The sequence below is a fragment of the Geobacillus sp. LEMMY01 genome (genome assembly GCF_002042905.1).
GTDB classification, from domain to species: domain Bacteria; phylum Bacillota; class Bacilli; order Bacillales; family Anoxybacillaceae; genus Geobacillus; species Geobacillus proteiniphilus.
Map to the genome: position 1 here is coordinate 1 of NZ_MVKA01000039.1, position 41,010 is coordinate 41,010.

38 protein-coding genes and 3 pseudogenes are annotated in these 41,010 nt (G+C 50.4%); 18 read left to right on the top strand and 23 right to left on the bottom strand.

Annotation, left to right across the window (positions count from 1 at the left end):
* From B1A75_RS16305 to B1A75_RS20050, 3 genes are all read left to right on the top strand, one after another.
* The coding region (locus tag B1A75_RS16305; RefSeq protein WP_139761753.1) for a transposase at positions 1-191 on the top strand (191 nt) is incomplete at its 5' end.
* 397 nt (positions 192-588) lie between these two features.
* Positions 589-1,236 carry a hypothetical protein gene (locus tag B1A75_RS16310; protein ID WP_239691292.1) on the top strand — a complete coding sequence of 216 codons (648 nt, stop codon included), beginning with the start codon at positions 589-591 and terminating at the stop codon, positions 1,234-1,236.
* Between the two features lie 20 nt (positions 1,237-1,256).
* Positions 1,257-1,433: a hypothetical protein gene (locus B1A75_RS20050; protein ID WP_167367388.1), complete on the top strand. Its 177-nt coding sequence runs from the start codon at positions 1,257-1,259 to the stop codon at positions 1,431-1,433.
* A gap of 126 nt (positions 1,434-1,559) precedes the next feature.
* On the opposite strand, the gene gndA is transcribed toward B1A75_RS20050, so the two are convergent.
* From gndA to B1A75_RS16330, 4 genes are all read right to left on the bottom strand, one after another.
* Entirely contained in the window at positions 1,560-2,969 is a 1,410-nt protein-coding gene (gene gndA / locus B1A75_RS16315; RefSeq protein WP_074044740.1) for an NADP-dependent phosphogluconate dehydrogenase, read from the bottom strand.
* A gap of 161 nt (positions 2,970-3,130) precedes the next feature.
* Positions 3,131-3,322 (bottom strand): hypothetical protein, encoded by a 192-nt coding sequence (locus B1A75_RS16320; protein WP_074044739.1) that lies wholly within the window; start codon positions 3,320-3,322, stop codon positions 3,131-3,133.
* A gap of 82 nt (positions 3,323-3,404) precedes the next feature.
* Entirely contained in the window at positions 3,405-3,890 is a 486-nt protein-coding gene (locus B1A75_RS16325) for a chemotaxis protein CheW (protein WP_074044738.1), read from the bottom strand.
* 118 nt (positions 3,891-4,008) lie between these two features.
* Positions 4,009-5,133, bottom strand: a complete 1,125-nt coding sequence (locus B1A75_RS16330) for a tripeptidase T (RefSeq protein WP_079936522.1) — start codon at positions 5,131-5,133, stop codon at positions 4,009-4,011.
* Positions 5,134-5,284: 151 nt separating this feature from the next.
* Between B1A75_RS16330 and B1A75_RS16335 the strand changes: the two genes are divergently transcribed.
* Positions 5,285-5,923: a transglutaminase-like domain-containing protein gene (locus B1A75_RS16335; RefSeq protein ID WP_074044736.1), complete on the top strand. Its 639-nt coding sequence runs from the start codon at positions 5,285-5,287 to the stop codon at positions 5,921-5,923.
* Between the two features lie 103 nt (positions 5,924-6,026).
* Here B1A75_RS16335 and B1A75_RS16340 read toward each other — a convergent pair whose 3' ends face one another.
* Both B1A75_RS16340 and mce read right to left on the bottom strand, forming a co-directional pair.
* Positions 6,027-7,577: an acyl-CoA carboxylase subunit beta gene (locus tag B1A75_RS16340; RefSeq protein WP_079936523.1), complete on the bottom strand. Its 1,551-nt coding sequence runs from the start codon at positions 7,575-7,577 to the stop codon at positions 6,027-6,029.
* On the bottom strand, positions 7,574-7,999 hold the full coding sequence (gene mce, locus B1A75_RS16345; RefSeq protein ID WP_014196291.1) for a methylmalonyl-CoA epimerase: 426 nt from the start codon (positions 7,997-7,999) through the stop codon (positions 7,574-7,576). Before mce ends, B1A75_RS16340 begins: the two co-directional genes overlap by 4 nt.
* 213 nt (positions 8,000-8,212) lie before the next feature.
* Here mce and prli42 point away from each other — a divergent pair, with 213 nt between their 5' ends.
* Positions 8,213-8,305 (top strand): stressosome-associated protein Prli42, encoded by a 93-nt coding sequence (gene prli42 / locus B1A75_RS20055; protein WP_012820630.1) that lies wholly within the window; start codon positions 8,213-8,215, stop codon positions 8,303-8,305.
* A gap of 48 nt (positions 8,306-8,353) precedes the next feature.
* On the opposite strand, the gene B1A75_RS16355 is transcribed toward prli42, so the two are convergent.
* Positions 8,354-8,860, bottom strand: a complete 507-nt coding sequence (locus B1A75_RS16355; RefSeq protein WP_014196293.1) for a L,D-transpeptidase — start codon at positions 8,858-8,860, stop codon at positions 8,354-8,356.
* A gap of 68 nt (positions 8,861-8,928) precedes the next feature.
* On the bottom strand, positions 8,929-9,903 hold the full coding sequence (locus B1A75_RS16360; RefSeq protein ID WP_079936525.1) for an aromatic acid exporter family protein: 975 nt from the start codon (positions 9,901-9,903) through the stop codon (positions 8,929-8,931).
* A gap of 474 nt (positions 9,904-10,377) precedes the next feature.
* Between B1A75_RS16360 and B1A75_RS16370 the strand changes: the two genes are divergently transcribed.
* The 10 genes from B1A75_RS16370 (at position 10,378) to B1A75_RS16415 (ending at position 20,802) form a co-directional block, all read left to right on the top strand.
* Positions 10,378-12,246, top strand: coding sequence for a hypothetical protein (locus B1A75_RS16370; RefSeq protein ID WP_074044732.1), 1,869 nt, complete (start codon positions 10,378-10,380; stop codon positions 12,244-12,246).
* The gene (locus B1A75_RS16375) at positions 12,243-12,875 is read left to right on the top strand and encodes a P-loop NTPase family protein (protein WP_074044731.1); all 633 of its coding nucleotides are present in this window, start codon (positions 12,243-12,245) and stop codon (positions 12,873-12,875) included. Before B1A75_RS16370 ends, B1A75_RS16375 begins: the two co-directional genes overlap by 4 nt.
* On the top strand, positions 12,862-13,260 hold the full coding sequence (locus tag B1A75_RS16380) for a hypothetical protein (protein WP_013144799.1): 399 nt from the start codon (positions 12,862-12,864) through the stop codon (positions 13,258-13,260). The genes B1A75_RS16375 and B1A75_RS16380 overlap by 14 nt, the downstream gene beginning before the upstream one ends.
* Before the next feature lie 118 nt (positions 13,261-13,378).
* Positions 13,379-15,430, top strand: coding sequence for an ABC transporter permease (locus tag B1A75_RS16385; protein ID WP_074044582.1), 2,052 nt, complete (start codon positions 13,379-13,381; stop codon positions 15,428-15,430).
* Positions 15,427-16,296: an ABC transporter ATP-binding protein gene (locus tag B1A75_RS16390; RefSeq protein ID WP_074044581.1), complete on the top strand. Its 870-nt coding sequence runs from the start codon at positions 15,427-15,429 to the stop codon at positions 16,294-16,296. Before B1A75_RS16385 ends, B1A75_RS16390 begins: the two co-directional genes overlap by 4 nt.
* Positions 16,293-16,952 (top strand): hypothetical protein, encoded by a 660-nt coding sequence (locus B1A75_RS16395; RefSeq protein WP_025948779.1) that lies wholly within the window; start codon positions 16,293-16,295, stop codon positions 16,950-16,952. Before B1A75_RS16390 ends, B1A75_RS16395 begins: the two co-directional genes overlap by 4 nt.
* 24 nt (positions 16,953-16,976) lie before the next feature.
* Positions 16,977-17,192 (top strand): hypothetical protein, encoded by a 216-nt coding sequence (locus tag B1A75_RS16400; RefSeq protein ID WP_074044580.1) that lies wholly within the window; start codon positions 16,977-16,979, stop codon positions 17,190-17,192.
* A gap of 113 nt (positions 17,193-17,305) precedes the next feature.
* Entirely contained in the window at positions 17,306-19,327 is a 2,022-nt protein-coding gene (locus B1A75_RS16405; RefSeq protein WP_079936526.1) for an ABC transporter permease, read from the top strand.
* Positions 19,311-20,177, top strand: a complete 867-nt coding sequence (locus tag B1A75_RS16410) for an ATP-binding cassette domain-containing protein (RefSeq protein WP_074044578.1) — start codon at positions 19,311-19,313, stop codon at positions 20,175-20,177. Before B1A75_RS16405 ends, B1A75_RS16410 begins: the two co-directional genes overlap by 17 nt.
* On the top strand, positions 20,170-20,802 hold the full coding sequence (locus B1A75_RS16415) for a hypothetical protein (RefSeq protein WP_074044577.1): 633 nt from the start codon (positions 20,170-20,172) through the stop codon (positions 20,800-20,802). The genes B1A75_RS16410 and B1A75_RS16415 overlap by 8 nt, the downstream gene beginning before the upstream one ends.
* Positions 20,803-20,936: 134 nt before the next feature.
* Here B1A75_RS16415 and B1A75_RS16420 read toward each other — a convergent pair whose 3' ends face one another.
* The 7 genes from B1A75_RS16420 to B1A75_RS16450 form a co-directional block, all read right to left on the bottom strand.
* Complete coding sequence (locus B1A75_RS16420) at positions 20,937-21,197, bottom strand: nucleotidyltransferase family protein (protein WP_074044584.1); 261 nt, start codon at positions 21,195-21,197, stop codon at positions 20,937-20,939.
* Positions 21,198-21,340: 143 nt separating this feature from the next.
* Positions 21,341-22,087, bottom strand: a complete 747-nt coding sequence (locus B1A75_RS16425) for an HIRAN domain-containing protein (protein WP_041468718.1) — start codon at positions 22,085-22,087, stop codon at positions 21,341-21,343.
* A gap of 4 nt (positions 22,088-22,091) precedes the next feature.
* The gene (locus B1A75_RS16430; protein ID WP_079936527.1) at positions 22,092-22,934 is read right to left on the bottom strand and encodes a HipA domain-containing protein; all 843 of its coding nucleotides are present in this window, start codon (positions 22,932-22,934) and stop codon (positions 22,092-22,094) included.
* A 172-nt stretch (positions 22,935-23,106) separates the two neighbouring features.
* Positions 23,107-23,544: a BrxA/BrxB family bacilliredoxin gene (locus tag B1A75_RS16435; RefSeq protein WP_011231850.1), complete on the bottom strand. Its 438-nt coding sequence runs from the start codon at positions 23,542-23,544 to the stop codon at positions 23,107-23,109.
* Between the two features lie 32 nt (positions 23,545-23,576).
* Complete coding sequence (gene meaB, locus B1A75_RS16440) at positions 23,577-24,725, bottom strand: methylmalonyl Co-A mutase-associated GTPase MeaB (protein ID WP_079936528.1); 1,149 nt, start codon at positions 24,723-24,725, stop codon at positions 23,577-23,579.
* Entirely contained in the window at positions 24,722-26,917 is a 2,196-nt protein-coding gene (gene scpA, locus B1A75_RS16445; RefSeq protein WP_074044574.1) for a methylmalonyl-CoA mutase, read from the bottom strand. Before scpA ends, meaB begins: the two co-directional genes overlap by 4 nt.
* Positions 26,901-28,949, bottom strand: coding sequence for a methylmalonyl-CoA mutase family protein (locus B1A75_RS16450; RefSeq protein WP_079936529.1), 2,049 nt, complete (start codon positions 28,947-28,949; stop codon positions 26,901-26,903). Before B1A75_RS16450 ends, scpA begins: the two co-directional genes overlap by 17 nt.
* Before the next feature lie 190 nt (positions 28,950-29,139).
* On the opposite strand from B1A75_RS16450, the pseudogene B1A75_RS20410 reads away from it, so the two are divergent.
* Positions 29,140-29,295: pseudogene (locus tag B1A75_RS20410) on the top strand (type II toxin-antitoxin system HicB family antitoxin); the annotation flags it as partial.
* Positions 29,296-30,180: 885 nt separating this feature from the next.
* Here B1A75_RS20410 and B1A75_RS16465 read toward each other — a convergent pair.
* Genes B1A75_RS16465 through B1A75_RS16480 form a run of 4 tightly spaced genes read right to left on the bottom strand, consistent with a single transcriptional unit; the run spans position 30,181 to position 33,881 of the window.
* A complete protein-coding gene (locus B1A75_RS16465) occupies positions 30,181-30,765 on the bottom strand; it encodes a Uma2 family endonuclease (RefSeq protein ID WP_074044571.1) in 585 nt (194 codons plus the stop codon).
* A gap of 58 nt (positions 30,766-30,823) precedes the next feature.
* On the bottom strand, positions 30,824-32,230 hold the full coding sequence (locus B1A75_RS16470) for a sensor histidine kinase (RefSeq protein WP_079936534.1): 1,407 nt from the start codon (positions 32,228-32,230) through the stop codon (positions 30,824-30,826).
* Positions 32,231-32,232: 2 nt separating this feature from the next.
* Positions 32,233-32,907: a response regulator transcription factor gene (locus B1A75_RS16475; protein WP_074044570.1), complete on the bottom strand. Its 675-nt coding sequence runs from the start codon at positions 32,905-32,907 to the stop codon at positions 32,233-32,235.
* Complete coding sequence (locus B1A75_RS16480) at positions 32,904-33,881, bottom strand: YncE family protein (protein ID WP_074044569.1); 978 nt, start codon at positions 33,879-33,881, stop codon at positions 32,904-32,906. The genes B1A75_RS16475 and B1A75_RS16480 overlap by 4 nt, the downstream gene beginning before the upstream one ends.
* A 401-nt stretch (positions 33,882-34,282) precedes the next feature.
* On the opposite strand from B1A75_RS16480, the pseudogene B1A75_RS16485 reads away from it, so the two are divergent.
* Positions 34,283-35,502: pseudogene (locus B1A75_RS16485) on the top strand (IS110 family RNA-guided transposase).
* Between the two features lie 771 nt (positions 35,503-36,273).
* Here the strand turns inward: B1A75_RS16485 and B1A75_RS16490 are convergent.
* On the bottom strand, positions 36,274-37,668 hold the full coding sequence (locus B1A75_RS16490; RefSeq protein ID WP_079936531.1) for a radical SAM/SPASM domain-containing protein: 1,395 nt from the start codon (positions 37,666-37,668) through the stop codon (positions 36,274-36,276).
* Positions 37,669-37,817: 149 nt separating this feature from the next.
* Positions 37,818-38,429, bottom strand: coding sequence for a flavoprotein (locus tag B1A75_RS16495; protein ID WP_176202433.1), 612 nt, complete (start codon positions 38,427-38,429; stop codon positions 37,818-37,820).
* A gap of 121 nt (positions 38,430-38,550) precedes the next feature.
* Between B1A75_RS16495 and B1A75_RS16500 the strand changes: the two genes are divergently transcribed.
* Entirely contained in the window at positions 38,551-40,008 is a 1,458-nt protein-coding gene (locus B1A75_RS16500; RefSeq protein WP_079936533.1) for an IS66-like element ISGka4 family transposase, read from the top strand.
* A gap of 119 nt (positions 40,009-40,127) precedes the next feature.
* Here B1A75_RS16500 and B1A75_RS20060 read toward each other — a convergent pair whose 3' ends face one another.
* A complete protein-coding gene (locus B1A75_RS20060) occupies positions 40,128-40,298 on the bottom strand; it encodes a hypothetical protein (RefSeq protein WP_176202434.1) in 171 nt (56 codons plus the stop codon).
* Positions 40,299-40,701: 403 nt separating this feature from the next.
* Positions 40,702-41,010 (bottom strand): annotated as a pseudogene (locus B1A75_RS16505) (IS1634 family transposase); the annotation flags it as partial.

Genomic DNA, 41,010 nt, shown 5'->3' on the forward strand with positions numbered 1-41,010 from the left:
CGCTTGAAAGGTGGAAGGAGCCTATTCTTTCCTACTTTTTGTGCCCATATACCAATGCCCGAATCGAGGGGACGAATCACAAGATCAAAAACATCAAACGCCGGGCATATGGCTATCGAAATCTAGAACGGTTTCGTTTGCGTGTATTTCTGGAGTGTACAGGGAACACTACAGGTAGTCAGGCTGCTTAAGCGCTCCCTTCTTCCGCTATCGGTATGATAGTTGGTAGAATGGAACCCGTCAAGGAAAGCACTTGACTGTTTCCATTCTACCAACTTCGTGGTCTGTATGCGGAAGAAGGATCCTGACTGATGAACCTATTTCATCCAGCTAACATGTTTCTGGGATTGAGTGGAAATCACAGAAAATGGTGAAGACCCACTGTAAATATATTAAAGGGAAGGAGGAATTTATAGTATTGGTCCATCACTATAACCTGTACTTGACAAGCAATATGTCAACTGGTTAGGAATGTGTCCAACATCCTTATCTCCTTTAATTAGGAATACTTGTAAGACTAGTCCTCTTTTGTTAGCTGAAGGAATGCGAAGGTCAATTAATATCATTCATGAAGGGAGTTTTTTCTTTATGAAGAAACTATTGTCTTCTATTCTTGTTATCAGCTTCCTCTTTATGTCATTTAGTGTTTCGATAGCAGGTGCAGAAACACGAGAGAATAGAGATAGCATGACCAGAAAAAGTAATATATATCAAATCACGTATAACGGGGTTGAAATAATTATTAATTCCCCCGACAACATGATTGCATCAGAGAAAATAACGATCGTAAAGCAAATGATTGATTCAGAGCTACTGCGTTCTTCACCATTTTTCGCCTCAAACAACAACCAAGTGATGCCCCAAGTGATCCCTAATCCAGGCGACGGAACTGTGATTGGAGCTAGATACTATGCTTTTGATAACGATGCCGCTAAATTTGTAAGCAGTGTATTAAAGATGGGATTGACAGCTATTGCTACAGCAGCTGGATATACGTTTGGCCCCGGAGCGGCAACAACCATTGCTTCGATTTGTACATTAGCAGGGGAATATATTAATCTAAAACCATACTGGACAACAGTGAAAATCATACGGTATTACAGTGATTATTATGATCAGTATATATACGACGCCTATCATTTTGTTTACAGCGACAGTAAGCGAACAAATCTGAAACGAGTATACATTTCTGATGATATGATCAAAACGACGGGCAATGTATTGGATACATTCTGATAGAAGGAGAATCCATGTCCATGAATCGAAAAAAAAGATTTGTCTTATTTGTCGCCTTGCTGATGATCATTTTCTTTTTCATCTACATGTTTGAAGAACAAGTGCTGCGCTTTTTAGACTACAAAGTGGTCAAATTGACGATGCTCATTTCTTTAATCACGATTATTGTCGGCGATGCCATTTATCGACGCACGTAATCAGATGCCCAGCGTGAACGGAAAGGTCTGCCGGGCGACGATATCGGGCAACTTACCGGTTGGAGAGAATTTTCATCAAGCACCAAAAAACCCTTAGAACCGCCTTCGGCTCTAAGGGTTTTTCGCTTATTTCAACCATTCCGTATGGAAAATGCCTTCTTTGTCAACGCGTTCGTACGTGTGGGCGCCGAAGTAGTCGCGCTGCGCTTGGATTAAGTTGGCCGGGAGCACCGCGGTGCGGTAGCTGTCGTAATAGGCGAGGGCACTGGCGAATCCTGGCACTGGAATGCCGCGCATCGCCGCGGTGGCGACGATTTCGCGGAGCGCGTCTTGGTAGCGTTCGACAATGTCTTTGAAATACGGATCCAAGAGCAAGTTCGAAAGCGCCGGATCGCGGTCGTACGCCTCTTTAATTTTTTGCAAAAATTGCGCACGGATAATGCAACCGCCGCGGAAGATCATGGCGATATCGCCATACCGCAAGTTCCAGTTGTATTCCTCAGAAGCCGCCTTCATTTGCGCAAATCCTTGGGCGTACGAGCAAATTTTGCTCATATAAAGCGCGCGGCGCACGGCTTCGATGAAGTGGGCGCGGTCGCCTTCAAACGGCTTCACCGCTGGGCCTGCGAGCACTTTGCTTGCTTTCACGCGCTCGTCTTTCATCGTCGAGATGAAACGGGCGAACACCGATTCCGTGATGATCGGCAGCGGCACGCCCAAATCGAGGGCGTTTTGGCTCGTCCATTTGCCCGTCCCTTTTTGCCCGGCTTTGTCCAAAATGACATCAACAAGCGGCTTGCCTGTTTCTTCATCGATTTTCGTGAAAATGTCAGCGGTGATCTCGATTAAGTAGCTGTTCAATTCGCCTTTGTTCCAGTCGGCAAACACTTCGTGCAGCTCTGCAGCATCCATGCCGAGCACATGTTTGAGCAGGAAGTACGCTTCAGCGATCAGCTGCATGTCGCCGTATTCGATGCCGTTATGCACCATTTTGACATAATGCCCGGCGCCGTCCGGACCGATGTACGTCGTGCACGGCTCGCCATCGACTTTGGCGGCGATGGCTTCAAAAATCGGGCGCACGAGCTCATGCGCTTCTTTTTGCCCGCCCGGCATGATCGCCGGACCTTTCAATGCCCCTTCCTCGCCGCCGGAGACACCCGTGCCGATAAAGTGAATGCCGAGTTCAGCGAGTTCTTTATTGCGGCGTTGCGTATCCTTAAAATACGTATTGCCGCCGTCAATTACAATATCGCCTTTCTCCAAATGCGGCTTCAGCTGTTCGATCGTCGCGTCCGTCGGCGCTCCCGCTTTCACCATCAGCAAAATTTTCCGCGGTTTTTCCAAGGCGTTGACGAATTCTTCGATGCTGTATGTACCGACAATGTTTTTTCCTTTCGCTTCTTGCAAAAACTCGTCCGTTTTTTCGCGCGAACGGTTGTATACCGCCACTGAATAGCCTTTGCTTTCAATGTTCAACGCCAAGTTTTTCCCCATGACCGCCAGTCCGATGACGCCGATTTGCTGTTTCGCCATGATTCAACGTCCCTTTCCGTTTTTGTTTGTTCATCAAACAACATACCATACGTTTACGCTTGCCTGCAAGTTTTTCTAAACCGATTTATGAACGAGTCTGCACGACGGATTTGTTTGCCATTTTCATATTGAAAATGAAAGGGGCGCAACGCCCCTCATGCTTAGTAGCCTCCATAGTGCGGGAAGCCGTATGGGGAAAACGGATAGTGGCCATCATGCATCCCGTATGGAAAATGGTGATAGCCGCCGTAGCCCCCGTGCCAATAAGGATAGTAGCCATACGGATAGTGGCCGTAGCCGCCAAAGTACGGCGGATAAAAGCCGCCCATATACGGGCCAAACGGTCGAACCATGGAATGCGCCTCCTCTTCATGAGTTGAAGTTCATTTCCATGATTAGGATATGCGCGGAAGAAAAAACGGTATAGGCAAACACCTATACCGTCTCTCCTGCCCGGGCAGCGGCTTGGGCAGCGGCCACCTGCTCGCGAATCTCCTCTGCCTCGTCCAAATGGGCAAACAAGACGCGCGGGTCAAGCACGGTCAACAGCCGGTCGTCTTGCGCCGCCATCCCGACTACATACGGCGTGCGCTCCGCGGACATCAGTTGAAGCGGTTTAATGGCCTCAGGCTCAATATCGGCGATCTCTTTCGCCTCATCGACGATAAACGCGACCGACAAGCCATCCACAGCGGCGACAATGAGGCGTGTCTGATCCGTTTCCTCAATCGCTCTTCCGTACAACAATTCCCGCATATCAAGCACCGGCACGAGCTCGCCGCGGATGCGCACGACGCCGGCCATATAGTCCGGCATATGCGGAACGGCGGTCGGCTCTGTCATTTTTTCAATCGAGACGACATACGCGATCGAAACGGCGTACTGTTCCCGCTCGACGCGAAAGACAACATATTTGTCCATTCCCCCGCCACCTCTCTCATGATTGAAATCGTGCCTGCTTTTTTTATCGGCCGATTCCGGCTGAATTTTCACCGGATTTCAGCGTCCGAAGAAAAACGAGCATCCAGCCTCGGGATGCTCACTGGCCATTGGCGACTTCTTCGACAATGGCGATGACCATTTCCGTCAGTTTGACCAACTCTTCAATCGGCATCCGCTCGTTCGTCGTATGGATCTCTTCATAGCCGACAGCGAGGTTGACCGTCGGAATGCCGAAGCCGGCGATGATATTGGCATCGCTGCCGCCGCCGCTTCGCTGCAGCTCGCACGGCCGGCCGATTTTCGCCGCCGCCCGTTTGGCAATTTCCACGACATGGTCGCCGTCGCTGAACTTAAAGCCCGGGTACATCACTTCCACCTCGACATCGGCGCGGCCGCCCATTTCCGCGGCGACCGTTTCAAACGCCTCTTTCATTTTCGCCACTTGCGCTTCCATTTTTTCCGGGACAAGCGAGCGGGCTTCGGCTAAAATATCGACGCGGTCGCAGACGATGTTCGTTTGCGTGCCGCCTTCGAAGCGGCCGATGTTGGCCGTTGTTTCCTCGTCGATGCGGCCGAGCGGCATTTTCGCGATCGCTTTCGCCGCAATCGTAATGGCTGACACTCCTCGCTCCGGAGCCACACCGGCATGAGCGGTTTTGCCGTGCACAACCACTTTCAGCTTCGCCTGCGTCGGGGCGGCGACGACGATGTTGCCGACTTTGCCGTCGCTGTCCAAGGCATAGCCGTATTTCGCTTGAATGAGCGATGGGTCAAGCGCCTTCGCCCCGACAAGCCCCGACTCTTCTCCGACAGTGATGATAAACTGGATCACGCCGTGTGGGATGTTTTGCTCTTTCAACACCCGAATCGCTTCCAACATCGCCGCCAAGCCCGCTTTATCATCCGCACCTAAAATCGTCGTCCCGTCGGTGACGACATAGCCGTCCTGAATCGATGGCTTCACGCCTTTGCCCGGCACGACCGTATCCATATGCGACGTGAAATAAATCGGATCCACCCCGTCTTTCGTCGCCGCGAGCGTGCAAATCAAATTGCCGGCGCCGTGCCCGGTTTTCGCGGCGGCATCGTCTTCGATCACCTCAAGGCCGAGCGCTTCAAACTTTTGTTTGAGCACGTTGGCGATTTCTCCTTCATGCTTCGTTTCTGAATCGATTTGCACGAGTTCTAAAAACTCGTCGACAAGACGTTGTTCATTGACCATAGCTTTCCTCCTCCTGTTTATGTATTCCACCTCAAGTATACCTAAATGTTCCGCCAAGAGCCAAACATGCGTCTGGCAAAACACAAGATTGAATTTATATTCAATTATATGTATAATTATTTAAAATTTACTGAATGAAAGGAGCGTTTCTATGCATCTTATTCCTGAATCCGCCCGGTTGGACGATTATCTGGAAGAAACGGATGTTGTTGATTTCTCTCATCCGCTTATTCAACAAACGGCGAAAGAATTGTTTCACAACCTGCAATCGGAAATCGACAAAGCAAAAATGGCCTTTGAATTTGTGAGAGATCATATCGCCCACTCATGGGACGTCCAAAGCACAACGGTGACTTGCCGCGCTTCTGAAGTGCTGTTGCACCGGGAAGGCATTTGCTATGCCAAAGCGAATGTATTGGCGGCCTTATTGCGGTCGCAAGGAATTCCAGTTGGATTTTGCTACCAAAAGCTGATGCTGTTTGACACACCGGATCAAGGGTATTGCCTGCACGCCTTGAATGCTGTTTATCTTCATTCATTGCGCCGCTGGATCCGCCTTGACGCCCGCGGCAATAGGCCTGGCGTGCAGGCGGAATTTTCCCTTGATCAAGAAAAACTGGCGTTTCCTGTTCAGCAGGCATACGGAGAACAAGATTTTCCCATCATTTATACCAAACCGGACGCCGGAACGATCCGCACGCTCAAGACGCATACGGACGCACTCGAAATGTACCGGCGCGGACTGCCGGATCAAATGTCGGGTCCGTATATAGGCGAAAAAATCCGGTGAGCGATTGGAAAGCGCGGCATCGGAAAGAGCCTGACATACGTGAATCCCCGTGCGAAAATGAAGGGCCGAGCAACAAAAAAGGGGCCCCTCGGCCCCCGTTCGTTTACAGCGGAATATTGCCATGCTTTTTCTTCGGCCGTTCTTCGTGCTTATGGCGAAGCATCTCGAGCGCCTGAATGAGCTTGATTCTCGTGTCGCGCGGGTCGATGACGTCATCGATCATGCCGTATTTGGCGGCGACATACGGATTGGCGAATTTCTCGCGGTATTCGGCAATTTTTTGCGCCCGCGTTTCTTCCGGATTCGGACTTTTTTCAATTTCGCTCGCGAAAATGATGTTCGCCGCCCCTTGCGGCCCCATGACGGCCACTTCGGCGTTCGGCCACGCATAGACGACATCGGCGCCGATCGATTTGCTGTTTAAGGCGACGTACGCGCCGCCGTACGCTTTCCGCAAAATGACCGTAATTTTCGGCACGGTCGCTTCCGAGTAGGCGTACAAAATTTTCGCCCCATGGCGGATGATGCCGCCGTGCTCCTGCTTGACGCCCGGGAAAAAGCCGGTGACGTCCTCAAACGTAATGATCGGGATGTTGAACGAATCGCAAAAGCGGATAAAACGCGCCGCCTTGTCGGACGAATCAATGTCAAGCCCGCCGGCCATAAACTTCGGCTGGTTGCACACAAGCCCCACCACTTCGCCTTTGATGCGGGCAAAGCCGATCACGATGTTTTTGGCGAAATCTTTTTGCACTTCCAGAAACGATCCGTCATCGACGACTTGGGCGATGACGTGGCGCACATCGTACGGGCGGACGGCGTCAATCGGCACGACATCGGCCAAATCGGGGCGGTAGTCGTCCCCGTCCGGAATCGGGCCAAACGGCGGCTTCTCGTTATTGTTTGACGGCAAATAGCCAAGCAGCCGCCGCACCTCGGCGAGCGCCTCCTCTTCATTCGCCGCCGCAAAATGAGCGTTGCCGCTGATCGTGTTGTGCACGCGGGCGCCGCCTAAATCTTCGGCGCTGATTTTCTCCCCGGTCACCGCTTCAATCACTTTCGGACCGGTGATGAACATTTGGCTCGTTTTTTCGACCATGAACACAAAATCAGTGATGGCCGGCGAATAGACGGCCCCGCCGGCGCACGGCCCCATAATGACGGAAATTTGTGGGATGACGCCGGAATAAATGGCGTTGCGGTAAAAAATGTGCCCGTACCCGTCAAGCGACAAGACCCCTTCTTGAATGCGGGCGCCGCCCGAATCGTTCAAGCCGATGACCGGAGCCCCGGTTTTCGCCGCCAAATCCATGATGTTCGTGATTTTTTTCGCGTGCATTTCCCCAAGCGCCCCGCCGAAGACGGTGAAATCTTGCGAGAACACAAATACGGTGCGTCCATTGATCTTCCCGTAGCCGGTGACGACTCCATCGCCCGGTCCCTTCTTTTCGCCAAGTCCAAAATCGGTGCAACGGTGCTCGATGAACGGATTGAGTTCGACAAACGTTCCTTCATCCAAAAGCAAGTCAATCCGCTCGCGCGCCGTCAGCTTCCCTTTCGCGTGCTGCTGTTCAATTTTCTCATCGCCGCCGCCCAGTTCAATCTCACGTCGGCGGTCATACAGTTCATTGATTTTGTCGTACATGTCGCTCATTGGTGTCCCTCCGTTCGGTTCGTCCGTTCACAAAGTTCGTACAACACGCCGCCGGTCGATTTCGGGTGCATGAAGGCCACCCACGCCCCGCCGGCGCCGCGTTTTGGCGCATCTTGAATCATGCGGATGCCATGCTCCTTCAGCTCACGGATGCGCTCGGTGATGTCTTCAACCCCAAGCGCCACATGATGAATCCCTTCGCCGCGTTTCTCGATAAATTTCGCCACCGCGCTCTCTGGCGACAGCGGCTCAAGAAGTTCAATTTTCGCCTCTCCAGCCTGCAAAAACGCCACTTTCACCTGCTCCGACTCGACTTCCTCGATGCCGAGAAACGGCAGGCCGAGCACATCTGTATAAAACGGAAGCGCTTTCTCGATCGAGCGGACGGCAATGCCGATATGGTCGACTTTTTTTACTTCCATCGTCTGCATCCCCTTTGCCGCAAAATGATGAGGCCAACATTTTATTATTCGCCGTTTCGACAAAAAATCCTGCTTTTTTTGTTTTTCTTTGTCTGCGCAACGGTCAAGCCATGGAGCGGTCCGTTTCATCTCTCATCCTGCTTTTTTCCTTGTCCGCCCTGCTGTTTGCCGTTACAATAAACGTAGAACAGCGGACGGAAGGAGGACGGACCGTTGTCGCGCAAAACGCAAAAATTCGTGGTTTACTTGATGCTCATTTGCATGCTGCTGACGACGCTCCTCGCCGGCATCAGCATGTGGTTTTAACCGCACTCCGTAAAAAACGCAAGCTCCAAAACCGGAAGCTTGCGTTTTTCATTGGACAGCGCCGTACCGTTTGGCAATGGCGTAAAACGATTCATTGCTGCGAAGGATGAGCACGTTGGCGCCGATCGGCACCCGTTCATACAGCTGCTCGACATGGCGGTTGTGCATGCGCACACAGCCTTGCGAAACGTAGCCGCCAATCGACGCCGGGTTGTTCGTGCCATGAATGCCGTACGTGCGCCCGTCCGTCCCGCGCGCGTTAAAGCCGATCCACCTTGTGCCGAGCGGATTGTTCGGCGCCCCGCCCGGGATGTTCTTTTTCCGATAATACGGGTGTTTCGCCTTCACCGTCACCGTAAACATTCCTTCCGGCGTCAAATCGGTATTGACCCCGGTCGCCACGGGATAAACGGCTTCGATGCGGCCGTCGCGGACGAGCGCGAGCTTATTGATCGCTTTGTTCACAATCACGAGCGGCTTCGCCTCCGCCGCTGTCTGGAAAGGCGCCCCCAACACTGCGGTTATCACGAGACAAATGGCCAACCATACCCGCATATCCGTCCATCCTTTGCTTGAATGTTTGGCTATAGTGTGCGCCAAAACGGATGGACATATGCCCTGCATCATGCCTTAAGCCGCTGCGGTTTTCGTTCGTTTCCGGGGTGGAATTCGCTTTTGATGATTAAATATCGCTCCAATTCGCGCACTAAATGAAACAACGCAGCCCGCTCTTCAAACTGCTCGCGCGTCTTTGGCAGCGGCATCGCCTTAAACTGTTCGCGCATCTCGGCGAGGCGCCGCAAAAAGCGGTCCGCCGTATTTCCCGGGTGAATGGCATCGCTTAATTCGTCGATAAAATCCGCAATCATCATCCGCTGCTCGACCGTGTAGACGAGCGACGTCACAAGCGGAAGCATATGCTCAATGATTTCCAACTGCCGCTCGCGCATGCGGAAGTAGCGGACATATTCATCCTCATTCCGCCATAATTGGTTGTCGGCGTGACGCATGGCGAGTTTTTTCGCTTTTTCGAGCGTCTCGGCGGCGAGCGGAAGCTCTTTGCCATCCCAATCGAGTTCATTGGTGCGCAAGTAGCGGACGATTTCTTTTAAAATGATGCGGAACAAATCCTCAACGATGCGTTGGTACTCTTTGAGCTGCTTCTCGACGCTTGGCATGTACATATTCATAAGCAGCGCCACACCAATGCCAACCGCCACCAGCAAGATCTCATTGGCGACCAATCCCCACGTGATGTCCTTGGCCGCATACAAATGCAAAATAATGACCGAGCTTGTCGCAATGCCCTCGTTCACCTTCAGCCTGACGGTCACTGGAATGAACAGCAGCAGCAACAGCCCGATCGTCCACGGATGATAGCCGAAGACGGTAAAAAACAACGCCGCAAACCCGATCGCGACGACGCACGCCGCAAAACGAGCCCGAGCTGTTTCCAACGACCGCTTTTTCGTCACTTGGACGCATAAGATGACGATAATGCCAGCGGAAGCGAAGTTATGAAGACCGATGAGCTGAGCGATGGCAATCGCCAGCGCCGCCCCCACCGCCGTTTTCAATGTCCGATAGCCGATTTTCATCGCGAGTCTCCTTTGCCAATGGTTGCCGACTTCATTGTACAGATGACGGCGCTTTCGATGCAAGGAAAAACAGACAATACTTGGCTCACATGCACACCCGTCCCGAAGCCCATCTGCCCAAACAGCCGCGAAAGGGCAAAAAAAGGCCGCCCTCAAGTGAGAAAGCGAACCGGCTAAATCCGGAGGCGCGGTTTATGAGTGGGCTTTTTCGTAAATCGTTTTCCCTTCACCCTCGATTTCGCGCCTGATCGCTTCGTTCAGCGCGTCGAAAAAAAGCACGTCGCACAATGGACACTCCCTACACCTAAAGACGCAAAATTTGCCAAAAATCGTCATCATGACAATACGATTTTCCTATTATTTGTGAATATACTGTGAATTTCCATGTAAAAGGTTGACATCTTCTTTTTTTTTTCTATAATGCCATTGAATTTTACAAACATTTCAAATTGATGATCAGAGAGGGCATTCCATATGAAATGGGTGTTCATTTCAAGAATGGCGTCCCGCTTAAAAGCAGAAGCCATTTTCATATTCGTATTTTCTGGGGTTTTGATGTTTGTTTGCCTCAATCCCCATACCATCAATCCAGCCGAATGGATCTTATATACGAAGTACTTGGTTCCGATTGGAATGGCGGTCTGGCTGCTTTTCAGCTTTCGTTTGCACGTTTCCTTGTTCGCCTCAACGCCGATTCACTGGATCGCGATGAACGACATCATGCCAAACCCGCAAAAGATCGTCTTCTGCCAAGCTTTGATCGCATTTATTTGTTTTTTCGCTTGGCAACTGGCCTTGGCCGGGATCATCGCCGGTGCGGTGGTGATCAACTATTCAGCGGGTTGGGATCTTTTCACCTTTCTGTTTCCATTGTATTTGATTCATTTTCTTCTACCATTTCTATGGGCGTGGATGATCGGATTGTCCACAAGCGCTGTTTACGCCTATCATTCTCCGAAAAAAGCGATGTTGCTCGTTGGTGTGTTTGTTTTGTGGATCATCGTGCTGTTTTCTTTGGAATATCGCAACCCATCCTTCTCCTTGTGGGCAAACCATCGTTGGCCTTACATTGACCCGTTATTCAGCCTAACCTTTCAAAAAGAACGCGTGCTGATCAAGTTGGCGTATATCCTTTCTTCCATCGCCGTTTATGGCGTTTTTCGAAGCATGCGGCGATCCTTCGCGGGGCTCGCGGCTAGTGCGATTTTCCTTACTTTCGCAACAAGTTTCCTTCAACATGCACAATCAAAATTCCAGTTGGATGACATTCTGTTGGCAAACGACGTCAAACTTTATCAACAAATCAAACATCAGGATCAAACCAAGAACATCCCGTTGCATGGATATTGGAAAATCAAGGAGATCGAGGTGAATCCGAAATCCACGTATCCGATCAAAGTCACACTCTCTCTGCATCCGAAAGAACGCACCGTTCGTTTTTCGATCAACGAGCAATTTCAAATCGATCACATCCAAGGCGGAGGGAAGCGTTTACCCTTTCAACAACAAGGAAACGTTGTTCAGGTGGAGACCAACGGTGCGCCATCCATGACGATCTATTATCAGCATACGTTCGGCTCAACCTTTTATCCGTTGACATCGGGCGTCACTTTGTTGCCATTTGAAGCCAACTGGTATCCGCAATCAGTGGATTCAACGCTTTACGATCTCGACTCATCCGGAACGCTTCATTCCAATGTGGAAACGAAAACATGTACACGGGTCAAAATGATTGTCGGAAAGGAAAAGTACCGTTGGCGTGGGGACCATCCCCTTTGTCTCTCCATGATCAACGGTCCTTACAAACAAATTCAAGTGCAACATACTCGTTTCCTTGTTTATAAACCGTTTCTCACCACAACAAGAAATTATATGGAGTTGAAGCGTCAACTCGTTTCCATCCGCAATGAGCTATGTCACGTATTTCCGGATCTTGCAAACATAGATTACTGCACAAAAGAAGTCAAGAGCGTCTCGATCATCCCGAAAAGCATCAACACAACAAATCTTTCGCTGTATGACAGCACGATGGCTGACGGAAACTACACGTTTTACATTGATCCGTTCTTGGACGTCAATGGCAGCCCGGTAACCAAACATATTCAGGAGTTGGCTGCGTTTTTCATCCCATACCGATTGTTCGAAAACGAACGGCTCAGCCTCTTCGCCGGCTTGTATTTAATGGAAAAACTACATATTCCATCTATCGGATATGGAAACAGGATAGCGGAAAAATCCTCCATCGACTCAACAGCGTGGGAGCACTACATGGCATTATCGATGAAAGAAAAAGAAAAAATATTGATTCAACTAGTGCAAGAAAGGGGGAGAGGAGACAAATGATGGAATTAAAACACGTGACCCTCAAGCACAATCGCCAACTTATTTTGCATCATTGTTCCGTCAATCTTCCTTCTCAATCTATCATTCTAGCCAAAAATCACATTCGCACAGATATTGTCGCTAAAGCGTTTGCCGGCTTTCATCCTATCGATGGAGGGGAAATCCATTTCGATGAACAGGCAACAAAAAGAAAGGAAAAATCGAATAAAACCGTATTTTTCGTGATTCCTGAGAACTACCATCAACTGTGGAGAAACTATCGTTTGCAAGATATTTCGATATGGCTGAACCGGCCATTTCAACAATCGGCGCTATGGAAAAAATATCGCCTCCCTTCCCATGCATCAATCGATTCATTCACTATGTTTCAACGGCTGATTTATCTTGTTTCCCTTGGACAGTCACTGAATCGCACAGTGTTCATTTTCGATCAGCCGACTAAACACTTTGACTTCGAAGACTTAGAACAGTTTTATTATTTCTTAAAAGATGATTTTTCGAATGCACATTATCTCATCTTTACAAATCGAATAGAAAAAATATTCACAATGCTTCCTAAACCCATTTATCAACTTGATTCTACCAAATTACTACCCTTGAAAGGAGGTGAGAAGGATGGTTGTCAATAAGGCACGTAAAACGAAAGCTAAGGGGCTACCACTATTCATTTTAGTGTTGGTTCTCAGCATTGCTGGATCTGTTTATGCCGCCGGCACTTCCATTGCGCATATTTCACCGGGGGCTAGTTCTGCCACAGGAACACCAGTGAAAGCTACTGGGGCTTCTGGAACATTGGCCGTCTCTTCATCAGGTCCAGCATTTTATGTACAAGGGTATGCCAAAAAACAAATCAACTGGTGGCCTGATTCAACAGTTGCTTCGGCAATAGCCTATCCATCACAAACAGTAAAAAAATCTTTTACAGCTGAAAACGGGTCTTTCTACTATGCTGAAGCATACACACAAGCCAACGCGACATCTATTTATGGCGAAGCAAAAGTGACCGTGAATTAAGTTTGCACGCTTCATTCAACAAGCAAGCGAATGTCAACACGGCTCCATCACACCGGCATTCGCTTGCTTCCTTTTATCGTTGATGGATGCGACCATGCTGAAAATGGAGTGACCCCTTATGGCTTTGTTTACTCGCCTATCGTGGTTTTACGCCAAACAGATGGGAAAAAGCATTCTCTATATGGGAACATACACATTTTTGTTAATCATGCTGATGATGCGCTTTCTCATTCGCCAGTACGATTCCTTTGGTAAGACGGATTATGGAAATTTTGTCGGGGAAATGACGTTAATCGTCCAAGCGACAATGCTGCTGTTTATGGTGTTTTTTTACAAGTTGTTCTCTGATGAATACCGATTTGGCGCCAATCTTTTGTTTGCCGGTTCACTGCGCATCACAGCGTTGAAAATCGCCGCCTTGTTCGCCAATCACCTGTTGTTTCTTGCATTCTTCACCGGTCTGCAAGTTGTGCTCGTATGGCAGTTTTATCGGACATGGAGCCTTCCCTTTTCTTCGTTGTATACCGAAACGGCATCGTATATTGCCGTATATTGGCTATTGCCGTTCGTATTTGCCTTTTTTCTTGGTATTTTCACTGCTCTATTGTTTGGGAAAAACCGATTAAGCTTTGCCTGGATGATGGTCATTTGGCTGGCAATCGGCCCGATGAATACACAATTGTTTTCCCGTTATTTCCATCGCATCCCCTTTTCCGACATCCGTAGTTTGTTCTACATCGGTCCGTTGAATATGGACGATGTATTTCGTGACGTCATTGGATACAGCGTCAGCCTTCCGACGTATATGAAAATATTGTTTTGGATCCTAGCGTCGATGATGGCGGTATGGGCCATTCTTTGGAAAACGGCCCGCACTACAAAGGAGAAAGCGGCCATTATCATGGGCGTTGCTTTGCTTTTGTCGGGTGATGCTTGGTTGTTTCCGCATATTTTCACAGGAAGCAAACTGGTGTTTAGCTACGCTGATTTGGCTCAAGAAAATGTTTACTATCAAACTCATGATCCAACAATCAAACCGAGCACATTGCACTATTCGATTGAACGGTACGACATTCAGCTGGAGGCCAAAAACGGTGTACATGCGAAAGTGAAAGTGACCTTGCGACAAATTCGGGGCGACACGCTGTCGTTCGTGCTTTATCATCATTTTTCTCTGAAGCAAATCACCGATCAAACCGGAAAACAGCTGCCGTTTATTCAACAGGGGGATGTCATCACGGTCAAACGGTCACCCAATCGCTTGACCGACGAATGGACGTTTGAGTATCAAATGAACGATTCCGCGCAAATTCCCATTTCACCGCACTATTTGTTTTTGCCGAGCGATTTCAGCTGGGTGCCGACAAAAGCCGACCATGCGCCGTTTGCCTTTGTGAACGTTCATTCCAGTCCGGTGCCTGTATCGATGCAACCGAGCCATCCGATCCGCTATACGTTGTCGTTTCACGGAACGGCGCCGTTTTATACGAATTTGCCGCGCCGAAGCGACGGAACGTACGAAGGAGTTGTGTCCGGCGGCATTACAGCCGTAGCGGGAATGTTTTTGAAGGAAAAAATCGGGCCGTGGCAGATCGTGCACCCCGCCGATTGGCCGAATCTTGAGCGGGATTGGCCGGTTTTCGAACGTCATGTACGGCGCATCCACCATGACATCGTGCAGATGTTCGATTTAAAAGAGGCAAAGTTGCCGACGAACATCGTGTTGCTCGCTCCCCATGGTGAACAACGGAGCGTATATAGCAGCGATCATTTGCTTCTTCAAATTGATACGCCATATTCCCTTCGCTCCCAAGAAGGAACATTGATGTATTTGCCGGAAATCATAACAGAAGGACTTCTTTGGAGGGGAGCACATTCATCGATGCAAAAAGAAGTGTTTCAAGCGTTGCTGGCAAGATGGTTCCAACAACAATTAGCCCTTCCCTATTCCGGAGGAGATTTGACGTTTGATTTGGCTTTGTCAGTCGACTCTCCTGACGGGAAAACAGAGGAAGTGCTGAGGCAGCTGTCTGGGGAGTATGAACGCTTATCCGATGAGAAAAAACAAAAATTTTTGGCTTTATGGTACAAACAAATGAGGGAAGGAGCAGATGGCAGCTGGGAGAAAGCGATACAACTCATCCGCATGGTTCAGGAGGGACAGACATGATCCATGTATCCAGCGTCACGAAACGAATCAAAAAACAACTCATTTTATCGAACGTATCGCTTTGCATGGAAGGGATTTACGGGTTAGTCGGACCGAACGGAGCCGGCAAGACGACATTGATGAAAATATTGGCCGGCTTGACACCCATGGATGAAGGGCAGGTGGCGATCGACGAACGAAGCTGCACCAAAGGAAAATATGTGAAAGCTCATGAACGGATCGGTTATTTGCCGCAAGATTTCATGGTCTATCCAAACATTACGGTCGAAGAAGCGCTTGACCATCTCGCTTTATTGCAAGGAATGATGGACAAACGCGAACGGCACGCGGCCGTTGCCGAAGCAATTCAAAAAGTGAACTTGAACGGCCATGAGACGAAAAAGATGTCCGAGCTGTCCGGCGGAATGCGGCGACGGGTGGGAATTGCTCATTTATTGACGCGAAAGCCGTCCATCTTGCTGTTTGACGAGCCGACTGCCGGCTTGGATATTGAAGAGCGAATCCGCTTTCGCCATCTGCTCAAGCAGCTTGGTTCCGAGCATACTATTGTCATTTCTTCGCACATTGTGGAAGACATTGAGTTTTTGTGCACCAAAATTGGGGTTTTAAAACAAGGGCAAGTGTTGTTTGAAGGCACGCCGTCTGAGCTGAAGTCCCGCGCAAAAGGCTGCGTATGGGAATATTGCATACACCCCGAAGAATTGGATGACTTGATCGCAACGAGAGAAGTGGTGCAGCTTCTCGAAGAAGAGGATGGCATTCACGCGCGAGTGTTCTCCAAAAATGGGGGAACAGGGGGGAGACGGGTGGCGCCGCGATTGATCGATGGCTATTTGGCTGTTGTCAGGAGAGGGGAACCAAGATGAAAGCTTACATCGAATGGATGCGAACCGCATTCGTGTTTGACCGCAAGACAATGGGCGGAGCATTTTTTGTTCCACCGGCGATGTTCATCCTATCGCTGTTGCTTATTTTGTTTGTTCCCCGCAAATCGCCAAGTATTTACGACAATGTGATTATCATCCAAGGGCTGTTCATCCCGTTTTCCGGCTGGTGCCTCATCTATCGGTTCGGCGAACTGTATGAAGACGGAGCGCAAGAAACGCTTGTCCCTTACTATAGGCAATGGGTTTGGATCGATATCGTACGTTATTCTTTCATCCATTTGTTGGGGGTTGTCGTGCTAAGCGGGGCATTCATGTGGAAATATGGAGTTTCTTCTTTGTCTTTTTTGAATCTCATTCATTTCATTCTATTGACGTTCTTTTACCTATTTTTCAGCACTGCCTCCCTTGTTCTTACAAAAAACACCAATATCGCACTGACAGTCATTTTTATTTATACGGTGCTTGAAGTGGCCACATTAGGAACGTTCATGCCCTGGCCGCATATCTTTTTGTTCGAGCCGCCGGTTTGGGAACCGATGCTCATCAACAAATTCATCATGTTAACGCTGTCCATCTTTCTAGCAGCATTCATCACCATTGTATGGATCAGCAAAGGAGATCGGAAACCTCAATAAAAGCAGACAGGGGATCATTGACGTTTGGCCGCAAATAACGGCTTCCCCACCCAAACGAGAGGCTATGCTTACAAATCGATTGATTGGTGGCCCGACAGCGTCGTCGCCTCCACCAACTGGCTTAATCCCGGTCAAGAAGAAACGCGCAACTTTACTCAAACCAATCAGGCTAAATACTATGGCCAAATTGTTGGTCAAACGATTGGCTCAAGAGGATATGTGACTATTACCGTCAAATAAATATACCGAATCAGGATGATGAGGGAGTCAGGGATACGCCTAAAAAGAATGGTGCGATCCATGACCGCATTTTTCTTTTGTCAACTTCTCGGAAAGAAAGCGGTTGATCAGCTATGAGGTGGAATTTTCTCGTCTTATTTTATCTAAAAAAACTGTTGAGAAGTAAGCTATACGTTGGTGCCAGCATACTATTTTTTGTTTTGTTGCTTATCAGATTCCTTTTATTCTTTTCAGACGATATGAACTCAGGCATGGAATACTCTGGGGAGTTGCCCTCTGAAGTGTTCATGCTTGTCCAAATCGTTTCGATCTTTTACATCGTGTTTTTCTATCTTCTCTATTCCAAAGAACTTCTTTACGGCGTTTCGTCATGGTTCGCCGATGGCTACCGGATTCTGCTCGAGAAAACGAGCGCCTTGTTCGCGGTTCATACGCTGTGCCAAGGGGTCATGCTGATGATGGCCTACGGGGTGTTTTCCCTCGTGTATGTCTTGATCGGGGTGGAGCCTTCGGATCTGTATTTGTCGCTGCTGCGGTTTCTCGCCGTCTACCTGTTCGGGCCGCTCGTGTTCACCGTTCTGTACGGCGTCATCATCGCGATGCTGTTCGGCACGAAAAGAATTAGTTTTTTCGCTATTTTGTTTGTGTGGATCCTGACCGGACCGATGACCACGGAGCTGTTCATCGATGTATCCCAAACCGTTCATGCCCGCGACTGGGCGTCGCTGCTGTTTATCGGGAAACATATGATCCAACATGTGTATGATTCATACATCGGATTTGAGGTCGATCGCGGCGGGGAATGGAAATTCGCTGCATGGCTTCTTGCTCTTGCCGCATTGTCCTTGCTGTCGTCGATCCGCTGGACGCAGACGAAAAAGGAACGAAACACAGTCCTAAAAGCGCTGCTCGTCTTCCCGTTTCTTATCGTCCTAACCGCCTACAACTCCTTGCAAACGAACACAAAGGCGTTCACCCGGGCCGATCAGACGACCGAACTTGAGGAATACCGCCAGATGAAACAAGAGGTAAAAGCCGATTTGCGCTACCGTATTCAGTCGTACGACCTTTCCTTGCATGGATCGCGCGCTGTCGTGCGCGTGGCCTTGTCCCATTTGGAAACGAACCGGCCAACGTTTCAACTGTACCATTTGTATCCGCTTCACTCGATTGAAGCGGACCATCAGCCCGTCAAGTTTACGAGAAACGGCGATCTCGTGACCGTGTGGCTGCCCAAACGAACCTTGACGCTCACCTTTTCCTATAAGATCGTCGATACGGCCCTCATCCCGCACACCAACGGCCGCATCGTCCTGCTGGCGGATCGGGCGTGGTATCCGAAAAGGAGAGCTTCGCACATGTATCGGATTGATGAATATCGGGTGGCGGGGATGAAAGCTTGGGATGGGGCGTTCACTGATCAATTCTTTCCAAATGAAACGTACACCTTTACCTTGGACGTGGACGGCGATGTGCTGTTTTGCAATGTGCCAAAGCGTGGAAAGGTTTACCGAGGGAAGGCGCAAGCGGTCACCTTGATCAAAGGGCAAGGACATCAACTCGTCTATCAAGGATATGAGATCACCTACCCGGCCGACTGGCCGCACATGGCGGAACGGGCGCCGACTGTCATCCGCCAGTTGGAAAAAACGTTTCATTATGTACAACAAATCGCATCAACGGCGGTTCCATCGCTGCCGAAATCCATTGTGTTCTCAAGTTGGGGGCTATCCTCGTTTATGGCCAATGACCATCTTGTCTATAACACGAGCTTTTTTTCGATTGGCACCTATCATGTGGAACACGATTATTATGAAAAAATACTCCGGCTTTCCGTGCCGCCGAAAGGATCGCGGATCATGTACAACGAGTGGATCTCGCTGGCCACCCGCTGGTTGATGCAAAAAAATGGCCTGCCGGTGATCGACTGGAGCTCCAAAAGCGAGTGGTTCGAGTCGCAGCCGCGATCCGTGCAGAAGCAGATTGAATCGATTTATGATGATTTTCAGCCGCTTGATGTAGACCAAAAACAGCAATTTTTGCGGACATGGTATGAGAACATGGACGATGCTTGGACATGGGACCGCGTCTTCGAGATGATGCAGGAGGTGAAAGGCGTTGGCAGTCACCATTGAAGGATTGACGAAAATCGTGAAAAAAAAGGCGATTTTATCGGATGTCTCCCTCACCATCTCCGGCGTGTACGGCTTGCTTGGACCAAACGGCGCCGGCAAGACGACATTGATGCGCATTTTGGCCGGGCTGTTGGATTTCAATGAGGGGCGGGTGTTGCTCGGAGACGAACCGATCAGCACCGGCACGAGAGTGAAACGGGTGAACGAGATCGGCTATTTGCCGCAAGAGTTTATGATTTACCCGGAGCTGACGATGTATGAAGTGCTCGAGCATCTCGCGGTATTGCAAGGAGAACATCCCGCCGCCTGCCGGCCTAAAATCGAAAAGGTCATCGAACAAGTCAACTTGTCTTCGCACATGCATAAACCCATGCGCGAGCTGTCCGGCGGCATGCGGCGGCGGGTGGGCATCGCCATGCTGCTGCTTCGGGAGCCGTCCATCCTCCTGTTTGACGAACCGACGGCCGGGCTCGATATTCGCGAGCGCGTGCGGTTTCGCAATTTGTTGAAGCGGCTGGGGCAAGATCATACGATCGTCATCTCTTCGCACCTTGTCGAGGACATTGAATTTTTGTGCGCCAAAATCGGGGTTTTGGACCGCGGCGTGGTGCTGTTTGAAGGCAGCCCGGACGAGCTCAAGCAAAAAGCCGCTCCTTATACGTATGAGTTGGACGTGCCGTTTGAGGAACTCGACTCGGTTATGGCCGCCAACGAAGTCGTCCAAATGAACGAAGAGCCTTCCCACGTCGTCGTGCGCGTCCTATCGGAGAACCCGATCGGCCGGCCTGTCGCCCCGAGGCTGATGGACGGATATTTGGCGTTGTTGAAAGAGGCGGAAGCGCATGGATAAGAAGACGATCGCCCATCATTTTTCCTTTGACCGCCGCTTGCTCGGCCGATTGTACTGGTTTCCGTTTCTCGCGTATGGGCTGTGCGTGGGGTTGATGGTGATCTTTTCCGCCCGCTCCGACGAACCGTTTTTGCCCTACACTGTCATCCAAGGCATCGCCGTGCCGATCGCCGGATGGCATCTCGTCTTTTTGTACCGCCATTTGTATGACGAGGGGGCGAAAGAGGCGGTGTTATGGTATTATCGGAAAGCGGTCGTCCTCGACTTGCTTCGCTATGCCGTTTTGCATGGGGGATGCATCGTTCTTCTTGTCTTGGCGGTCATATGGATCCATGGAACGATGTTTCTCACCGCTCCCGTTTTGGTGCACCTGTTTCTGTTGTTTTCGTTTTACCAGTTGATTGGACTTGCCATGTTATGCGTCTTCCGCAGCCTGGATGTCGCCTTGTCGGTCATCGCGGTCTATACCTTTATGGAAGTCGCGACGCAAGGGACGTTCATGCCGTGGCCGCATCTGTTTTTGTTTCAAGCGCCGGCCGACTCGCTGTCCCTCCTTCTTCCTATGATGTGGCTGGGGGCGGGCATTGTGATCGCCGCCATTTTGATTGGACGGGAGTTTTGGTAAACGAGGGCGGAACCCAACAGAGAAATGTGGGGGGCTTGTTGGTGTGGTCTCCGTTCATTGGACGCACCCGTCCGCCCCCACCTCATCTCCGCAATACGGGACAGACCGTCCTGGACACAAAAAAGAGGCACGGTTCATGAGCGGGCTTTCTCATAAATCGTCTTCCCGTCGCGCTCGATTTCGCGCCGGATCGCTTCGTTCAGCGCGTCGAAAAAAAGCACGTCGCACGAATAAATGCCGACGATCTCGTCAATATCCTCTTTGATTTTCCACTTTTGTTTGCCGGTGTAGTCCACGCACAAGTCAATGTCGGAGTTGTAGCGGGCCGTGCCGCGCGCCCGCGAGCCGAACAACACGACTTTTTGAATCTCCTCCTCGCCGGCGAAATACGCCATCAGCCGTTCAAACACGGTCGGGCTAATTCCATAGCTCACGGTCGATCACTTCTTTTTTGATCTATTCGAGTAGCGCTTCGATTTTGTGGACATATTCATTCATCTGAAATCAAACATGCCTACTTCAGAAAACAGTGAACAGACTAAATCACTTCTAACGATATTTGATGCAGCATATCGAGATCTTGCGTCTGGCAAGATGGAAAGAACTCGCCGTAGACACTTATATTTACTTTACGCTGCGGAAAAGCCTCAACATGAATTGATTCAATTCTCGCCGTATAACGCCCGTTGTTTTGAATAAGGTTAAACATAAACTCGCTATAGAAAGCAGGAATATATCCTAGCTTGCATCCTTTATCTGTCAACACTTCTACTGCTTTAGAATCTTGCCTATTCTCCGGCTCTAATCGAAAATGTACCTCATCCCCCACTTTAAGATGTTGAATCACTCGATTTCCCTCGTAATATCTCCAACCCGCGACATAAAAATCAAAATCGAAATGATTTCCCGATACATAAATAGGCGCTACAAATTCATAAGAATCTGTCGCAAGTTTACCACCGGTAGCCCGTAACAAATCCATATCTGTACAATCGCGCGGCAAACCGTATGTCCGCAAAATTTCTAAAAAATCCGGACGGCGCCGGTCAGGCAAACGTCGCTCGAACGGTCCAAACAATTTGTCTGAAACATATTTTCTTTCCATATCCCGAAAGGCTAAATGAGGCTTGTAACCGTTTTCTAGGGCCTCGAGTAATCCTCTTCTTTTCCTGCTGTGTTCGTAATAAAATACATATTTTTCTCCATCATGCAATAAATTTCCAATATGATATCGCTGCCGAGTATATTCATTTTGCCAAATTAACCACAGCACAAAAGGGCGCACCACCTTACCTCACCTCCATATACCAATTTAAGAGCCATTCCTTTCGATACTGTAATAACTTTAATACCCATTCTTTGTGAATTTTACTCATGGCGTTTTCTGAAATACCCTCTAAAACACTTATGATTTGTTGCTCATTAATTTGACTGATACGATCAATTTCCTCCTTTACTTCCTTTGGATATAATCCATAAATGAAACTCAGTAGCTCTTTATATTTAGGCTTATTTTTGTGAGGAAGGCCGATTAAAGAGAAACTCCGGTTTGTAAACGCATCAAACATTCTCTGATCTTGAAACATTTTTAGAATACGTTCTTCCTTCAATTGATACCCTAGTGACGCCCCATTATCATATATAGGTGCAAGCTTGCAACTAGTGTGGTGAACAATAATCCCCCAGTTATCACAATGACGATCTTGATTTGCAATTAGTGCGTCAAATATAGGAATTTGCACAAACTTTTTTTCAAGGTGAAATTCAAATAATACTTTTATTATATTAGGGAAATGATAATGTTTTAAATTGTAGCGATCAAAGTCCTCCGTAATTGTAAAGAATAAATCGCCGCCTTCATAAAATTCTTCACTATCGAAAACAAAATTTTTAGACAAAACCCCTACTATTCCATCATAAACGGCTAAATCGGCCTCCATCATGTTTAACCCTATCCGTTGGCCAATTTTTGATGCGACAACCTCCGCCCACGCTTCTCCAGTATTTTCCTTAGGAATTTTAAATAAATAACGATGGGTATTATCTGGATGAATCAACCAGAACTTCTCTCTTGTACCAGAGGCTTGCCGCTCCTCATCTTTTTTCCAATCGCTAACATCACGTAAACCCATAATGATGATCCTTTTTCTAGTTTTTTAAAAATTGATCATAAGAGAACCCCATTTAAAGTTATTATACCATATGCATTGCTGTTTGCCTTTATCCAAATCTTCATACACATGATCACAAACAATCATGACCATGCAAACACCCGAAGCCAAAGAAGGCTTCGGGCGCTTTCGCTCACACTTCCTCACAATATTCATCGAACAGCGCCTGCAGCTTTTGCACGACGGCGACCGGTTCGTGCCCTTCGATGTCGTGGCGGTGCAGCATGGCGCACAATTTTCCGTCTTTTAACAAGGCGAACGACGGCGAGGATGGCGGCTCGCCGACAAAATATTCGCGCGCGCGGGCGGTCGCTTCTTTGTCTTGGCCGGCAAAGACGGTCACCAAATGGTCCGGGCGCTTGTCGTAATGAACCGCGTGGGCCGCTGCCGGACGGGCGATGCCGCCGGCGCAGCCGCACACCGAGTTGATGAGCACGAGCGTTGTGCCCGGACGGCGGAATGCCGCATCGACGTCTTCCGGCGTGCGCAGCTCTTCAAATCCGGCTTCGACCGCTTCGCGCCGCGCTTGTTCGACGATGTCGTTATAGAGCGGAAATTGAAATTGGAACATCGTGACACCTCCTTCGATTTGCCTTTATCATATCACAGTTCACCGCCCCGCTTCCGTTCATACGCCTCGATCAGCTCGCGGACGGCGGCGGTGACCGGCTTGGCGCCGGAAATGACGCTGTTCTCGAGCATCGGGAGCTTTTCTTTCACGATCGGGTCGGCGAAAAAGCGCGTTTCGATATATTCTTTGATCATGGCGTGCATCCAGTCTTTTTGCTGCTGGCGGCGGCGGTCATCAAACACGCCGGATTGCTTTGTCGTCTCGACAAACGTTTGAATGATGCGCCACATGTCGGCGATCCCTTCTCCCAAAAGCGCCGAGCATGTGTACGCTTTCGTCTCCCAGCCGGGCGTGGCCGGGCGGAGGTAATGGAGAAACTGGTTGTATTCTTTTTGCGCCGCTTTTGCTTTTTCTTTATTATCGCCGTCCGCCTTGTTGATGACGATGGCGTCCACCAGCTCCATGATGCCGCGCTTCATGCCTTGCAGCTCGTCGCCGGCGCCGGTTAAGGCGAGCAGCAAGAAAAAGTCAACCATCCCGCGGACGACAAACTCGCTTTGCCCGACGCCGACCGTCTCGACGAGGATGATGTCATAGCCGGCCGCCTCGCACAGCATCATCGTCTCGCGCGTTTTTCGGTGTACGCCGCCAAGCGCCCCGCCCGATGGGGACGGACGGATGAAAGCAAGCGGATTGCGGGCGAGCGCCTCCATCCGCGTTTTGTCGCCGAGGATGCTGCCGCCGGTCAACGAACTCGTCGGGTCGACGGCCAAGACGGCGACGCGATGGCCCTGCTCGCATAAAAACGTGCCAAACGCTTCAATGAACGTGCTTTTCCCCGCCCCCGGCACGCCGGTGATGCCGATGCGAATCGAGCGGCCGACGTGCGGAAGCAGTTCATTGAGCACTTGCTGGGCGAGATCCATATGCCTGGCCGCATTGCTTTCGACAAGCGTAATCGCCTGCGCCAAAATGGTGCGGTCGCCGGCGAGCACTCCTTGGACGTATTCTTTAACCGATCGTTCTTTTCGCCGCACGAGCCGCTTCGGCGCCGGTGGGCGCTCGGCTTGCACGTACGACGACGCGCTCTCGCCGTCCGCCCATTCCGGACGCCGCGGCTGCCCGTCCGAAACTGCGCTCTGGCCGCTTGCCTGTTCCCGCCGTTTCTCTTCGCCGTTCATTGGTTCACTTCCTCATAGCCAAGCCGGGCGTAAATTTCATCCAACACTTTTTCCGCCGCTTCCGGAATGACCGTGCCCGGTCCGAAGATGGCGGCGGCGCCGTGCTCATACAAAAACGCGTAGTCTTGCGGCGGGATGACGCCGCCGACGACGACCAAAATATCATCGCGGCCGAGTTTGCCGAGCTCCTCGACAAGCTGCGGCACGAGCGTTTTATGCCCGCCGGCGAGCGAGCTGATGCCGACGGCGTGCACGTCGTTTTCGACCGCCTGGCGCGCCGTTTCTTCCGGCGTCTGAAAGAGCGGGCCGATGTCAACGTCAAACCCTAAATCGGCAAACGCCGTGGCGATTACTTTCGCCCCGCGGTCATGGCCGTCCTGCCCCATTTTCGCGATCAAGATGCGCGGGCGGCGTCCTTCGAGTTCGGCGAACTGCTCAACCCGTCGCTTCACCCGTTCCAGCTGCGCTTCATTTTTGTATTCCGAGCTGTAAACGCCGCTGATCGAGCGGATGGCGGCGCGATGGCGGCTCGCCACTTTTTCGATCGCGTACGAAATTTCCCCGAGCGTCGCCCGGACGCGCGCCGCTTGGACGGCAAGCTCGAGCAAGTTCCCCTCGCCCGTTTCCGCCGCTTTCGTGATGGCGTCAAGCGCCGCTTCGACCTGTTCGTTGTCGCGCGTCGCCTTTAGCTCGTTCAGCCGCTCGATTTGCCGCTGACGCACGGCAGTGTTGTCGACTTCCAAAATGTCGATCGGCTCTTCTTTTTCCGGGCGGTATTTATTGACGCCGATGATCGTTTCCGCTCCTGAATCGATGCGCGCTTGGCGGCGGGCCGCCGCTTCTTCGATGCGCATTTTCGGGATGCCGGTTTCAATGGCTTTGGCCATCCCGCCTAAGCTTTCGATTTCTTCGATATGCGCCCACGCCCGCTTCATCAACTCGTTCGTCAACGTCTCGACGTAATACGAACCGGCCCACGGGTCGATCGTCCGACAAATGCCCGTTTCTTCCTGCAAGTACAGCTGCGTATTGCGGGCGATGCGCGCCGAGAAGTCGGTCGGCAAGGCGATCGCTTCATCCAAGGCGTTCGTATGGAGCGACTGCGTATGCCCCATCGCCGCCGCGTGCGCCTCGATGAGCGTGCGCACGACGTTGTTGAACGGATCTTGCTCGGTCAAGCTCCAACCCGACGTTTGCGAATGCGTCCTTAGAGCGAGTGATTTCGGATTTTTCGGATTGAACGTTTTCATCATTTTCGCCCACATGAGGCGCGCGGCCCGCAGTTTCGCCACTTCCATAAAGTAGTTCATGCCGATCGCCCAGAAAAACGACAGCCTCGGCGCGAACGAGTCGATGTCAATGCCGGCTTTCAAGCCGGTGCGCACGTACTCAAGCCCGTCAGCGAGCGTGTACGCCAGCTCCAAATCGGCCGGCGCCCCGGCTTCTTGCATATGGTAGCCGGAAATGCTGATGCTGTTGAATTTCGGCATGTATTTGGCCGTATAGGCGAAAATGTCGGCGATGATGCGCATCGACATCTCCGGTGGATAAATGTACGTGTTGCGCACCATATATTCTTTCAAAATATCGTTTTGGATCGTGCCGGACAGTTTGTCTTGCGTCACTCCCTGCTCTTCGGCGGTGACGATGTAAAACGCCATAATCGGGAGCACCGCCCCGTTCATCGTCATCGACACTGACATTTGGTCGAGCGGGATGCCGTCAAACAAAATTTTCATATCGAGCACCGAGTCGATGGCCACCCCCGCTTTGCCGACGTCGCCGACCACGCGCGGATGGTCGGAGTCATAACCGCGGTGCGTCGCCAAGTCAAAAGCAACCGACAGCCCTTTTTGCCCCATCGCCAAATTGCGCCGATAAAAGGCGTTGCTCTCCTCGGCGGTCGAAAAGCCGGCGTATTGGCGGATCGTCCACGGCCGCACGACATACATCGTCGGGTACGGCCCGCGCAAGTACGGCGGCAAGCCGGGCATATAATCAAGAAAATCGAGCCCATCGATATCTTTCTTTGTATAAAGCGGCTTCACCGCAATGTGCTCATTCGTCTGAAACAACAGCTCATCGATCGACGCTTGCACGCGCCGCTCCACCGCGTCTCTCCACTGTTTCTCATCCACATCGGCCGTTGCGGCGGAAAACGTCATGTTTGTAAAATCAACGTACTTCGCCATCAAGCGCCACCCCTCTTTCCGTTAGAAACGCCACGATCACATCGTACGCGTTCGAACCGAGATGAATCGATCCGTCCACGCCCGCGTCCGCGTACGTTCTCTCGAGCTCTTCCGGCGGCTTTCCGGCGACATACAGCTTCGCGTTCGGCTTGGCTTGCTTGAACGCTTTCGCCAACACCGGAACGAACGCCGGATAATCGTCATCGGCGCCGCAAACGATATAATGCGTCCCGTTCGTGTTCCGCACCCATTCGACCGCTTCCGCGACCGAGGCGAAGCCATCGCTCCGCTCAGCCGCCACCCCGCCGGCCGCAAACAGCCCGGCGATGAAATCGGCGCGCGCTTGATGGCGGACAAGCGGCCCGATATTGATCAAGTGAACGGAAAGCCGGCTTCCCGTGCGTTCGGCATGCTCCTCGGCTGCTTTCCGCAACGTTTCAAACGGCTCGGCCAAGCGCCATGCCCGAATCGGCGCAATGCGGACTGACGCGTTTCCGTCAGCGAGCGCCGCTGCGATCTCCCGAGCGGTTGCTCGACGACGGGCCGCACGAATCGCCGCTTCCATCCACTTCCCGCCGACAAGCGCGCTGCGAATCTCGGCCACCCGCTTTTCATCCAGCGGCGGCACCTCGTTCGCTGCGGCTTGCTTCGGCTTTTCGATCGGCGTTTCCTCCAAATTGGCGTACACGTTCGTACCGACGATTTTTTCCTTCCGCGTCTTGACACGATCCAGCCGCCGCTTGGCGACCGCTTCCACTTCCGCCTGCACGAAGCCGTCTTCGAGCGCCTTCGCCATGCCGCCTTTTTCCTCCACTCGCTGGAACAGCTTCCACGCTTCTTCGGCAAGTCTGGCGGTCAACGTTTCCACATAATACGAGCCGCCCGCCGGATCGATGACGTTCGCCACATGCGCCTCTTCGAGCAAAATGAGCTGCGTGTTGCGGGCGATGCGCCGCGAAAACTCATCAGCGAGTCCGATCGCCTCGTCAAACGGCGACACGTGCACGCCATCGGCGCCGCCGACAACGGCCGCAAACGCTTCCGCCGCCGCCCGGAGCATGTTCACATACGGGTCGTACACCGTTTTCGTAAAGTGCGACGTGCGCACATGCAGCTCGATCCGCCTTGTTGATTCACCGCCGCCAAACGCTTCGATCACTTGCGCAAACAACCGCCGCGCCGCCCGCAGTTTCGCGATTTCCATAAAGAAATCAGCCCCGACCGCAAACGACGCTTGCATCCGCGTCGCGATGCCATCGACCGTCAAGCCCCGGTCCAGCCCGGCGCGGATGTACTCGACCGCCGCCGCCAGCGCAAACGCCAGCTCCTGCACGGCGTTCGCCCCGCCGTCATGGTACGGCTCGCCGCGCACAAGAATCGTGCAGACGTTCGGCATCTGTTCCTTCGCCCACTTCGTCACTTCCGACATTTCATCATACAGCCGCGAAAGCGAACACGGGAGCGTCCCATGTTCCGCCCACGCCCCGAGCGGATCCATGCCGACCGCGCCCCGTACGCTCGATAGCGGCACTCCCCGCTCCTCTAAATAAGCGGCCAAAAGCGCCAAAAACGAAAGCGACCGCGCCCCGGCGTCAACACGGAGCGAATAGCGGTCCAGCGGCACACCATCAAACATCGCCGCCACATCATCGACCGACTCTACGGCAAACGGCAGCCGCCCGAGAGCCAGATGGATTTCCGTCTGCCCCCGCTGCAAGTCGTGCTTGACCGCCTCGTTCCATTCAGACGGGCTCGCTGCTAAAATCTCCTGGCTCACCTTCCACGGCTCGCCCCGATACCCTTCCGGCCGCGCCCCGCGCACATACTGGCCAAAGCCCGGGTATTGCTCAAGCGGGCCGAGCGCCTCCAAATCACGGCGCGTATAGAGCGGTTTGACCGCAATGTTTTCGTACGTCATCGATACAAGCCGCTCGAGCGGCTTGCCTTTCAGCGACTTTTCCGCTTCCCGCTCCCACTCCTCCACCGTCGGAGCCGGAAACGCCGCTTCCTTCATCTTCGCGACATCGCTCATTCCCCATCCCCCTTTGCGTCTTTTTCAACAAAGAAACCGCTTTCTTTTTCCGCCGTTTTTTCTCTTCTCGCCTAATCGAGCGAACGAGACACCATGCGGATCGCTCTTTCGTGGGAAAAAACGGTTTCTATGTTTATTGTAGTACATCGGCCGCGTTTGGGCAATGAACAAAAAGGCAAACAACTTGCTGATGCCACCATTTCGCCATGAAATGGAAAACAAAGCGGTCAAAAAAACATGAACGATCCCGAAATGGCTCGATGACTTGGCGAAACAACACCATGTCAACGATTCACAAATCCTCCAAGAAGCCCTGAAAAAACATCTCGGAGCGACAGACCGATAAATGGCAAAGCCATTCGCGTCCGGAACGCAAACAACCGTCCTGCCTGCGGGCGGCTTTTTTCTTTTGCCTCTTGCATTCCGCACTTGCCGGATATCATGGACGAAAAAGGCCGTCTGCTAAAAACAGACAACGTTTGGCGGGTTTCAACACAGCAGACCCATTGGGTTGCGTGTTTGCCGTTGGTTGGAAACGGAGAAAGAAACACCAAGGCGGCGATGGTGCATCCTTGCTTTTTACAATGTTAGGGTCAGTGTTGAATTTCTCCAAACTGGTTTTGAAGCATCTCGTTCACATCATTGATGCCTTGATCACCAGGGGTTTTCAGGAACGTTGACCGATGCTCCAATAAGAGTGGATTTTTTGTGTCCCTTTATTCATCCGTTATGCGTTTTGCAACCCGTTCCTTGATTTAAAATAACCCGTGGTGCTAGTTGAGCGTCAGCTCTCAACTATATAGATGCAACCAAAACGTTTAACATATCTTTGACAGAAAAGCCACTTATCGATTTTTCGACTGTCGAGGGCAAGCCACAGGCTTGCCCCCGTCACGCCTTGGCGTGACGGACGACCGAACAACCACCTGCTTCTCAGACCCATACATGGGGCTGAAAGCGGTGTTGTTCGGTCTTCCGACAGTCGATCCAATGCTCAGTAAAAGCTACAAATGTGAAAACTTCAAATTGCATCTATATAGCACCACGGGTTGTAAATGTATGTTAGCGGATTTGCTCATCTACGGTTAAGTATATGACGGAAAGCGCCCTCCTTCTTCCACCGTGCGACGATACGATGAAAGGAAGAGGGCGTTGTTACATGCTCTCTTGGACGATGCTCCCTCGTCCCCCTCCAAATCGCCGCTTAGCGAAAATCTCAACTGCCATTTATTCATTGGAAAATGTTTCGCAAATCGATCAAGAAATCCTTCAATACATGAACGGAAACGGCGTCATCCCGATTGTACACTCCGCGAAGTTCCAACGTCCCTGTTTTCTCACGTAAATACACTTCCACGACTTGATTCGCCGGGTCAACGATCCAATATTCCTTCACCCCGGCCCGCTCGTACGCGATCCGTTTGTCCATCCGGTCGATTTTGGCCGTGGCAGGGGACAAGATCTCGACGACCAAATCCGGAGCCCCGACAATGCGGTTTTTTTGAATTTTGTTTTTGTCGCAGATGACGACAAGATCGGGGCATACCCAGTTTCGGACGTTTTCATCCATCCATCCCTTTCGATGATCTTCGAAAAGATACACATCGATCGGGGCGGCCAACACGCGACAATCCTTCCCTCTGAGATACATCCCAAATTCGATCGAAAGCTGGAGCGAAATCCATTGATGTTCCGGTGTTGGCGACGGCGCCATGCTAATGATGTTCCCGTCCAAGACCTCGCACCGTTTTCCTTCCGGCCATGTCGCATACTCTTTGTAGGTCATAGGGGCCTGTTTCTTTTCCGATGGATCCATCTGTTTCACCTGCCTCTTATTTGTATAGGTTATCGAATTCCCGCTTTTTGAACTATGCTTATTCTTCTTCCCGAACGAGCGGCAGGCGAACGAATACGGTGGTCCCGCGTCCAAGGTCGCTGTCGAACTGGATCGCGCCGTCATGAAGGGCGACGATTTGTTTGACGATGGCAAGCCCCAAGCCGGTGCCGCCTTCTTTGCGGGTGCGGGCGCGGTCGACGCGGAAAAAGCGCTGGCCGAGAAGCGGGAGCTGGTCTTTCGGAATGCCTTTTCCCGTGTCTTGGATGACAAGCTCGCCTTCTGCTTCCGACAGGCGGGAAAGCCGCACCGTCACCGCGCCGCCTGCCGGAGTGTAGCGGATGGCGTTGTCAAGCAAGTTGCGCACGACTTGTTCGAGCCGATCGGCGTCGCCGTTGACGATGACGTCATAGTCCAAATCGCATGACAGTTTGATCCGCTTTTGCGCGGCGATCGGTTCGTACATGGCGATGACATCTTCGATCACTTGGGCGAACGCCACCGGCGCGCGCTCGAGCGGCACGCTTTGCCCTTCGAGGCGCGCCAGGTCAAGAAGATCGCGCACCAACCGCTCCATCCGCTCCGTTTCGCGATGAATGAGGCGAAGGTACGCCTTTTCTTCTTCTTTCGTTTTCGCGAGGCCGGCGAGGAGCGCTTCGCTGTACCCTTTCATATAGCTGAGCGGCGTGCGCAGCTCGTGCGAGACGTTCGCTAAAAACTCTCGCTTCCGCTCGTCTTCTTTGGCAATGGCGTCGGCCATTTGGTTGAACGCCTTCGCCAGGCGGCCGATTTCATCATCACTCCGCACTGGGATGCCCGCTTCGTAGCGTCCTTCCGTCATGCGCTCAGCAGCCCGTTCCATCGCCTGCAGCGGCTCGACCATTTGCCGCACCATCCGTCGGCCGACAACCAAAAGCGCGGCGGCGAATATGGCGGCCAACGGCCAAAACGTGGCCGCCGCCCGTTTCGTTGCTTCTTGGACATCGGCTAACGGCAAATACAAGTAAATCGCTCCTTCAAGCCGCTTGCCGTCCAAAAGCGGAACGATGACCGCCATCACGCGGCGGCTAAACCGCTTTTCGTAGCCGGTTTTGACAACAGGCTTCCCGGCTAACAGCGTTTCCCGGTCGCGGCCGCTCACGAGCGCGTCATAGTGGACCGGAAACGGAAAGCAGGCGCTCAGTTCGCGCGGGTTGTCGATCAATAGGATGGTGGCCGTCGATTTTTCGTCATACCATTCGATTTGGCGCCGGTACGCCTCGGTCACCGCCCCGCCGTGATAGTCGCGAGCGAGGCTCGTCCCTTCCGCGATCAACGTTCGTTCGACTTCTTTCATGTACACCGTCCGGTAAAAATAATTCAAAAGGCCAAAGGAAAACGCCAGCGTCGCCACGACCGCGGCGCCAATTGACAGCCATAGTTTTTGCCCTAACCGAAGCCGTTTCATGTTCATCCCTCAAACTTGTAGCCGATGCCCCATACGGTTTGGATGCAGCGGCCGGCGTCTTTCAGCTTCATACGCAGCGTTTTCACATGCGTATCGACCGTGCGGGCGTTTCCTGTATAATCATATCCCCACACTTTGACGAGCAAATCGTCGCGGCTGAACACCTGGCCGCTGTGCTTCGCCAAAAACAGCAACAGCTCAAACTCTTTCAACGTCAATTTCACCGGTTCGCCGCCAACGGTCACCGTCCGGCCTTTTTCATCGATGGCAAGCTTGCCGAATTGCAACCGTCCGTCGTGCTCGCGCCCGCGCCGCACCCGGCGCAGCACCGCCTCGAGACGGGCGATGAGCTCTCCCGGGCTGAACGGTTTGACGATGTAATCGTCGCCGCCTAGCTTGAACCCTTTCACTTTATCCCATTCTTCGCCAAGCGCAGTCAAAAACAAAATCGGCACGTCCGACTGCTCGCGGATGCGGGCGCAGACGGCGAATCCGTCCTGTTTTGGCATCATGACGTCCAACAGCACCGCATCAACCGGATGTTGCGAAAGCAGCGCCAGCGCCTCCTCCCCATCTCCCGCTTCCAAGCAGCGAAAGCCGGCGTTTTCTAAATACATGCTGACCAACAGACGCATTTCTTCTTCATCATCCACGATTAAAATGGTTCGTTCGCTCATGTTCGTCCCTCCCGAATGAGCAGCTGCAGCGGGCCGTCTCCCGTCTTCCAACGGGCGAGCAGACGCAGCGTCGCTTCGTCGACCACGATGATTTCATCGCTGTCATAGCTCGCGATATACAAGCGGCCGAACGCCGCCTTCATCGCAAACGGGTTAGCGCCGACAGACGCCGAAGCGAGTTTTTTTCCTTCTTTTGAAAACTGATAGACCGTGTTCGAACCGTGGCTTAGCACAAACACGCCGCGGCCCGTTTCGACAAAATCGACCGGCATGACCGGGGCGGCAATCGTCCGCAACAAGCGGCCGTCTCGAAGCGAATAGACGTGAATATTCTTCTCCACCTTGTTTCCGCTTCCATGTCCGCCGACCCACAGCTCCCCTTGCCGCTCGCGCATCAATCCGCCTAACGCCATCTTCGGCACAGAAAATGAGCGAATGACACGGAGGCGGCTCGTATCAATGACAAAGGCGCGGCCGTTTTGAAAATCGATGGCATACAGCTCCGTTCCCTGGCGATTGACAAGCAGCGTCATCGGGGAGCGTCCGACCGAAAGGCGGGCGATCTCTTTCCCGCCCCGGCTCACAACGCGCACCGCGTGATGTTTGCTGTCGCCAAAAAACCACGTGCGGCCATCCGGAGATGGAGCAGCGCTCACAATGCCGCTTCCTATTTTCCATTCGCCAAGCAGCTTCCCGGTCGCGAGGTCGTACCGATAGATGCGGTCGAGGTCCCGCCCGTACAAAAGAAGCGTCCGGCCGTCCGGGCTCAACGCCCCGCCTTGAAACGGTTCGTTGATGTTCCAACGGGCGATCTTGCCGCCATTTTTCGCGTTCAAAAAGGTGACCGTTTCCGCTTTGACATCGAGGCTGATGACGACAGAAAGCGAATCGGCCACCGGGGGAAACGACGGATTGGCGCAGCCGCTTAGCATAAAGAACAAACACAACAGCATCCATACGCTCGCTCGTTTCATCTCGAGTTTCTCCTTCACCTATTCGTTTCTGCCCCCATTATACATCACATTTGTGAGAGAAGTTTGAAATCGCGCCATGCAACCCCCCCACCGCCAAATCGATGGCGATGGGGGAATCGTTAATCAATCGGCGCATGCTTTGACACTATATAGACTCCCATGACAAAAAAATTTTGTCACCATCGGAAAGATGAAAACCACCTTCTGTCGAATGGTCTCCTTGCAGCTGGGGTCAAGAGGTCGTGGTATCTATGGTACGTAAAAGTCCGATATATAGACGGACCCCAGCAGCCTGGTGCATCACGGAATGTCGCTCCCTTTTGGGAAGCACRCAGGATAGAATGCTTGAACAAAGGCTGCTGCACCAGCTGTTKTGGAGAATGAAGCAGGGAGGGAGACCGATGCGCGTCTTGTATGAACGCTGTTGTGGATTGGACGTGCATAAAGAAATCGATCACGGCTTGCGTCCTAACCCCTGAAGGCAAAGAGATTCGCACGTTTGGCACGATGACCGACGATCTTGAGGAGTTGGTGGAGTGGCTGAAACAAAAACAGGTGACGCACGTGGCCATGGAATCGACGGGCGTATACTGGAAGCCGATCTATAACCTGCTTGAAGGGGAGCCCATCGACGTGCTGGTCGTCAATGCCCAACATATCAAAGCGGTTCCCGGACGAAAAATGGATGTGAAAGATGCGGAATGGATTACGGACTTGCTTCGCCACGGACTGCTCCGAGGGAGTTGCATTCCTGATCGAACTCAGCGGGAGCTTCGGGAACTGGTTCGGTATCGGCGCAGTTTGATTGAGGAACGGGCCCGGGAGCTCAACCGCATCCAAAAAGTGTTGGAAGGAGCGAATATCAAGCTGGCTTCGGTTGTATCGGACATCAACGGGGTGTCGGCTCAGCAGATTCTTCGAGCCCTGATCGAAGGAACGGACGATCCGGCGGTATTGGCGCAACTCGCCAAAGGGCGGCTGAAACAAAAAATCGGAGAGCTCCGGCGCGCCTTGAAAGGAATCATGGGGCCGCATCAACGCATGATGCTTTCGGAACAATGTCGGCATATTGAATATTTAGACGAAGCGATTGCCCGGTTGAGTCGAGAGATCGAGGAGAGAACGCGCCCTTTTCATGAAGCGCTGGAGCTCATGGAGACCATTCCGGGAGTGGGGCGGCAAAGCGCAGAACAAATTATAGCGGAAATCGGGACGGATATGAGCCGTTTCCCTACGGCTGCGCACGTGGCCTCATGGGCGGGAATGGCTCCCGGGAATCATGAGAGGTGCGGGGAAACGGTTGTCAGGTCGAACGAGGAAAGGGAACAAGAAGCTGAGGGCGTGTCTGGTGGAATGCGCCCGCGCCGCCCGAACGAAGAACACGTACCTATCGGCCAAGTATCATCGGATCGCCAAACGAAGAGGAGCGAATCGGGCGAGTGTCGCGGTCGGGAGAACCATCTTGGAAATCATCTATTCGGTCTTAACGCGAAAGGAACCGTATCGAGAGTTGGGAGCCGATTACTGGGATCAGCAACGGGAGGCCGCCATCGTGCGCCAAACGGTGAAACGGCTAGAGGGGTTAGGGTACGAAGTGAAACTGGAGAAGACAAGTGCGTAGCATGAAGAAACCATATATATACTGAAATACCTTCATTTGGAATCTAATTCCAAAGGCTAGGTGGGGATCGTTTTTTGTTAATTGGTGTTTTCAGGATAGATATTGCTTGGTTAGTTAGATAGCAGAAAAGATGAAATTCGAAATTTAAATAAAGTACTCATTTCTTCCGCAAAAATGAGTACTTTTTTCTCTCTTAATTCACCATTATGTTGCATTAGCCATCCCTCTACAAAACGAGAAAAACCCCTTGTATATTAGGGGAGAGTTCCTTTAAGAATGGTTATGTGAACACGAACCCCCTCCAGAATGTGGGGGGGTTCCAGTTTATAGAAAATACATTGAATGCCGATAATGTATATTGTATAGCTAATTTGGACGATGTATAAAATTTTGTGTAAAGCATTGTGCCAGACTAAAAGAAAAAGGTAGGGTATTGTCTTGTTTGGCTAAAAACAACCTTCCAGGAAAAGGGGAACCTTACCTATGTCTAAAAGTATATCGAATTTATAAGGGTTGGCCGAAGCGAAGGAAGCCTTTCAACGAATGTTTGAATAATATTATAATTAACCAAATAATGTAAAAATATAAAGGGATTCTCCCTCTCCACTCATAAGACGGAATATTCCGTCTTATGAGTGGAGAAAACTCATCACTTATTCATTTCAGAGATACCGTACTATCCTACATTACACAAAATTCTTGATGGTACTCGGCTTCACTAGAATTTTCAAAACCGAAAAATAGGACAAAGATTCAAGTGTTCATCGCATATTAAGAAGGGCTTTTAGTTACTTTGATTTTTCTTTCGCTAATAAATTTCTTTTGTCGACCCACAACCCGTACTACTTGCTTTATATATTGTTTTTCAGGTGGGCACGGTGCTTTTCCTGTTTCAATCCTAATTAGAGGACAAGCAGATCCTTGACAAGAAGGTCTTAGGAAGCACTTCTTACAGCCCTCGTCTTCAGACTCATCGTTCATAACCCACAAAGCAAATTTATCTATATCTATTCTAAAGTTTCCATCTTTTTCAACTTTTCCGATCTTATTTTTCTCATTATATAATGCTACTGTACATTTATATAAAGTACCGTCTGATCCAATTACATAAGAATTAGGATCAGACGCATAACATACATAACCACCAGGTTGAAGAATGCTACCTAACGTAGTCGATAATCCCTGATTTAAAGCATCTTCACACAAACCTAGTGCTACTTTTGCTCTTATTTTTGTATCAAATATATCTAGATCGTCATCATTCGGTCCGCCCCATCGACCGATAGGAAAGTAGTTAACGTGAAACCTTCCATCATCGGAAAACGTGTCGGAAAGCTCTTTTGTAAGATCGCGTATATAAGGTTCATTACTTTTATCAAAGTTGACACGTATCCTAACCTGAAAATCATACTCCAAACAACTGAGATTTTTCAAATTATTAAATATTCTTTTAAAAGTTCCTTGTCCTCCCACTAACTTACGTGTTTGATCATGAATATGTTCAGGGCCGTCTATAGTTATCTGAAAATTGTCGACACCTAGCTTTAATAATTTTGTTGCTGTATCACTGTTTAAAAGGAATCCATTAGTAGTAATACCAGCACGAAACTTGAAATTGTACTTTTCACTTAATAAAAGAAATTGATTTGATAATTTTTCAATAACATCTAATGCGAGAAGAGGTTCTCCTCCAAACCAATGGACATTCAGGTTTTTTAGTTGGCGCCCTCTTTTCTCAACATATTTTATTACACCTTCAATAACATCATCCGACATTTTTCCTTTCTCAAAATTTTCATAACAATATGCACACCTAAAGTTACACTGTTCAGTGACTAAAAAAATCAAATACATATTTTCAGGATTTCTTCCTTTGATTTCATGTAAAATTCGGGCTCTTTTAAATTCATCTACATTACTTTTGATTAAAAAGCCATAATTAGCAAGAATCTTTGCGTTATCATCAAGTTCATCACATCCCGATCGGAGAATATTTTTAATCTCATTAGCATGAGCTTGTGGAACACGTAACAATGCCCCCGTATAAGTATTACATATATAAAGATCCCCATTCTCTTCATGGGAAAGAATATTAAATCGCGATGCTACCCATCTGTCATTCACATCTGATTTTACCTCTTTTGGAATAGTAGAAAACGGCTCCATTTTTCCCCCTCCTATAATCAAGGGATAGCTTAATAAAGCTATCCCCGATGACAAAAGAATATGATTAGCATCCTCCGCAGTTTGTGTTAGTCGGTGCAAAAGAAAGAAGAACGTCTTCTGCTGTTGGATTCAAGACATCGAAGCCTTCATCAAGAATTTGAAGCATTTCCTTGTTCATGCAATTCACCTCCTTTCAATTCATTGTCTGACTGCTCTATATGTCTCTGGATATACTCAGCCACTGTATATGGGGGAGGTACATGTCCATAATCTACTTTTTCTCCGGTTGCAGTTATCCATGCATTTCCACTAGGAAATACAACTTTATGTCCAAAACTGATCAGCTTTTTAGCATTATATTGTGTAACTTTTGCATCCCACATGTTTGGCCCCATATTTGGGAAAAAGACAACAGGTCTTGGAGAACATAAAACTAGCATGGTCAATAAATTATCTGCTATTCCGTTTGCACACTTCGCTAAAGTATTAGCAGTACAAGGTAAAATGATGAAAATATCCGCCCAGTCATGTAAAAAGGAATGGGGAACTCTATTTCGTGTATACTCCTTTGGAAAATCGTACATATCCTGATATGCAGGAGCATCAGCGTGCGCAGCTAAGAAATTGACATCAATAAATTTCTGAACGTTCGATGTACAAACTAATCTAATATTAGCATCTAGTTTTTCTCTAAAAACTCGTAAATACATAGGTAGTTCAACAACTCCTGAAGAGCCTGTAACACCAACTAATATATTCAAGCTCAACACCTCCTTTACAGTAACTATTCAGCCCGTACATAGAAAAAATTTACGAGAGCCGGTTTGTTCGTACCTTCCTTGTCTATACTAATTACCATCATAGACATGGGAGGTGAACACAATGGCAAATGTTGCTTTTGGCTTCCAAGAAGCGGTCTTCACACTCGAAAGCATGGTGGCAAACATCGAACGTCAAGCACAGACCATCGAAAAACTCATCAACGAAAATAAACAGTTAAGACAAGAAAACCAGCAATTGAAAGCACGTATTGCAGAATTAGAAGCCCGTACGAAAAAAAACAGTACGAATAGTCATTTACCGCCGTCCTCTGACCGGTTTGGGGCGAAATCTCCTTCTCGCCAACCGTCGGAGAAACGGCCGGGAGGACAGCCAGGGCACCAAGGAACGACGCTCCGCCAAGCACCGAATCCTGACCATCGAGTCCTTCACCGTGTGACCCAATGCAAAGGATGTGGTCACTCTTTAGAACATGTCGATCCACTTCAAGTAGACATTCGCCAAGTGTTCGACCTCCCAGTGGTTCGCATGGAAGTCACTCAACATGAGCGGGAAATCAAGCGTTGTCCGGAATGCCGACTTGTCCAGCAGGCGGAGTTCCCTTTCTATGTCACCAATCATGTACAATATGGACCGGTCATCACTTCACTCCTGTTATACTGGAATCACGCGCAGTTGATTCCGTGCGAACGGATTACGGAGATGGTGAAAACATTATTTCATCATCCCATTAGTGCCGGAACGGTCGTGAACATGACGAGACGGTGGCAGCCTGTGTTAGAAGCAGCGATCGAAGAAATCGAAGCCGCGCTGCTCACCTCGAGCACGCTGCACGTCGATGAAACGAGCCTGCGTGTGAAGGGAACGAAACAATGGGTGCACGTCGCTTCCACTTCCAAGGAAACCCGATACGGGATTCATCGCTCGCGTGGCAAACAAGCGACGGATGACATCGGGATTTTGCCACGGTACAAAGGAACGATGGTACATGATGCGTATTCCGTATACCCGATGTATACGCAGGCGAGCCATGCCCTTTGCCACGCCCATCATCTCCGGGAGCTTCGGGAATATACCGAACTTTACCAGCACTCTTGGTCGAACAAGATGGCCGAAGCACTGTTGGAGATGAAACAGGCAGTGGAGAAAGCGGGCGGAGCCTTGCCGGAAGAGAAAGTCCGGTATTGGGAAGCGGTGTACGACGAGCTTCTTTCGAATGGACGCCGGGAACTCGATGMACGTTGCCGACACGGCAGCCATCTAGGTGGCCGCCAAGCGGAAAATTTCCTCCGGCGCCTAGAAAAGCGCAAGCAAGAAGCGCTTCTCTTCCTGCGAAAGAAAGAAGTGCCGTTTGACAATAACCAAGCCGAACGCGATTTACGGATGGTGAAAGTCAAACAAAAAATCTCTGGAACGTTTCGTCAGGAAGACGATGCCGAGGCTTTCTGTGTCATCCGCAGCGTCGTTTCCACCCTGCAAAAACACGGAAAGCCGGTGTGGGAATCGTTGCAAAGACTTCTAAGCGGAGAGCCTCTTCAAACGATTCTCCATTCCTCCTAGGGCATTTTCGATACTGGGAATGCCCTATTGGTGCTGGATTCTGAAAATCTCGCTAGTACTGGGCTGAATAGATACGTCATGATAAAGATTGCCCATTCCACTACATATTTTGTTAGTAATCACCCCAAAAAATTATCGATTGGAATCCTGAACAACTGATAATTATGATTTTTCGGTAGTGATTCCAACTTATTGAGTGCTTTTTCTTGTGATGAATAAGCAGCGATAGGAAAGAAATTCGGAAAACCTCTGTCGTGATCTACGATGAAGATCATCCAAATAGTGTTCATACCTTACCTCCTAATGCCGCAGCCTAAGTCTGGTGGCATTATCTAGCCCCTTCGCTCAATAAAAAGGATATCTAATGTAAAACTCCACACATTTCCAAAGTCATATTGCCCATGTCCCCTTTGATCTTTTTTCTTCTTCAAGAGAACAGGTACAGAATTTTTCGAATGAACAATTATTGCATACTACTGATGTTAGTCTAAAAATTGAATAGATGTTTCACTTCCTACAGAAAAAGGTTATGATGTTAAAAAAGGTGAGTGAAAAAATGTTGATACTCACATTTCGCACCCTAACAAGGTCAAAACAAAGGATTTTTTATTTAGTTTTTCAGAATAACTTTTTGACCAACACAACGAGCGATGGCAATCCTTTTTTTACCATCGCTGGTCGTTCCGTATCACGTTACACGTAGATGCTCTCATCCATGCCCAATCCCTGCAGAATCCTTCGCTGATCAGGGGTAAGGGAGCGATCCAGTGAGCGTTGGATGCGCCCATCCGGCAGCTTGAACAGGACGACGTTCACATATTGAAACAGCTGAAAAATCGCCTGTCCCGTCGGCCGGGTCAGCTTGCGGCCTCCAGGACCCTTCAACGGGTGTTCTGGAGTAATAAACTGACGCACTCGGCGCTGAAAAACGCGGTAAATAGCCAAGGCCAACAGAAACAAATAGCCTAATACTGCGACCCGTTCTGGTTTTTTGACGTAAAT

Coding starts and splice junctions, on each gene's coding strand:
- B1A75_RS16310 (WP_239691292.1), top strand. CDS start 589: ATGAAGAAACTATTGTCTTCTATTCTTGTTATCAGCTTCCTCTTTATG.
- B1A75_RS20050 (WP_167367388.1), top strand. CDS start 1,257: ATGAATCGAAAAAAAAGATTTGTCTTATTTGTCGCCTTGCTGATGATC.
- gndA (WP_074044740.1), bottom strand. CDS start 2,969: ATGGCGAAACAGCAAATCGGCGTCATCGGACTGGCGGTCATGGGGAAA.
- B1A75_RS16320 (WP_074044739.1), bottom strand. CDS start 3,322: ATGGTTCGACCGTTTGGCCCGTATATGGGCGGCTTTTATCCGCCGTAC.
- B1A75_RS16325 (WP_074044738.1), bottom strand. CDS start 3,890: ATGGACAAATATGTTGTCTTTCGCGTCGAGCGGGAACAGTACGCCGTT.
- B1A75_RS16330 (WP_079936522.1), bottom strand. CDS start 5,133: ATGGTCAATGAACAACGTCTTGTCGACGAGTTTTTAGAACTCGTGCAA.
- B1A75_RS16335 (WP_074044736.1), top strand. CDS start 5,285: ATGCATCTTATTCCTGAATCCGCCCGGTTGGACGATTATCTGGAAGAA.
- B1A75_RS16340 (WP_079936523.1), bottom strand. CDS start 7,577: ATGAGCGACATGTACGACAAAATCAATGAACTGTATGACCGCCGACGT.
- mce (WP_014196291.1), bottom strand. CDS start 7,999: ATGGAAGTAAAAAAAGTCGACCATATCGGCATTGCCGTCCGCTCGATC.
- B1A75_RS16355 (WP_014196293.1), bottom strand. CDS start 8,860: ATGCGGGTATGGTTGGCCATTTGTCTCGTGATAACCGCAGTGTTGGGG.
- B1A75_RS16360 (WP_079936525.1), bottom strand. CDS start 9,903: ATGAAAATCGGCTATCGGACATTGAAAACGGCGGTGGGGGCGGCGCTG.
- B1A75_RS16370 (WP_074044732.1), top strand. CDS start 10,378: ATGAAATGGGTGTTCATTTCAAGAATGGCGTCCCGCTTAAAAGCAGAA.
- B1A75_RS16375 (WP_074044731.1), top strand. CDS start 12,243: ATGATGGAATTAAAACACGTGACCCTCAAGCACAATCGCCAACTTATT.
- B1A75_RS16380 (WP_013144799.1), top strand. CDS start 12,862: ATGGTTGTCAATAAGGCACGTAAAACGAAAGCTAAGGGGCTACCACTA.
- B1A75_RS16385 (WP_074044582.1), top strand. CDS start 13,379: ATGGCTTTGTTTACTCGCCTATCGTGGTTTTACGCCAAACAGATGGGA.
- B1A75_RS16390 (WP_074044581.1), top strand. CDS start 15,427: ATGATCCATGTATCCAGCGTCACGAAACGAATCAAAAAACAACTCATT.
- B1A75_RS16395 (WP_025948779.1), top strand. CDS start 16,293: ATGAAAGCTTACATCGAATGGATGCGAACCGCATTCGTGTTTGACCGC.
- B1A75_RS16405 (WP_079936526.1), top strand. CDS start 17,306: ATGAGGTGGAATTTTCTCGTCTTATTTTATCTAAAAAAACTGTTGAGA.
- B1A75_RS16415 (WP_074044577.1), top strand. CDS start 20,170: ATGGATAAGAAGACGATCGCCCATCATTTTTCCTTTGACCGCCGCTTG.
- B1A75_RS16420 (WP_074044584.1), bottom strand. CDS start 21,197: ATGGCGTATTTCGCCGGCGAGGAGGAGATTCAAAAAGTCGTGTTGTTC.
- B1A75_RS16430 (WP_079936527.1), bottom strand. CDS start 22,934: ATGGGTTTACGTGATGTTAGCGATTGGAAAAAAGATGAGGAGCGGCAA.
- B1A75_RS16435 (WP_011231850.1), bottom strand. CDS start 23,544: ATGTTCCAATTTCAATTTCCGCTCTATAACGACATCGTCGAACAAGCG.
- meaB (WP_079936528.1), bottom strand. CDS start 24,725: ATGAACGGCGAAGAGAAACGGCGGGAACAGGCAAGCGGCCAGAGCGCA.
- scpA (WP_074044574.1), bottom strand. CDS start 26,917: ATGGCGAAGTACGTTGATTTTACAAACATGACGTTTTCCGCCGCAACG.
- B1A75_RS16450 (WP_079936529.1), bottom strand. CDS start 28,949: ATGAGCGATGTCGCGAAGATGAAGGAAGCGGCGTTTCCGGCTCCGACG.
- B1A75_RS16465 (WP_074044571.1), bottom strand. CDS start 30,765: ATGGATCCATCGGAAAAGAAACAGGCCCCTATGACCTACAAAGAGTAT.
- B1A75_RS16470 (WP_079936534.1), bottom strand. CDS start 32,230: ATGAAACGGCTTCGGTTAGGGCAAAAACTATGGCTGTCAATTGGCGCC.
- B1A75_RS16475 (WP_074044570.1), bottom strand. CDS start 32,907: ATGAGCGAACGAACCATTTTAATCGTGGATGATGAAGAAGAAATGCGT.
- B1A75_RS16480 (WP_074044569.1), bottom strand. CDS start 33,881: ATGAAACGAGCGAGCGTATGGATGCTGTTGTGTTTGTTCTTTATGCTA.
- B1A75_RS16490 (WP_079936531.1), bottom strand. CDS start 37,668: ATGGAGCCGTTTTCTACTATTCCAAAAGAGGTAAAATCAGATGTGAAT.
- B1A75_RS20060 (WP_176202434.1), bottom strand. CDS start 40,298: ATGAACACTATTTGGATGATCTTCATCGTAGATCACGACAGAGGTTTT.